This is a genomic window from Pseudobacter ginsenosidimutans, from assembly GCF_007970185.1.
Taxonomy (GTDB): Bacteria; Bacteroidota; Bacteroidia; order Chitinophagales; family Chitinophagaceae; genus Pseudobacter; species Pseudobacter ginsenosidimutans.
Genome location: NZ_CP042431.1, coordinates 57,672 through 115,342 on the forward strand (window position 1 = coordinate 57,672; position 57,671 = coordinate 115,342).

Sequence of the window (57,671 nt, forward strand, 5' to 3'; positions counted from 1 at the left end):
GGATTCACTCTGCGCGGCGCTTTCACCTGTTCGAAACGGAAGCCCCAGCAGGGAATGCGGTGCTTGGTTGGGAAGCAGGTGACTTTAAATTTATCCGTCTTCACCAGCACACCTTCTTCCGTAAGCGGATGGAAATGCAATTTGTAGGGAAGCACTGTGCTCGCTGCCTTGAATTGCAGGTCCAGTATAGGTTCCAGCTCAGGCGGCGCAAAGAGGTGCAGATCATTCTCGCGATGCAGTAATCCCATGCTGTTAAGGAATCCCGGCAGCCCGAAATAATGGTCGCCATGAAGATGTGAGATGAAAATATAATTGATGCGGCCCCAGCGGATCCGGTAGCGGCTGAGTTGCACCTGCGTGCCTTCTCCACAGTCTACCAGGAATAGCTGGTCATCCAATGTAACCAACTGGGCCGTCGGATGACGGTCGTAGGCGGGTAATGCAGAATTATTTCCAAGGATCGTAACAGCCAGCATTCAGTACATTATTTCAAATGGTCATATATCACTTAAAGACTTTCACAGCGGTTGCTTTGCTGCACAATACCAACAAAATACCCTGTTTATGCGGGGAAAGCCCGGAAACCGGACTGTAACCGGGACTAATTTAGTAAAATCCTGCATTCCTGCAAGAGACGATCGCGGTTGATGGCGGCTGTGCCTACTTCTTCGCAGACCAGTCCCCCGGCAATATTGGCCACTTCGGCCATCAGCTCCACACTGCCGGTGGCGGCATAGATGAGTGAAGCCACGGCAATCACCGTGTCTCCGGCGCCGGATACATCCGCAATATTCCTCAGGTGGGAAGGAATGATGCGGCTGCTGTTATCGTCCTGGTAAAACACTCCTTTCTCAGAAAGTGTGATGAAGGAAATATGATGTTGTAAATGTTCCTGGAGTTTTTGGTGTACCTCATTGAGTGTATCCTGGTTCACTTCCTCGAAGATGATATTGAGGCCTTCTTTCACTTCTTTAAGGTTGGGCTTGAAGATATCAACGCCATTGTAGGCGAAGAAATTCTTGCGCTTCGGATCTACCGTGGTAAGCACTTTGTATCGTTTGCAGAGAGCGATCACTTTTTCGATCACAGAACTGGTGAGCACGCCCTTGTTGTAATCTTCAAAGATCATCACATCGGGTTGCTGCTCCTGCAGGAATTTCTCAACTGTGTTCAGTAAAACTGTTTCATCGGCCTCATTGAGATCTTTGGTGATCTCGGCATCGAGGCGCATCATCTGCTGGTTGCGGCTGATGATCCTGCTTTTATTGGTGGTAATACGATGACTGCTTTGCAGCAGGTAGCTGGTATCGATCTTTTGTTTATCGAAGAGATGTTTGAGAGCGATCCCGTCATCATCATTGCCCATTACAGAGATAATACTTACCTGGGCATGCAGGGAAGCGAGATTGAGCGCCACATTGCCTGCTCCTCCGATCCGTTGTTCCTTTCTGTCAAGCGCCACAACAGGCACCGGCGCTTCCGGTGAAATGCGTTCCACATGCCCCCACCAATAGGTGTCCAGCATCACATCCCCTATCACTCCTACTTTAATATTTTGAAACTTTGCGAATAACTGCTCAAAATCTGTCACTGCCATAAATTATCAGGTTATTGACTGCTTTTTCTTAACCAGTGCAATATAATAAATCGGGATGCCAATCAGCGTGATGATCAGTCCCGGCCAGGTATAATTTGGTTTATAAATGATGAGCAGGGTACAAAATGCCACTCCCATGATGATGTAGAGGATGGGCATAACGGGGTAACCGAAGGCTTTATAGGGGCGTTCCATATCCGGGCGTTTCTTGCGAAGGATGAAGATGCCGATAATGGTGAGCATGTAAAAGAGTACCACTACAAAGGAGATCATATCCAGCAATTGTCCGTAAGAACCACTGATGCACCAGGCGCAGATCACCAGGCATTGGATCCAGAGCCCTTTTGCAGGTACAGCATTCTTGTTGAGCGTAGATGCCTGTTTGAAGAAGAGACCATCTTTGGCCATCGTATAGTATACGCGGGCGCCGGACAGGATCATACCGTTGCTGCATCCGAAAGTGCTCACCATGATCATGATGGCAATGATATAGGAACCGATGGAGCCGAAAATATTCTGCGCTGCCGCTACCGCTACCCTGTCTTTACTGGCAGATGCGATCTCATCCAAAGGCAGCACAGCAGTGTACATCACGTTGGTGCTGACATAGATGAGCGTCACAACAAAAGTGCCGAGAAAAAGACTGAGACCGATATTCCTTTTGGGGTTCTTGATCTCGCCGGCAATGAAGGTCACATTGTTCCATGCGTCTGAACTGAAGATGGATCCTACCATGGCTGCTGCAACCAGACCCAGTAATGGTGTATTGGAATCCGTGAGGCTATGCAGGTTCCAGGCATCTGTCCAGTTAGCCTTCCAGATCGCGCCATCGGCCATGATGAAACCGAAGAGGATAAGCCCGAACAGACTGAGCAGTTTCACGAGCGTAAGGGTGGTCTGAATGATCTTCCCTTCCTTTACTCCGCGCGTGTTGATATACGTTAGTAATATCGCTATACCGATTGCCAGCAGCTGTGCGGGTGAGATTTTGAAACTCCCGATCTGTATGGCAACCAGGTCTTCACTGAGTGATGGGATGAGATAGGCTGTAAATTTTGCAAAGGCCACGCAAACGGCGGCGATGGTGGCCGTTTGGATCACGGCAAAAAAGCTCCATCCATATAAAAAGCCTAACAAGGGATTGTAGGCTTCTTTAAGATAAACGTATTGACCACCAGCTTTCGGGAACATACCGCTCAATTCGCCGTAACTGAGGGCTGCTGTGAGGGTCATGAATCCGGTGATGAGCCAGACGGCGATCAGCCATCCTGCGCTGCCCACATTGCGGGTAATATCAGCGCCTACAATAAAGATACCGGAACCGATCATGGAACCTGCCACAATCATGGTGGCATCCAGCAAGCCGAGGGTTGGCTTGAATGAGGTGGTTTGTTCAGCCATAAACAGCAGTTGAGATAAGGGTTTTAGTTTTGGTGGTTGTTGCAGGAAAAAACAGGCCTGTTATGGCTTGCCTTTCTTTGCTGCATATTGAGCGTTCAGCCCTTTGATGAGATCGCCGGTTACATCGTACATCGTGTCTTTGTAGTACATCAGCAGACCGGGCTCATAAGAAAGGATAAACGCATATCCTTTGTCCTTGTTATAATCTTTCAGATAATCTTCTACTGTTTTGCGGAGCGTGGCCATGTTTTCCACCTGTGTCTTCTGCATATCCTGCTCCAGGGAGGCTTTGCGCTCGCCGAAATTACGCTGCATGGTAGCGAGCTCGTTCTGGGCTTTCAGCTGATCTGCTTCAGTAATGGCCTGGCCGAGCGACTGCATCTGGGATTGCAGCTGTTGCACACGGCGCTGGTATTGGTTATTGAGTTGATTCAATTCATTATTCATGGAAGCTTCTTTCTTCTTCATCTGCTCCAGTACGTCTTTGAAATATTCGTAGTGGTTCTGCAGTGAATCAATGTCGAAATATCCGATGCGGAAACTGTTATGCGCAGTTTTTTCAGCTTCCACAGATACCTTCTTCAGTTCCTTATTACCGTTGAAATGGAGATAGAACAAAACGCCGGTCAATACGAGGGCCAGAACACTTAAGATTGTAGAGATATTCCTCATTCAAAGCTTTTTTGCAAGATATGCTCTTGAGATAAAAGAAAATTGTTAAAAGTTTTAACACTAATGACTGTAATATAATAAAAACAAAAAGAGTAGAAAGCATTGAGCTTCCTACTCTTCGGTTATATGTACCATCAGGCATTCATCATGCGGTCCGGTAATTATTCTTCGTCATCAAAGCTCATGGCTTCGCGCGTGGTCTGGAGCAGTTCATATTCTTCCTTGCTACCTACAACCATGTTTTCGAAGTCACGGAGACCAGTACCTGCCGGGATCGGGTGACCAGTGATCACGTTCTCTTTCAGGCCGAGCATGTCATCTGTTTTACCCTGGATGGCAGCAGAGGACAGTACCTTGGTGGTTTCCTGGAACGAAGCTGCAGAGATCCAGCTTTGTGTTCCGAGTGATGCTTTGGTGATACCGAGCAGAACGGGGTGAGAAGTGGCAGGGTTTGCGTCCCTGTATTCTACCGCTTTCTTATCGTTCCTGCGGAGGAGTGAGTTCTCCTCACGGATCTCACGCAGGCTTGCGATCTGACCGGCTTTCAGCTTGGTGCTTTCACCTGCATCTGAAATCACTTTCTTGTCGAAGATCCAGTCGTTCTCTTCGATGAAGTCGAAGCGGTCTTCCAGGTCCTCTTCGAGGAAACGGGTATCGCCCGGATCCACGATCTCCACCTTCTTCATCATCTGGCGAACGATCACCTCGATATGTTTGTCGTTGATCTTCACACCTTGTAAACGGTAAACCTCCTGGATCTCATTCACAACGTACTCCTGTACAGCGAAAGGTCCTTTGATAGAGAGGATGTCACCGGGAGCGATCTGACCATCGGACAGGGCCGCACCGGCTTTGATGAAGTCACCGTCCTGAACCAGGATCTGACGGGTGAGCGGAACGAGGTATTTTTTAACAACACCGTCTTTCGCTTCGATCACGATCTCACGGTTACCACGTTTGATCACGCCGAATGAAACCACACCGTCGATTTCACAAACAACCGCAGGGTTACCCGGGTTACGAGCTTCGAAGAGTTCGGTTACACGTGGCAGACCACCCGTGATGTCACGCTGCATACGCAGTGTTCTCGGGATCTTCACCAGTACCTGACCAGCGCGTACTTCTTCGGCTTCGTCCACAATGATATGTGAGCCTACCGGCAAGTTGTACAGCTTCACGTCCTTTCCTTCAACTACGAGGGTTGGGATCTTGTTCTTATCTTTTGTTTCGATAACCACTTTCTCACGGTGACCGGTTTGTTCGTCGGCTTCTTCGCGGTAAGTGATACCATCGATAACGTTATCGAATTTGATACGACCTGCGATCTCGGCAACAACAACGTTGTTGAACGGATCCCATGTGCAGATCGGATCACCTTTCTTCAGTTGCTGTCCGTCTTTCACCAGCAGGGTTGCACCGTAAGGTACGTTGTTGGTGATCAGGAGACGGTCGTTCTTCACATCCATGATACGGATCTCACCGGTACGGCCGATTACGATCTGGATCTTTTCGCCTTCGTTGTTTTCGGTTGTTACTGTACGTAAGCCATCGAACTGAACAGTACCGTCGAATTTGGCGGGAAGTGAAGATTCGATTGAAGCGGAGCCCGCAACACCACCCACGTGGAAGGTACGGAGGGTAAGCTGTGTACCAGGCTCACCGATTGACTGCGCAGCGATGATACCTACGGCGTCACCTTTCTGTGCAATGTTTCCGGTTGCGAGGTTCTTACCGTAACATTTCACGCACACCCCTCTGCGGCTTTCGCAGGTGAGTACAGAGCGGATCTCTACGGTTTCGATACCAGCTTCTTCGATCTCCTTACCAATGAGCTCGGTGATCTGAGAACCACCGGCAACGATGAGTTTCTCAGTGCCTGGGTTGTATACATCGTGGAGCGAAGTACGTCCGATGATACGATCGTACAGTGGCTCTACTACTTCTTCATTGTCTTTCAGCGCACTGGTAGCAATACCACGCAATGTTCCGCAATCCTCTTCGGTGATCACCACATCCTGTGCAACGTCTACGAGACGACGTGTGAGGTAACCGGCATCGGCCGTTTTAAGGGCGGTATCCGCCAGACCTTTACGCGCACCGTGGGTAGAGATGAAGTAGTCCAATACGTTCAGACCGCCCTTGAAGTTGGAGAGGATCGGGTTTTCGATGATCTCACTTCCGGATGAACCTGATTTTCTTGGCTTCGCCATCAAACCTCTGATACCGCAAAGCTGTTTGATCTGCTGTTTGGAACCACGCGCACCGGAATCAAGCATCATGTAAACTGAGTTGAAACCTTGTTTATCGGTTGCCAGCTCACGGATGAGCGTCTCAGTGATGCGGGTATCCACGCGGGACCAGATATCTACTATCTGGTTGTAACGTTCGTTGTTGGTGATCAGACCGAGGTTATAGTTGTCCCATACTTCATCAACCTCACCTTTCGCATTATCCAGCACTTCTTCTTTGATTGAAGGAATGATCAGGTCATTGATAGAGAATGACAGACCACCCTGGAAGGCAGTACGGAAACCGAGCTGCTTGATATCATCCAGGAACTTCGCTGTTTTAGGAACGTTGGTAATGGTGATGATGTCACCAATGATCTCACGAAGAGATTTCTTGGTGAGCAGGGCATTGATATAACCAACCTCTTTAGGAACGAACTGGTTGAACAGTACGCGGCCTACAGTGGTTTCGATCAGTTTTCTTTTCAGGGATCCGTCATCCATACGAACATCGGCTTTCACCTTGATGTAGGCATGCAGTTCAACAGAGCCTTCGTTGTGAGCGATGATCACTTCTTCAGCGCTGTAGAATGCTTTTCCTTCGCCGCGGATCTTTTCAGTGTCGGTTGATCTCTTACCTTTTGTGATATAGTAGAGACCGAGTACCATGTCCTGTGAAGGCAGGGTCATCGGAGCACCGTTCTGCGGGTTGAGGATGTTGTGTGAAGACAGCATCAGCAGTTGGGCTTCCAGTACAGCGGCATTGCTCAACGGAACGTGAACCGCCATCTGGTCACCGTCGAAGTCGGCGTTGAACGCAGAACACACGAGCGGGTGCAACTGGATCGCTTTACCTTCGATCAGTTTGGGCTGGAAGGCCTGGATAGACAACCTGTGCAGTGTTGGGGCACGGTTGAGCATCACGGGGTGACCTTTCAGGATGTTCTCGAGGATATCCCAAACAACAGCTTCCTTGCGGTCTACCAGTTTACGGGCAGATTTCACTGTTTTTACGATACCTCTTTCAATCAGTTTGCGGATGATGAATGGTTTGAACAATTCAGCAGCCATATCTTTCGGCAGACCGCACTCGTGGAGTTTCAGCTCAGGGCCTACCACGATCACAGAACGACCGGAATAGTCAACACGTTTACCCAACAGGTTCTGACGGAAACGACCTTGTTTACCTTTCAGTACATCGGAGAGTGATTTCAGTGCGCGACCACCTTCAGCTTTCACCGCATTTGATTTACGGCTGTTGTCGAACAGTGAGTCAACGGCTTCCTGCAGCATACGTTTTTCGTTACGCAGGATCACCTCAGGCGCCTTGATCTCCAACAGTCTTTTCAGACGGTTGTTACGAATGATCACACGACGGTAGAGATCGTTCAGGTCAGAAGATGCGAAACGGCCGCCATCCAGGGGAACCAGCGGACGAAGCTCCGGTGGGATCACAGGGATGTACTGCATTACCATCCACTCGGGGCGATTGGTGATGCGGCCATTTGCTTCACGGAAAGCTTCCACCACGCTCAGACGCTTGAGGGCATCTGCTTTACGTTGCTGTGAAGTTTCAGTGGCAGCAGCATTGCGGAGATCGAATGACAGGGTATCCAGTTCGATACGACCGAGCAGATCGTGAACGGCTTCCGCACCCATCTTGGCAATGAATTTCTGAGGGTCTTCATCAGGCAGATACTGGTTCTCTTTGGGGAGGTTCTCCAGGATCTCCAGGTATTCTTCTTCAGTGAGCAGGTCGCCAGTCTTGAGGCCGCGGTCTTCGCGGATACCAGCCTGGATCACTACAAACCTTTCATAGTAAACGATGGTCTCCAGTTTCTTGGAGCTTACGCCCAGCAGATAACCGATCTTGTTGGGAAGGCTCTTGAAATACCAGATATGAACAACAGGCACTACCAGCTTGATATGGCCCATGCGCTCGCGGCGGACTTTCTTCTCGGTTACTTCCACACCGCAACGGTCACAGACAATGCCTTTATAACGGATACGCTTATACTTACCGCAGGCGCACTCGTAATCCTTTACAGGTCCGAAGATGCGTTCGCAGAACAAACCATCACGTTCAGGTTTGTAAGTACGGTAGTTGATGGTCTCAGGCTTCAGCACTTCGCCATAACTGCGCTCCAGGATGGAGTCAGGGGAAGCCAGACCGATGGTGATCTTAGAAAACGTGGCTTTGGGACGATTATCTTTTTTGATAGCCATATTATAGTTTTCAGTTTCTTTTTAAAAATTACAAATTCAACGCACACACGGGGGTTATCGTGTAACCGGCACTGTTACTCGAATTTCAGATCGAGACCCAGACCTCTCAACTCGTGTACCAACACGTTGAAGGATTCAGGGATACCAGCCCTCGGGATATTATCACCTTTCACGATCGCTTCATAAGTTTTCGCACGGCCGATGATATCGTCAGACTTGATGGTTAACAGTTCCTGGAGGATATTGGATGCACCGTAAGCTTCAAGTGCCCAAACTTCCATCTCACCGAAACGCTGACCACCGAACTGGGCTTTACCACCAAGCGGCTGTTGCGTGATGAGAGAGTATGGTCCGATGCTACGTGCGTGCATTTTATCGTCCACCATGTGGTGCAGCTTGATCATGTAGATCACACCCACGGTTGCTTTCTGGTGGAAGCGCTCGCCGGTTTCGCCATCGTGCAGGTAGGTATGGCCGAAAGTTGGCAGACCAGCCTTATCGATGTTCTGTGCGATCTCTTCTACAGTAGCACCGTCGAAGATCGGAGTAGCGAATTTCACACCCAGTTTCAGACCAGCCCATCCCAGTACAGTTTCATAGATCTGTCCGAGGTTCATACGGGAAGGTACACCCAATGGGTTCAGAACGATGTCTACCGGTGTACCATCAGCGAGGAACGGCATGTCTTCTGCACGCACGATCTTGGCTACGATACCTTTGTTACCGTGACGGCCCGCCATTTTATCACCCACTTTCAGCTTACGCTTAACAGCGAGGTATACTTTCGCGAGTTTCAGTACGCCAGCTGGTAACTCGTCACCGATAGAGATGTTGAATTTCTCTCTCTTGTAACGTCCGAGCTCTTCGTTGAATTTGATATTGTAGTTGTGGAGCAGGATGTTGATCTGATCATCGATGCCGTTATCACCAGTCCAACCCAGCGGATTCACATTCTGATAGTCGATACCACCGAGGTTCTTTGGATTGAATTTGGCTCCTTTGCCGATCAGCACCTCACCGAAGTTGTTGTTTACACCCATGCTGGCCTTGTCTTTCAACAGGGATTGCAGTTTGTTCATCAACAGTTCCTTCAGTTCTTCCACATTCTTTTCGTGGATCTTTTCCAGTTTCTCCAGGGAAGCTTTCTCGCGGATCTTCGCGTTCTTGTCTTTCTTGGCGCGTTGGAAAAGTTTCTTACCGATCACCACACCTTCCACACCGTTGGGTGCTTTCAGAGAAGCGTCTTTTGCATCACCGGCTTTGTCGCCGAAGATGGCGCGGAGCAGTTTCTCTTCAGGGGTAGGATCGCTCTCTCCTTTCGGAGTGATCTTACCGATCAGGATATCTCCTTCTTTAATAGCAGCACCCAGACGGATGATACCGTTTTCGTCGAGGTCTTTGGTAGCCTCTTCAGAAACGTTGGGGATATCCGGAGTCAGTTCTTCTTCACCGAGTTTGGTATCGCGAACTTCCAGTTCGTACTCAGAGATGTGGATAGAAGTGAAGAGGTCTTCACGGGCCACACGCTCATTGATTACGATGGCATCCTCGAAGTTGTAACCTTTCCATGGCATGAAGGCCACCTGCAGGTTACGTCCGAGCGCCAGTTCACCGGCCTGTACCGCATAACCTTCAGTGAGGAAGTCGCCTTTTTTCATGCGCTGTCCTTTCTTAACGGAAGGTTTGTGGTTGATGCAGGTTTCCTGGTTGGTCTTGATGAACTTGGTGAGTTTATAAATCCTGAGATCATCTTCGAAGCTTACCAGACGGTCAGCTTCAGTACGATCGTAACGGATGTGAATTTCGCTTCCGTCTACATATTCTACCACACCATCACCTTCAGCAAGGATCTGAACACGTGCATCACGGGCAGCTTTTCCTTCCAGGCCTGTACCCACGATGGGGTTTTCAGGGCGGATCAGGGGAACGGCCTGACGTTGCATGTTCGATCCCATCAGGGCACGGTTGGCGTCATCGTGCTCGAGGAACGGAATGAGAGAAGCGGAGAGACCCACGATCTGGTTGGGGGCTACATCCATGAACTCTACTTCCTGTTTATCGAGGATCGGGAAGTCACCTGTTTGACGGGAAGCTACTTTCTCTTCAGCGAACACGCCTTTCTCATCCAATGGCGCAGAAGCCTGGGCGATCTTGGCGATATCTTCTTCTTCAGCAGAGAGGAAAGTGAGTTTCTTCAGGTCTACTTTACCGTTATCCACTTTGTGGTAAGGTGTTTCGATGAAGCCCATCTCATTGATCTTCGCGTGAACGCAAAGAGTGGAGATCAGACCGATGTTCGGTCCTTCCGGAGTTTCGATGGTACAGAGACGGCCGTAGTGGCTGTAGTGTACGTCACGAACCTCAAAGCCGGCGCGCTCACGGCTCAGACCACCTGGTCCGAGTGCGGAGATACGACGTTTGTGCGTGATCTCAGAAAGCGGGTTGGTCTGATCGAGGAACTGGGAGAGCTGTGATGTTCCGAAGAAGGAGTTGATCACGGAGCTCAGGGTCCTTGCATTGATCAGGTCAACGGGCGTGAACACCTCATTGTCGCGCACGTTCATACGTTCGCGGATGGTACGGGCCATACGGGCCAGACCAACACCGAACTGAGCGTAGAGTTGCTCCCCTACTGTACGAACACGGCGGTTAGACAGGTGATCGATATCATCGATCTCGGCCTTACCGTTGGTGAGGCGAACGAGGTACTTGATGATCTCGATGATATCTTCCTTCGTCAGCGTCTTCTGGTCAAGCGGCTGGCTCAGGTTCAACTTGCGATTGATCTTGTAGCGGCCTACTTCACCGAGGTCATAACGTTTGTCAGAGAAGAAGAGTTTGTCGATGATACCACGGGCGGTTTCGTCGTCCGGTGCATCAGCGCCGCGCAACTGGCGGTAGATATGTTGAACAGCTTCCAGCTCTGAGTTGGAAGTGTCTTTGTTCAGGGTATTGTAGATGATAGCGTAGTCACCACCCACGTCTTCTTTCTGGATGAATACGGATTTCACATCCATATCGGCAATATTTTCGATGGCTTCATCGTCGAGAACGGTATCGCGCTCGAGAACCACTTCATTACGCTCGATGGACACTACTTCACCAGTATCTTCGTCCACAAAGTCTTCCACCCATGTTCTGAGTACGCGGGCAGCAAGGCGCCTTCCAACATACTTGGCGAGAGACTTTCTGTCGCCCTTCACTTCATCGGCCATGCCGAAGAGCTCGAGGATGTCCTTATCGGTTTCATAACCGATAGAACGCAACAGGGTAGTTACGGGGAATTTCTTTTTACGGTCGATGTACGCATACATCACGTTGTTGATATCGGTGGCAAACTCCATCCATGCTCCTTTGAAAGGGATCACGCGGGCAGAGTAGATCTTGGTGCCGTTGGGGTGGATGGACTGCCCGAAGAATACACCGGGTGAACGGTGCAACTGGGAAACCACCACACGCTCAGCTCCGTTGATCACGAATGTACCGCGGGGCGTCATGTAGGGAATATTGCCAAGGAATACGTCTTGCACGATGGTTTGGAAATCCACGTGCTCTTCATCATTACAGCTCAAACGCAGCTTCGCCTTGAGGGGAACGGCGTAGGTCAATCCACGCTCCATACACTCTTCGATGGTGTAACGGGGCGGATCAATGAAATAATCCAGGAACTCCAGCACGAAGATGTTGCGGGTGTCTGTAATAGGAAAGTTTTCCTTGAACACCTTGAACAGACCTTCGATATTACGCTTGTCCGGAGTGGTCTCTAACTGGAAAAATTCTTTGAAAGATTGAATCTGTACTTCGAGGAGGTCAGGAGCTTCAGCTAAGTTTTTGATCTTACCGAAGTTGATCCTGCTTTGCAATTTTGTTGAAGACATATTGATTAAAACCGGTTTTTAGTTGTTCGAACGTCAAAAATCGTCTATAGACAAAAAAATTACAGGAGAACTTACAGGTTCTCAGTGCACTGAAAATGAGGCAGTTATGTGAAAATGGCCATGTAATTCAACGTACCTCTACTAATTAGTTTATGAAAATGGACGGCAAAGGTATGAAATATGCGTTCAAAAAACAAGAAAATTGTTTCTAGCAAAATTCAGACCGAATTTAAGGGAAAATGGGCAGATTTCCAGCGCTGCCTCTACCTGCAAAATGAGGAAAAATTGAAGTACCCGGACCGGTCTTCCGGTTGTCTGACGGGTGAGCAACAAAAATAAGGTATTGGCACCCCGGTTCAGTAAAAAGTATTGACGAACAGGATTGAAAAGTTAGTGAAATAAGCGTTTGCATATGTGAAACAGGGTACAGCCAGCCGCTCACCTCCCGGCGAGTGGCAACTATTTCTTCGCCGGCTTCGGCCCCATCACAAATCCCAGGGTACCGCCATTGAGGATCTCCTCATGTTTCAAAAATAACCGGTTCAGTGGTTTGCCGTTCAATGTCAGGTGCTGTACGTACACATTCTTATCGCTATTGTTCTTAACTTCTATCGTAAACATTTTTCCATTCTCCAGTTGAATGCTTGCCCCATCAACAGACGGACTGCCGATCGCATATTCATCGGAACCGGGCGCTACCGGATAAAAGCCCAGGGCTGTAAAAATATACCAGGCGCTCATCTGTCCGCAATCATCATTTCCACCCAGACCATCGGGCGTTGGTCTGAACTGTTTCTTCAGGATCATACGCACACGCTCCTGGGTCTTCCAGGGCTGATCGGTCCAGTTGTAGAGATAAGGCACATGATGGCTGGGCTCGTTGCCATGCACATAATTTCCGATGATGCCATCACGGGTAATATCTTCAGTTTCGGCAAAATACTTATCGGGCAGGTGCATGGTGAAAAGTGAGTCAAGGTGGGCAGTGAATGGTTTCTTCCCTCCCATCATCTCTATCATTTCTGTGGGTGCATGCGGAACATACAGACTATAGTTCCAGGCATTGCCTTCGATGAATCCCTGGTTATGGGTGCTGAGCACATCGAATTCTTTACGGAAAGTTCCATCACTCATTTTCGGTCTCATATAACCGATACTCGCATCGTATACATTCTTCCAGTATGCAGAGCGATGAATGAACTCTTCGTAAACATCATTTCTTCCAAGCTTCTTTGCCATCTGGGCGATGCACCAGTCGTCATACGCATATTCAAGTGTTTTTGACACTGATGAACCACTCTTGTCTTCCGGAACGTAACCGAGTTTCATGTAATGGTTCAGTCCTTCGAACCAGCCATTGCGGGCGGAGGTAACGCAGGCGTCGAGGGCTTTGCTGGCATCAAAGCCGGCATTCCCTTTGATCACAGCATCGGCAATTACACTCACACTGTGATATCCAATCATACACCAGTTCTCATTGGCGTAATGGCTCCATACCGGCAGCATATGATGCACGCTCTGATCGTAATGGGCCATCATGCTCTGCACCATATCTGCATTACGTTTGGGCTGCAGCACATTGAAGAGCGGGTGTAAAGCGCGATAGGTATCCCAGAGACTGAAAATTGTGTAGTTGGTGAAACCATCGGCCTGATGGATATTCTGATCGAGGCCGCGATACTGTCCGTCTGCATCAGTGTAAGTGATCGGGCTGAGAAAGGAATGATATACGGAAGTGTAGAAGTTCTCTTTTTCATCGCGACTACCGGACTGCACCACTACCCTGTTCAGTTCTTTGTTCCACTGATCCTGCGCCTGTTTTTTCACCTGGTTGAAATCCCAGCCGGGAGCTTCAGCACGCAGGTTGCGAAGGGCGCCATCAGTGCTCACAGAAGAAAGCGCGAATTTGATCATGATCTTCTCGCCTTCTTCTGTTTTGAAATCGAAATAAGCGCGGATCTGTTTTCCGGCAAACTCAGGAAAGTTCTTCGTTTGATCGAATTTGCCCCAGAAACCGCGATATACCTGACTCTTATCGAACTTCTTATTCCCGTATTGATAAAAAGGCTTGCTGAAGGCCATCGCGAAGTACACAGTGCGCGTTCTGCCCCATCCATTCGTTTGACGATAACCGGTTACCAGGGTATCATTCTCGATGCGAACGAATGTCCAGGTATTCTTATCGTCATAATTATAGATACCATACATCAGGTCCAGGATGATATGGCTCTGATCTGATTTTGGAAAACTGTACTGATGGAATCCTACCCTGTTGGTAGCCGTTAGTTCAGCAGTGATATTGTAATCATCGAGCCTTACTTTGTAATATCCGGCTTCTGCCAGCTCATTGCTGTGCGAGAACGAAGAGCGGAACCCGCTTCGCGGCTGATGGGCCTGACCGGGATTGAGCTTCAGTTCGCCCACGGTGGGCATCACCAGGAAATCCCCGAGATCGGAATGGCCGGTACCGCTGAAGTGGGTATGACTGAATCCAACAATCGTCTTATCGTCGTACTGGTAGCCTGCGCAATATTTGTACACATCCTTATTGTACTTTCCATTCATTTCATATGGAAGGGTATCGGTATCCGGACTGAGCTGCACCATACCGAATGGCACGGTAGCGCCGGGATAGGTATGTCCCATTCTTTGTGTGCCGATGATGGGCTTCACATATTGCACCAGGTTTTCAGGTGCCGTCTGCGCGGCGGCACGCAGGCCGGGAACGATCAGTAACAGGCAAGGCAGGAATTTTTTCATACGAACGCTGGAAGTGATTGGCTATTTGGAAAATGAAAAAGGGAAATCGTTCTTATTGGCGCCCCGCTGTTTGTTGGGCACAGGACTCATATTGAATTCAAGTATTCCTCCTTTCATCAACTCAAAATGATCCAGGTAGTTCTTCGTATGTACTTTACCGTTCAATCGGAGTTGTTGCACATATTTATTGGCAGCGCTGTTGTTGGGCGCATTCACCTGCAAAGTTTTTCCATTTTCCAGGGTGATGGTCATTTTCTTGAAGAGCGGGGTGCCGAGCACGTATTCGGTGGTACCCGGACAAACAGGATAGAATCCCATGGCAGAGAAAATGTACCAGGCTGAGGTCTGGCCATTGTCTTCATCGCCACAATACCCATCGGGTGTAGGCTTATAGAGTTGCGCCATCACATTGCGGACATGCGCCTGTGTTTTCCAGGGCTGTCCTGCATAATTGTAGAGATAGATCATATGCTGGATGGGCTGGTTGCCGTGCGCATATTGTCCCATGTTCATGATCTGCATTTCGCGGATCTCGTGGATCACGCTGCCGTAGTAGCTTTCATCGAAAATCGGAGGAAGATTGAAAACGGAGTCCAGCATCTTCACAAACATCGCGTCTCCACCCATGAGGTCTTTCAATCCTTTTACATCGTGGAATACGCTCCAGGAATAATGCCAGCTATTGCCTTCGGTGAAAGCATCACCCCATTTGAACGGGTTGAAAGGTTTCTGGAAATTACCATCCTTGTTCTTGCCGCGCATCAGTTTTGTTTCGGGATCGAAAAGGTTACGGAAATTCTGTGAACGTTTGGCATAGAGATCGATCTCGGCCTGCGGGCGTTTCAGCAGTTTTGCCAGTTGGTAGATGGTGAAATCATCGTAAGCATATTCCAGGGTGCGGGCTGCGTTCTCATTGATGTTTACATCGTAGGGAACATAGCCGAGCTCATTGTAGTATTTCACTCCGGCCCTTCCCACTGCAGTGAGCGGGCCTTCATTGTTGGCGCCATGCAGTAAAGCTTCATACAACGTTTCGATATCATAGCCGCGCAATCCTTTGATATAGGCATCAGCCACCACCGATGCGGAGTTGTTGCCCACCATCACGTTGCGTAGCCCGGGACTGCTCCATTCAGGGAGCCAGCCGCCTTCTTTGTAATCGTTCACGAGGCCTTGCTGCATTTCCTTATTGATCTCCGGAAAGAGGAGGTTCAGCAAAGGATAGAGTGCGCGGAATGTGTCCCAGAAGCCAGTGCCCGCAAACATATGACCTGGCAAAACCTGTCCATTGTACGGACTGTAATGCACCATCTTGTTGGAAGCATCGAACTCGTAATGTTTTTGCGGGAATTGAACGGTGCGGTACAGGCAGGAATAAAAAGTTTGTGTTTGTTCTTCCGTTCCGCCTTCCACTTTGATGCGCCCCAACACTTTGTTCCAGGCTTGTTTGCCTTTCTGCATGGTGGTCTCGAAACTTGCATTGCCGATTTCACGCTGCAGATTCAGTTCCGCCTGCTCAGCACTGATAAAACTGCTGGCAACACGCAGGTTCACTTTTTCACCGCGCTTGGTTTTGAAACCTACGATCGCTCCTGCATGTGCATTGGTCACCTGCAGGGAATCCTGCACCAGTTTTGTGCCATTGGTGGTATAGGTAATGGTGAAGGGTTTATCGAAATGTATAACGAAGTAGTTCTTAAAGTTAGCCGGGACGCCACCGCTGTTGCGGGTAGTGTAGCCCGTTATCTTTCGTTCTGCCGGATGGATCTGAATGGAGGAACCCCTGTCGAATGCGTCCACTACTACAAAAGAGCTGTCGGTCTCCGGGAAGGTGAAACGGAATTGCGCGGCTCGTTCTGTGGGTGTGAGCTCCGCTGTTACATCTGCATCGGCGAGGTACACACTGTAATAGTAAGGTTTGGCAATCTCGGTTTTGTGCGAGAACCAGCTGGCTCGTTTTTCCTGGTCGAATTTGAGCGAACCGGTCACGGGCATGATGGCAAACTGGCCATAGTCATTCATCCAGGGAGAAGGCTGGTGTGTTTGTTTGAAACCGCGGATCTTGTCTGATGCATAGGTGTAAGCCCATCCATCCCCCATCTTTCCTGTCTGGGGCATCCAGGCATTCATTCCCCAGGGGAGAACGATACTGGGATAGGTATTTCCGTTAGAGAGGCTTGGTTTGGAATCGGTGCCCATCAGCGGGTTCACCCATTCAACGGGATCGTAGACTTTTGCAGAGGCCTGGGGCTGGGCCTGCATACCAGTGCGGGCAAGCAGTGGCAGGAATAACAGAGCTAATTTCTTCATATCAATCATTTAACACACAAGGGAAAATTGTGATCAACTGAAAAGCCGGATCGGTTCTGTTTCACACCCTGGTCCGGCATACTTCAAAAAACAAGACGGTTTATTGAAATGATTTATTTGTATCGATAGGCTCTAACCTGCTTCACTGAACTGCAATAATACTATATTTCATTACTCGCTGCACCAATTGTTTTCAGCGCTTTTGCAGTTCTCCTTCATTACATATCGAAAAGCAATATATACCGGCTGCTAAATCGTTTTAGCATCAGCCTTCAATATTACGCAAGTATTGCGGGATGACAAAAAAGAAATCGGGAAGCGGGCGGCCGCAACTGGGAGATGGTATCAGATCTTTTGCGTGGATTCTCTCGGCACGAAGGTAGCATCCAGCCGGAGCTGATTTTTGGTTGCTGCTCCCCTGTTCTTTCCAAGCTGGTCCATCAGCAGGTGCACGGCCCTTCTGCCCATTTCTTCAACAGGCTGCTGTACTACCGAGATATCCGGGATATAAAGACGGAAGATATCGTGATCATCGAAGCAGACCACGGCCAGCTCTTCAGGGATGCGGATCTTTTGTTCACGAAGGCATTCCAGGCCGAGTATACCGAGATAATTGGTAGCGAAGAAAACGGCATCTGGTTTATTATTCTTCAGGAAACGGGCGATGAGTTTTTTCTTTTCCTCGCGGGACGCGGTTGGATCGATGGAGAGTATATTCTTTTTACTTTTCGTTTTTTGCGTGGAGGATTTGCTGAGTGCATCATTGTATGCATCTTCCCTTTCCTGCATCTGGTTGAGGGCAAGATCTACAGTGATGAATGCGATCCTTTCATAGCCCTGCTGAATGAGGTGTTGCATGGCTGACGTAACGCCACCATAATTGTTCACCAGTACATGAGGCACATCCACCTCGGGAAAGTAGCGGTCCATCAATACCACAGGTTTGTGCTGCAACTGCAGTTTGATGATATCCGTTTCCATCCCCAGCGTGGGCGTGATGAGAAATCCATCCACCTGGCGTTGTGCCAGCATGCGAAGAAGGGCCTGTCCTTTCTTGTTATCATTCTCGGTGGAACAATACACCACGCGATAACCGAATTTCTCCGCCTCGTCTTCGATGGTCTTTGCCAGGAGCGCGAAAAAATTATTGGAGATATCCTCCACCAGCAGTCCAAGGATCTTGGTCTGGCCGGTGCGGAGGCTCACAGCAATCTGGTTGGGCTGATAGCCGAGCTTGTTTGCAGTAGCGAGAACTTTCTTTTTGAGCGCTTCACTGATGCGCATTTCACTTGCCTTACCATTTAGAATAAAGCTGACGGTGGAAGTTGATACACCGGTGATTTCTGCAATATCTTTCAGTGAGACTTTTTTCATAATACTTAGGGAGGACCAATATACAATAAACCCGGCTGAATTTTGACATCATATCGGTGGCACCGCTAAAAAACGGTGCAGTAACAAGAAAGCCCCGGGGTTACCGGGGCTTTGAAAGTAATATGCTTTTGCAAAGATTACTTGATCTCTACTTCAGCGCCAGCTTCTTTCAGCTTAGCAGCGAGAGTTTCAGCGTCAGCTTTGCTGATACCTTCTTTAACGGGTTTTGGAGCGCCGTCAACCAGGTCTTTCGCTTCTTTCAGACCGAGACCAGTCAGATCTTTAACGATCTTAACTACGTTCAGTTTGTTAGCGCCACCGCTTTTCAGGATAACATCGAAAGCGGTTTTTTCTTCAGCAGCAGGTGCAGCAGCAGCTGGACCAGCAACAGCTACAGCAGCAGCTGCAGGCTCGATGCCATACTCTTCTTTCAGGATCTTTGCGAGTTCGTTTACTTCTTTTACAGTCAGGCTAACCAACTGCTCAGCGAATGCTTTTAAATCTGCCATAATTTGTCAAATTTTTCCCGCCTTCATTGCCTGCGCTCCGGCGGGAGGTTTAAAAAAATTTGTGAATATAACTCTTCAGGCGTGAGTTAATAAGTTGAAATAATACTTCCTGATTACTGTGCTCTTTCTTCGAGTGCTTTCACCAAACCAGCCAGTTTGTTGCCGGCGTTCAGGCCGCTGATAACATTCTTGGCAGGAGACTGGAGCATACCGATGATATCTCCGATGAGGTCGTTCTTGCTCTTCAGGGTAGTCAGTACTTTCAGTTGTTCGTCGCCGGCGAATACGTCGCCATCGATGAAGGCAGCTTTCAGTACAGGCTTGTTGAAGTCTTTTGGACCTTTAGCGCGGAAGTCAGAGATGATCAGTGCTGGTTCTTTCGCGTTCTCAGAGAACATGATGGCAGTAACCCCGTTGAGGGAGTCAAACATACCGGAGAAACGGCTGGAGTCCAGGCTTTCGAGGGCTTTGCGGATCAAGGTGTTCTTAGCCACTTTCATTTCAACATTCTTGTCGAAGCAAATGCGACGGAGTTTACCAACCTGCTCTACAGTGAGGCTCTCTGTATTGGTGATATAGAAATTGTTGTACTGGGAAAATTTTCCCTTCAGTACTTCAATCACTTCATTTTTTTCTTGCTTGTTCATAACGCAAATTTTTTAATGATTTCGCAGACAGCGGAACTGCCTATGCGTTATCTTTTTAGTTGATCAATGATTTTGTGTCTACAGCAATACCGGGGCTCATGGAGCTGGCCATGAACACGCTCTTCAGGTAAGTACCTTTAGCAGAAGAGGGCTTTGCCTTCAGAAGCGCGTTGATCAGTTCAGTACCGTTCTCAGCGATCTTTTCCGGAGTGAAGCTCACGCGGCCGATGGAAGCGTGAACGATACCGGCTTTGTCAACCTTGAACGCGATCTTACCGCCTTTCACTTCAGTTACTGCTGCGGCCACATCATTGGTAACAGTTCCGGTCTTAGGGTTAGGCATCAGGTTACGGGGACCGAGGATCTTACCCAGTTTACCGATCTTAGGCATTACGGCAGGAGTTGCAACGATAACATCGATATCAACCCATCCGCCTTCGATCTTTTGTACAAATTCATCCAGACCTACGTAGTCAGCGCCTGCTGCTTTTGCATCAGCTTCTTTATCAGGAGTGCAAAGAACCAGTACTCTTTTGGTTTTACCGGTACCGTGGGGCAGGGTTACTGTTCCGCGGATAGCCTGGTCAGCCTTCTTGGGGTCAACGCCCAGACGGATATGCAGATCAACAGAAGCGTCGAACTTGGTTGTGTTTACATCCTTCACCAGTGAAGAAGCTTCCTTCAGTGAGTATATTTTATTTTTGTCGAGCTTGGTGTCAGCTACTTTTCTTTTTTTAGCGATTGCCATTGTAATTCAGTTTTAGTACCCCCGCTTTGTGCAGGGATGTGAACATTTAGTTTTCCCAGGGGGCATTACCATCAACAGTAATTCCCATGCTGCGGGCTGTACCAGCAACCATTTTCATGGCGCTTTCCAGGGTGAAGCAGTTCAGGTCAGGCATCTTGTCTTTTGCAATTGCCTCAACCTGGCTCCAGTTCACTTTACCAACCTTATTACGGTTAGGCTCTTTGGAACCACTCTGCAGTTTAGCTGCTTCGAGCAACTGAACGGCCGCCGGTGGAGTTTTAATAACGAAATCGAAAGACTTGTCGGAGTAAACAGTGATGAGAACGGGGAGAACTTTTCCCATTTTATCCTGTGTGCGAGCATTGAACTGCTTGCAGAATTCCATGATATTGATACCCTTGGAACCTAATGCAGGACCTACAGGAGGGGCAGGATTCGCCTGACCACCTTTTACCTGCAGCTTTACGAAGCCGGTAATTTCTTTTGCCATTACTTAATGATTTATTGGTTCTAACGTCCGTCAATTGAGCGGACTCCCAAATTCCTCTTTACCCGTTTTACAGTCTCCGGCGGCTGATTACCGATCTGAAAGCCGGATCAACCGGGCTTTCAACCTGACATTGCCGCCTCACCGCGGAGGAACGGGGGTTGTAAAGAACTTCAATTGGGGACGCAAAGGTAACAATTTGTTTTGATTTTCTGAAAGGAATCTCAAAAAACTTTGTCAGCCCCCGAAAGCCGCAAAGTTAAGCCAGTCGGGGGAAAAACAGGTAAACCCAGGTAGAAAAAGTGGTTGGGGATCCAGCATCTGATTACTCCGGAAAAAAGCAGATCAAATCGGCATCCACCAGGAGAAACAAAACTGCATACAACAATAGTAAATTTGGTTGAGCTCTCTTATAATAAGTGTTTACATTAATTCTCTCTGCATGCAGGCCCGGGTATTGCATAAGAGAACTCCAAAATCAGCATGCGGCATGATCATACCGGTGATGAACAGCGTAAGAATTGAGTGAAGTTTTGCGATGCCGGAGTCAAACTTTCAATGAGTTTTTTATTATATGAATATTTCTGCGTAGCTTTTGCATCTGAATAGTTATGTTCCATTGTATCTTTACCATCAACTATAAAAACACATCACACTATGGCCAAAGCAAAGAAAAAGTCAGCAAAAAAAGCTGCTCCCAAAAAAGCAGTAAAAAAAGCAGCTCCCAAGAAGGCTGCAAAGAAAGCCGCTCCTAAGAAAGCAGCAAAAAAAGCAGCTCCTAAAAAAGCAGCAAAGAAAGCAGCTCCCAAAAAAGCAGCAAAGAAAGCAGCTCCTAAAAAAGCCGCTAAAAAAGCAGCTCCTAAAAAAGCAGCGAAGAAAGCAGCTCCTAAGAAAGCAGCAAAAAAAGCAGCTCCCAAAAAAGCAGCAAAGAAAGCAGCTCCTAAGAAAGCCGCTAAAAAAGCAGCGCCTAAGAAAGCAGCTCCTGCTAAGAAGGCCGCTAAGAAACCAGCGCCAAGACCAAGAAAGAAAGCAGCTCCAGCTCCCGCTCCTGAAGAAACACCAGTGGTGTTACCAGTTGCTGACGAACAAGCATCGCTTGATTTCGGATACTCTTCTGAAGAGTCCAACTCTGGCGGCGACGACGATAACAACTAAGAAAGTTATTGTCCTGCAAAAAATACAGAAGCCTTCCCGTGAAGCAATAACGGTAAGGCTTTTTTGTTGCCCTGAATGCTGGCATAAGCGCATAAAAAAACCACAGCAAATGCTGTGGTTTTAATTTCTTTATAACTGGTATTATTAAGCGAGTTTTTCTACCTGCATATAGTTGAGCTCTACCGGTGTGGAGCGACCGAAGATCTTTACAGTCACTTTCAGCTTTTTCTTTTCGTCGTTCACCTCTTCGATGATACCGTTGAAATCGTTGAAAGGTCCTTCGATGATCTTGATGGTTTCGCCCACGATGAAAGGCTCGATCATACTCACGCCGCCCACTTCAGCCATTTCATCCATTTTGCCGAGCATCTTGTTCACTTCGGCTTTCCTGAGTGCAATGGGATTGTCCTTCCCCAGGAAGTGAATTACGTTGGTAGTATTGATAACAGCGTCACGGAGATCATCGGAAAGCTTTCCATCCAGTACTTCGATCATTACGTAGCCGGGATAATAGTTCCTTTCACGCATCACCTTTTTACCGTTCTGTACTTTATAAACCTTCTCCACTGGCAGAAAAACCTGTTTCACTACCTCGCCCCATCCCCCACGGGAAATTTCTTTATCGAGGTACTCCTTTACCTTACGCTCCTTGCCGCTCACCACGCGCAGCACATACCATTTGGTTTCCTGTTGTTGAGTAGTCTGATTTTCCATTAGTAAAATAATGAATAGATGAAATTAAGCCCGGATTGAGCTACGATGTCCATCACCCATACCATGGCGGTGATCACCAGCGTAGCTACGAGGACGATCACAGTGGATTGCTGCAATTGAGTCCAGGTGGGCCAACTTACTTTTTCAAGCAGCTCTTTGTAAGACTCCCTGAAGTAGGTGGTAACTTTATTCATAACACATTGTGTTTGCACGGGCACTAGGATTCGAACCCAGATCAAAGGTTTTGGAGACCTCTATTCTACCATTGAACTATGCCCGTATAAAAGCCATTAGTGATGGCTGACAGCTTAGCAAATATAAGAAATCCGCGCTAATAGCTATCAGCAAACGCTAATGGCTTTTTATTGAGATTCAACTTATTTAATGATCTCGGTAACCTGACCCGCACCTACGGTACGACCACCTTCACGGATAGCGAATTTCAGACCTTTCTCCATCGCGATGGGTTGGATCAGTTTCACTGTCAGGTTAGTGTTATCACCAGGCATCACCATTTCAGTACCTGCTGGCAGTTCGCACTCACCAGTTACGTCAGTTGTACGGAAATAGAACTGAGGACGGTATTTGTTGAAGAATGGAGTGTGACGACCCCCTTCTTCTTTGCTCAGTACGTATACTTCACCTTTGAAATCAGTGTGAGGAGTGATAGATCCTGGTTTGCACAGTACCATACCACGACGAACCTGAGCTTTATCGATACCACGGAGGAGCAGACCAGCGTTGTCTCCAGCTTCACCGGAATCCAACAGTTTGCGGAACATTTCCACACCTGTTACAGTTGAAGCCAGGGGAGCTTCCATCAGACCTACGATCTCGATAGCCTCACCAACTTTGATACGACCTCTCTCGATACGACCGGTAGCAACAGTACCACGACCAGTGATAGAGAATACGTCTTCAACAGACATCAGGAATGGCATATCAACAGGACGGGGAGGAAGAGGAATGTACTCATCAACCGCGGCCATCAGTTCTTCAACTGCAGCAACCCATTTAGCTTCACCAGCCAGGGCACCAGTTGCAGAACCTTTAATGATAGGAGTGTTGTCACCGTCGAAGCCATAAGAGCTCAGCAACTCACGGATTTCCATTTCCACCAGATCCAGCAGCTCAGGGTCATCAACCAGGTCAACTTTATTCATGAATACCACAATACGGGGAACACCTACCTGGCGAGCCAGAAGAATGTGTTCTTTTGTTTGAGGCATAGGTCCGTCTGTAGAAGCCACAACCAGAATAGCGCCGTCCATCTGAGCAGCACCAGTGATCATATTCTTCACATAGTCAGCGTGACCAGGGCAGTCAACGTGAGCATAGTGACGGTTAGCCGTCTGATACTCCACGTGTGCAGTATTGATGGTGATACCACGCTCTTTTTCTTCAGGAGCGCCATCGATTTCATCATACTTTTTTGCCTGAGCCAGACCTTTCTGTGCCAGAATGGTGGTAATGGCTGCAGTTAATGTTGTTTTACCGTGGTCAACGTGACCGATTGTACCAACGTTAACGTGAGGTTTGTCCCTCTTAAAAGTCTCTTTTGACATCGTTATCTGTTTTTAGTTGTGGTTTTACAAATATTTATCTCAATTTTTTCCTTTGTTTCCCGCCATCCGCTTCACGGACCAGCTTTTCAGGGAATCAGAGGATTATCATGTAGTCAGCGACTAACTTTCAGCACCTGTTTTTCAGTCATCTCACAATCGCTGATCTCAACCGATCCAAAAATTGTTGAGCCGTTAGTGAGAATCGAACTCACGACCTCTTCCCTACCAAGGAAGTGCTCTACCACTGAGCTACAACGGCTGATGACTCAGTTGGCATTCTTAACCTTGCAGAGGCCGGATGATCGCATCAACCAGCGCAGGACTGCAACCTGCGAACTGAAAAAAGAGCGGGAGACGAGGCTCGAACTCGCCACCTATAGCTTGGAAGGCTATCGCTCTACCAAATGAGCTACTCCCGCTTATGAACAAAGATCTTCTTAAATACTGAAACCGACTTCAAAATCATTTCTGAAACCGGTTGGTGGGCAGGAGAGGATTCGAACCTCTGAAGTCGAAAGACAGCGGATTTACAGTCCGCCCCATTTGGCCGCTCTGGAACCTGCCCGGATTAGTATTACTACCATCCTTTGAGCCACTTGTCGGAATCGAACCAACGACCTACTGATTACAAATCAGTTGCTCTACCAGCTGAGCTAAAGTGGCATATCCAATCTTATAATGATCTGATGCTTTTCCTTTCTTTCTGATGAATTCCTTCCCGGCAACTACCAGGTCAAACCCTGTAAAGTATTCTGAAATTCAACGCTATAAAGAACTTCCCATCCAATCTCACTAGTTTCTCTTATTTTTTGGGAAGGCAAAGGTAACTGAATTTGTGAAATCCCAAAACTTTGAAGAAGATTTTTTTTGCTTGTTTTCAAGGTGTTGCATTCACTGCTACCCGCCGGAGCGGCTGCAAAGGAAGGGAAAAGTAAATTCTCTACAAAAAATTGATGCAAAAAAAGTTAAGCATCAGATGGTTATTCCGCTGAAACCCTGTCTGCGCAAGCATAACAGCGCTTACCTTTTTTTAACCGGAATGCCCCTCCCATCCCTCACCTCCATTAGTTCCTCCCATCCTGCTTCCGCCGGTTACGCATATCCCTGCAGGTTATCCAGGCACAGGTTTCTTTCCGGCACAATTTTTACCTATCTTTTCAAGGATTAAATCAACAACCATCATGAAACACTTTACCTCCGTCTTTCTCCTGATTACCGTAATTTGTTCAACTGCCTGCAACAAAAAAGGTGATCCGGGCCACATCGCCAACAAATCCGACACATTCCAACTCAAAAATGAAGATTATATCAATGGTACCTGGAATTACTCAACCGGGCCTGGCAGCATGTTGCTCATCAACGCCAGGATTGCCACCCTGGACATACCGGCCATTACCTCCAAAATCTTTGATCAGGGTTCGGTGATGGTGTACATGAAACTTCCTGCAGGCGCATCAAGCCAGCCAAACGAGTACACCCAGCTTCCCATGACCATGCGTGCGTTCATCCCTGGCTACCTCATCCGATACACATTCGGATATGAAGCGGGCAAACTCCGCATTTACTACCTCCTTGAAGCCACCGATGCAGCTGCTACTGTTCCCAATGTGTATGCCACCACAATTCCCACTCAGCAGTTCAAATACACGATCATTCCCGGCCCGGCAGGCGCTAACCGCAATGCTCACAGGGAAATTGCAATGCCTGAAAAAGCGATTCAGTAGGCATCTAACCATATCAGACCTCCTTAAACGAAAAAAGGCCGTCTCCGGGGAGACGGCCTTCAATTTTTTTGCTAATCAGGCTGCTTGCTTTTCTTTTTGTCTTTTTATTTGGTTTACGAGAGAGTCCAGCGCGCTGTCAAAAGATTCTTCAAATGATTTGCTTGTTGCCTTTACGAAGAACTGATGACGGGGAACCTGAACCCGGATCTCTGCGATTTTGTCTTTAATGGCATGTACTACGTTATCCAGTTTTAAAAACACATCTACTTTGATTATGCGGTCGTGAAAAGTACCAATTTTCTGCAGTTTCTTATTTACGTACTCTACAAGTTTTCCATCGGGATTGAACCGCACGGTCTGAATGTTAACGTTCATAACAATCGCATTTTAACTGTGAACAATATATAAAGAACTTTCAAGATTTTCGAGGGCCAAAATCTGTACAATCGCACAGCGTTTTGTTCTCTATGAAGTTAATACATCAGTAATATTTCTCCAAATTTTAATTCACAGGAAATGCGAGATTTAACGCGGGTTTCAGGCTATGCTTTCGGATGCGCCTGTTTATGGATTTCTTTTAACGATTCAATAGAATTATGTGTATATACCTGTGTAGCTGCAAGACTGGAATGGCCCAATAATTCCTTCACTGCATCCAGGCTGGCGCCATGATATGTAAGGTGTGTGGCAAAGGTGTGACGAAGCACATGCGGGCTCCTTTTTTCCTGACTGGTCACTTCTCCCAGGTATTTCTTTACGGTGGTATATACAAAGGAGGGCGACAGCTCTTTTCCATCTTCCCTTACAAGCAGTAATTCATTGCCTTTATAACCGGCTGCAGTCCTTGCAGCCCCGGACAAATAATCCTTCTTGAGCTTGTCGTATTGCAACATGGCATTCATAAGATCTTCATTCACCGGGATCAGTCTTTCCTTATTTCCTTTTCCCAACACCTTGAGCGATCCCCGGGCCTTATCGATGGCCTGCCGCTTCAGCCCCATCAGTTCCGCACGCCTGATACCGGCATGATACAACAATCGCAGCAGCAATTGCTCTGTCATGATCAGCCAGGCCAGCTCTCTGGCAGGTTCCGCTTTCAGCAACTCAAGGTCTTTTTCCGCCAGATTTCCGAAATGCAGGCGCTCGCTGATCGCAGGAAGATTATTGAACAGGGTTTCCACCACTTCTTCCCCAAGGTAAACCGGCAGCCGGCCCGACAATTTCTGGCTCACTACCCTGTCCATGGGGATCTTACTGATCTGGCCCATGCGGAGAAAATATTTGAAGAAAGATTTAAGACTGGAGATCTTGCGGTTGATGGTTCTTGGAGAATAGCCCTCATCATTTTTAAGGGTGGCCACCCAACTGCGCACATAATCCGGCCGGATAGCTTTCAATTCCACGATGCCCAGGCCATAACCACTTTCGCGGACAACTATCTTGCCGCGCTTATCCCGCTTTACATATTTTTCAAACTGAAGGAACTGGAAGAAGTCGGAGAGATCGTTTTCGTAAGCCTCTACAGTATGTGCAGAACTTCGCTTCTCCCCCTTCAGGTAGGCAATGAATTCAGTTACAGCAGGATGCGGGGGAGATCATTGGTATTTTCCTGAGAATTGGCCATAGGTTAATATAAAAAAGATAGCTACAAAGTTACAATTAACTTTGCAGCTATCTTAATATATTCAGTTCAGAATGAACTATTTCCCTTCGATGGATCCGCTTGCTATCTGTTGCTTATAGATAGCTTTCAACACTTGGGTGCGACGTCTAACCGACGGCTTTGTATACGATTGACGTTCTCTCAATTGTAACAGAGTCTTCGCCTTCTCAAATTTCTTTTTGTACTTTTTGAGGGCCTTGTCGATGTTTTCGCAATCTTTTGAGTCGATGATCAGCATAGTTTGATACCTCCTTTAAATGCTTTAAGGGCAGCAAAGATAATAGTTTTTTCTAAAAAATCCATCTTCATTCAAATTAGTTCTGAATTTCCGAATTTTGCGCCATGTTTACCGGAATCATAGAATCATTAGGCCAGGTGGAAGAAGTACTGGTAGCCGGCACCAATAAGAGCTACTGGATCAAATCCCCTATTTCCCATGAATTGAAAATAGATCAGAGCATTTCCCACGACGGCGTCTGCCTTACGGTGGAGCAGGTTGACGGGCAGCGTCACAAGGTCACAGCCATCCAGGAAACGCTACAGAAAAGCAATCTTCATCAGTGGCAGCCCGGCCACAAGGTGAACCTGGAAAGATGCATGCCCATGAATGGCCGCCTCGATGGTCATATCGTGCAGGGACATGTAGATTCCAAGGCCACCTGCGTAACTGTGAATGACCTGGAAGGCAGTCGCGAATTCCGTTTCCGCTTTCCCGCTTCCTTCGCCTCACTGGTGATCGAAAAAGGCTCAGCCAGTATCAACGGCATCAGTCTTACTATTTTCAATGTAACACGCGAAGAGTTCTCAGTAGCCATTATTCCCTATACACTGGAACATACCAATATCCAATTTGTGTTCCCGGGCACAGAAGTGAATATCGAATTTGATATGGTGGGAAAATATATAACGAGATACCTGAGCCTGCAGCAATCCTGAGCCTTCATCAGAAGGCCGGGCACTCCCAGCCACGGAGGTTCCAGATAAGATACCTGTCTTCCGGATGCAATACACCAATGCGCATATTGCTCCAGGTTAGTTTATGTCTGTAAACGATCATCCTGATCTGATTGGCCCTGGCCGCGCTGGCAAAGCTCCATTCATTTTCAAGGGTGATCATCGTTTCAACCAATCGCCGGAGATCACCCGCTTCAGCACTGGATTCCAGCAGCTCATTATCGTGGTTGTGATCAGTTTTGAAAAGCAGTGTTGAAGGCTGCACCAGCAGCATATCCGGCCTTTCAGCTATGAGCCTGACCTGTTGCTCCGGAAGCATCAGCTCCTCGTCCCTGCTGAGGGTATTCACCACTTTCACTTTTGAACTATCGTACTGGTACAACCGAATCGCTTCCTCAAATCCGACCCTGAATATATAGGCCCCATTGGTTTCGCCGGGCAGGTTCACTACCAGCAGCCTTCCGGGAAGCGCAGCAGCTTTTTTCACTTCACCCATCAATTGCCTCACTGCACCCGAAGCCCTCTTCCAGTTTGCGTTGTTCTCTTCCAGTAATGCCACCATCACAAACAGCAAGAGCGCTACAATGATCACCCGCTGTTTCGCCTGCCTGAAAAAATGCACCAGGCCAAATGCCAGTACACTACAGAAGAAAAAAGAAGGCAGGTATAAGAAACGATCGCTTTCGGAAGTTCTTGTACTCACGCCAAGCCACATCGGCACCAGCATGGCGACAGCAAAACAAAAAAGATGTACATAGAAAAAACGCCGGGAAACCACCTCCTTCCTTGTTCTTTTCCAGGCGATGAACAGAACTCCACCAACCATTATCAGCGCCACAGCAAACCTGATCATCATCATACGGCTGTTGTCCGAAGGCGGCAGCAGAACACGTCCGGCAGATTTCAATACCACCATCAATTTATCACCCCCTGCTTCCTGGAAAAAACCTTCGCCGTATCCTCCCAGAAAAGCACCTGATACCTCGATCCGCAACCAGGCATGCAAGGCAAACGATATCACCAGCGCTATCAGCATATTCAATACCTGCTTCGCTGGTTCTTTCATTATGATCATTTGAACCACTACCATCAGCGGCAGGATAATAATGGTTTCATAAGCCGTCATTCCGATAAAATAACAGGCAGCAATAACCGCAATTTTCACTGACGGTTCCCGGTTACTTACCAATGCCAGCATCGCAGCAATGGCAAAGCTTCCGGCCATCAGTGCACCCCGGCCCAGGATCCAGGCGATGGCTTCATTATGGAAAGGATAAACAAGAAAGAGAACGCTGGCCAGCAGTGCAATCAAAAATACTTTATCATCACTGACCTGGCAGCGCAGCATCATTTTACTACAATAACGGAGAAGCATCACTGCATTCAATGCATGCAGGAGCACCTGGAAAAGATAATATGGCAGGGGATTTATTCCGAACAACCGGAATGTAAGCCAAAGTGTAATATCTGATAATGGCCGAAAGAAACCATCCACATTCAATTGCTGCTCCACACCAGTTTTGAGCAATACCAGGTGATCATCGCTGAGAAAAGTATTTCCGAGAACAGGCAGATACAGAACCAGCGCCAGCACAGAAAATGCCAGCCATTGCCAATACCAGCGAAGTGCAACAAAACTGTTCACACCCCACCTGTTTTCCACCGGAATGTTGTCGGATTGCATCGATTGCATCTGCAGCAGGAATATTCCCTGAAGATAGGGATTATCCGTTTACTCCATTACTTTGGCCAGTTCCTTCGCCACTTTCTCATGCGCCACTGCTCTGAAGTGACCATCAAGAATGTAAAAGTCTTCCGGCTGCAACAGGCTGGCCACGTCTATCACGTGTACAGCATCACCGAAATGGGATTTGTATCCAGGCTCTTTCAGCAGGGCTTCCACTGCGTTCTTGAAATCGTTGTTCCGATGATCCACATCTATGCCTTCGAATACCAGCACTTTTGTTTTCTGGAAATTGAGCGGAAAATCTTTCAGGATATCCAGGAACATCTTTGCGTCTTTGGGATACTCGATCGGCATGCCGATATTGGAAGGCGGCTTGCCCATCAGGGACTTCAGCGTTTCCTTCGCCTGGTATTTGGAAGCCAGCACAAAGAATTTGCCGGGGAAGTATTTCTTGTTCCATTCGTTCTTGAAACGAAGTGAATCATAAGAGGCTTGTGAAGATATTTTCAGTACATGGTTATTGCCGAGATAAGCCTGGTTCTCTTCATTGTCATTGGAGCAATACTGGATCACCAGGTATTTCACTGCAGAAGTATCGAGGGTGCGGTAGCGCATCAGCTCACGGGGCGTACCGAAGGAGCTCATCGCTGCATTCAGGGTACGCTTACCTGTTAGTTGTTCCAGACGGGCGGGAACGGACTGGTCCTGATCAACACCCCAACCCATCATATAGGAATCACCCAAACAAATGATCTCCGGCTTTACGAGTGAAGAATCATCATCCCGGAAACCGCGACTGTTAGCGCTGAACTTATTGGCGAACTCCACATTGGAGAACGTGCAGGTATTGTTGGGGATGAGATTATAGTAGAACGCACTGTCGTACTCGCTGCACTCCGGCACTATCTGTATCACCTGTCCGTAATTATGCGCATACAACCATTTGAAACCTGTTCTGAAACTGCCGGGGATCTTTTCCGGATTTTTGATCCAGGATGCGGCGAACAGCTCCCCTATTGTAACGATCACGGCCAGCACAGCCAGACTGATCCAGGCAGTTGGACGACTCTTCTTGCTTTTGAGGAACACCAGGTCCAGCAACAGCGCCAGTACCCACCAGGCGAGTGTGAGCGTGGTGAGTACGCTGGTAAGGCTCTGATAAAAGAGGATCCCGTTAGGCGAAGATTTGGTCAATACAACGCCGAGGATCTTCACCACCAATACGATGATGATCACCACGAAGAGCCGTTGAACAGATTTCTTGATCATTTGACAATTTGATGGATGAAGGGATTACCACACGTTCTCCAGACTCTCCTTGTTGTACGTAAAATTCCTCTCTTTGAAATAAGAGGTAGCGCCGGCTTTCATCTGAACGGTTTTGTTCTTCGTGAACAGTCGGCTGATAGCAGCTACCGGTAACAGGAATACGAAGAACACAATGCTCAGGATCACTTTGCTCATCACGTATCCGAGTCCCTGCGCCAGTTTCATCCAGGCCCAGTGGATGCCTTTTGCAGCAGGTGAAACAAAGAGCCCGATAAAGCCGATCACAGCAGCGGCGATCAGCAGGTAATTATTTTTGGTTAACCAGTAGAAAACGCCGCAAGCGAGTACCAGCACGAGGATGGTCTCCAGCACTTTGGCCCTGCTGGTATCTATTGAATTGCTCATGATGTTAGAATAATGTGTAAATAAATGGAGCGATAGCAGATCCGCCACCCAGTACCAGCAAGATACCCAGCAGCAACAGGATCACAATCAGTGGGGCGAGCCACCATTTCTTTCTCGCTTTCATGAATTTCCAGAGATCTTTTAAAAAGTCCATGGTCAGTATTTTTAAATTGTTTGTTTAGTCGAGTGTGAATTCATTTTTCCAGTCGTCCTTTTCAAGCCATTCCGGCTGTATCTTTTTATCGAAAAGGAAATTGCCTACCACCAGGTAATCCATATCAGTACGCATGAAGCAGCGGTATGAATCTTCGGGTGTGTTTACGATAGGCTCCCCACGCACATTGAAACTGGTGTTCACCATTACGGAATAACCGGTCTGTTGTTTGAAAGCCTGCAGCAGTTTGTAGAAACGCGGATTGGTTTCCTGATGCACGGTCTGAATACGCGCAGAGTAATCGATATGCGTGATGGCTGGAATATCGCTGCGGAGAAAATAGAGCTTATCCAGCAGGTTCTTACCCTCAAATGAAGCAGGGTAAGCGATGCGGCGCTTTTCTTTCACAGGTTTCACCATCAGCATGTAGGGAGAGATATCTGCATGCTCGAAATAATCGTTCACATCTTCTGCAGGAACAACGGGGGCGAATGGACGAAAACCTTCCCTGTATTTGATCTTCAGGTTAAGCTTCTTCTGCATTTCCGGATTGCGTGCATCTGCAATGATGCTGCGTGCGCCCAGGGCGCGCGGACCGAATTCCATTCTCCCCTGGTGCCATCCGATCACATTGCCTGCGGCGATGAGGGCAGCTACTTTCTCTACCATTGCCTCTTCAGAGCCGAATCGCTCGAAAGCAGCATTGTATTTACGGGCGGTAGTGAGCACATCCTGGTCGGATGTTTCTGTACCGAGATAGGAACCTTTGAGCGCATCCATTTTGGTGGGATCCACTTTTCTTTCGTTCCCGAAATAGATGAAGTTGGCGGCATAAGCGGCGCCGAGCGCACCACCTGCGTCTCCCGCTGCCGGTTGAACGAAGACCTGTTTGAAGATCTTTGCATCATCCAGCTTACCATTGGCCACGCAGTTGAGGGCCACACCACCGGCCATGCAGAGATAATCTGCGCCGGTGAGCCTTTTGGCTTCGCGGGCGAGGTTGAGCACAGCTTCCTCCGTTACTTCCTGGATAGCCAGCGCGAGATCGCAATGGTGTTGTTCCAGGTTGGTTTCAGAAGCGCGGCGCGGGAAACCGAAAAGCTTTTCCCATTTATCGTCGTATACCATCCGGAGACCGGTGGCATAATTGAAATATTGCTGATCGAGGAAGATGGAGCCATCCTCCTTGAGGTCTACCAGTGTTGATTTGATGATGTCTACATACTTCTTCACTTCGGGCGAGCCGTGATTGCCATAAGGCGCCAGGCCCATCAGTTTGTATTCGCCGGAGTTCACCTTGAATCCGCAGAAATAAGTGAAGGCAGAGTAAAGAAGGCCAAGTGAATGCGGGAAGTCGAGCTCTTTGAGAATGGTGAGGTTTTTGCCTTCGCCGAGACAGATACTGGCTGTTGCCCACTCCCCTACGCCATCGATGGTGAGCACGGCGGCGCGCTCATACGAGGAAGGATAGAATGCACTGGCGGCGTGGCTCAGGTGATGTTCAGGGAAGAGCAGTTTTACTTTCTTCCTGTCAACTTTTTCGATGCTGTCCAGCGCTTCCCAGATCATTTTCTTCAGGAAGAGTTTTTCCTTGATCCAAACTGGCATGGACATCATGAAGGAGCGTACGCCCTTGGGCGCATAGGCATAATAAGTTTCTAGAAGGCGTTCAAATTTGAGCAGGGGCTTGTCGTAGAACACTACTGCATCCACATCGTTGATAGAGCGGCCTGCATATTCGAGACAAAAGCGTGCGGCGTTGACCGGAAAAGCGGGATCATGCTTTTTCCTGGTGAATCTTTCTTCTTGTGCTGCTGCGATCACTTCCCCATTCTGAATAATGGCCGCGGCAGAGTCGTGGTAAAATGCGGAAATACCTAGGATTGTCATATTGTTTTCGATTTAGGGGATATGGATCATCCATTGGTTGGCGTGGCCCGCCGGTTTTCCGTAAAAAGATTGGAAGTAAGAGGTAAGGAAATCGGAAATAAAATGACTTAGCAGGGATTCAGGCGACGAAAGTATTACATTTTTTTCGTTCATGCAATAGTTTCGTCGCCCGGCCTCAAACTTCATATATACTTTACCTCATGAGGTACATTTTACCGTATCCGTTGTTGAAATACTTGTCTGTATTATCTGCTTCAGACTTGTATTTCTCCATTTTCTTACCATTCATGGTGGTAACCACCCTGTAGAGATAAACGCCATTGGCCAGTTTCTGGCCGTACTGATCAGTGCCGTTCCATTTGAATTCGGTGATATTTCTTCCTATATGCAGGGGGCCCAGCTCATCCTTGGTGATCTCACGAACGATCTTTCCGGTAACGGTCAGGATCTGTATTTTGATATTGGTAGGTATCTCGCTGCCTGTGAGGGTGAACACAAAGGCAGTAGAGGTACTGAACGGATTCGGATAGTTGAGCAGGTTAGAGATCATCGGTTTGGAGATAACGCGGAAGGCTACGCGATATTCCAGTGTACCTGCCCTGTTCCCACTTTTATCTTTGGCTTTGATGGCCAGTTCATACTCATCGCCTTCACTCATATTCTGTGATATGAGCTGAGGGAAGAAGTCGATGGTAGCTGTATTGTTGGCGCCCGAAGTGGCTGGTGTGAATCGCAAAGTATCATTATCGAAATAATAATCTTTTGTATTGCCATCCGGGAACTTCAGTTGTACGGAACCGATAGTGGTATCGTTCAGCAGCATGTATTTGGCTTCATCCTTCAACTTGATCTGGATATGCGGCTTGGAGGAAACGATATCGCGGTTGATGATCCGCACGCCATCGAAAGTTACATCCAGCAATGGATTGGTATAATCCGGCTTTACATAGAAATCGCGGAACAGCACATTGTTGAAGTGGTATTGTTCCGGTTGAGCATTATCAGGATTTATATCCAGCACCAATGTATTGTTTCCCGGGAATTCTTTGGTATCCAGTTGCAGGCGCACCATGGCAGTATCTCCGCCAGACAGATCTTTTGCTTTCGGTACGGGCACTACTTTGGTTACGTTGTTCCTGTCTATCACACTTACTTTCACGAGGAGACTGTCTTCAAACTTAGTGGTGGTGAGGTTTTTGAATGGCATGGCAATATTCACTATTTCACCAATCTCCACGGTGTCTTTTGTTGTATAGCCGAGGTTGGGCGAAAGCGAACCTTCCGGTACTGCTGTATACATCACATTCCAGTAGCGCAATTGCCAGGGAGAGTTCACATTCACAGAATCCGCATTCCTCATACGCAGTTTCATGTACGGGTAGGTTTCGGCATCCAGACCGGATATGTCGAAATTCTGTTGTGTTTCGTTCAATGTAAAGAGCGGAACTTCCGTTCCATTATTATTGATGCCGATCACTTCCACACCTACATGATCTTTGGATGGCGATTCCAGCGAGCGGCCTCTCCACATCACCTTGTCCCATTCTTTGGCAGGTCCGAGAACAGGTGAAGACAGATATCCCACGGTATCAACAGTCATTGCTTTGGTTTTCATAATGATCTTATCGTAGATACCAACCTTGCTCACGATCCATTGAGGAGTGATCTCCGGGTCATTTTTCTTCCAGATCCCTGCATAAGAGCCAGCCACATTCATGGTATCCGCTTGCGTGAAACCAAACTGAAGCAGTCTGTCATACAAGGTATTTCCTATAGTGGAATCGGTTTTCCAGTTCTTGGGCAAGAGACCTGGCAACGTGGCGTCTACACTGCGGGCCACGATCCAGAATCCATCAGGCACATAATCCAGGAACTTCACCATATTGTTACGGCTCGTTTTGTTCGAGTAGGAGTACTCGAAATTGTACAACCTGCCTGGTCCGCAAGTGGAATTCGCATTGCCGCTGCCCATGAAATTGCGGTTATTTCCATTGTCGTCCACGTTCTTCCAGGGCTTCATTGTTTTTGGATCGATCACGTTAAAGATGATCGAACTTCCAACACAGGCGCTGGTCATGGTAGGATTATCATTGATGAACACTGCATAATCCCTGTCCTGGCCTCCCGCATGTGGGTATACGCCAGAATAAACATCAATCAGGTTCTGCGTTTCTGCAAACTTCCATTTTCTATCCGTATCAAGTACCAAACCTACAGGCGTTGATTGCTGGTGCTGGAAATAGTGGTCCTGGCCAAATCCTGTACTGGTTCCGGCCATATACGTAAAGGAAGCATTATTCCATTGGTAATTGTTATCACCAGGAGGAGGTACAGTAGCCACCCGCCAGTAATATACTGTGCTATCGAGGAAGCTGGCCGCAGGATCAAATTCCAGCACACCACCGGATGCAGAGATGGTCCTTGTGATCTTAATGCTTGAATTGAAAAGCTGAGTGGTATCCAGCTCCATCACATATTGCCTCAGTTGGCTGAAAGGATTGGCAGTGGATGCATAAAATTTTGTATTGGGCTCATGTACGATGCCGAGATTGAAAGGATAAGCCGGCCTGGCTTCTTCATCGTAAATAAAGAATTCCTTATAAGCCGAGTTATTGCTTTCATCGGTTTCAATAGTCGTGTTTTCTGAATCGATGGTCACGTAGATCCTGTTGCGGCCTTTATCGCGGGTAGCAACGATCGGTACATCAAATGCGAGGGAATCGGCCCACATAATGCCTCTTCTCTTTTCACGATAGATCGTTTGGTAGGTATTATCGGGCAACTGCCTTTTTACTTCCACCATAATTGAGTCCTTGATGGCTTTGCCTATATTCACCATTCTCACTTTCAGTTTGAAAGTACTTTCAGCTACAGAAATGAAAGTTGGAGTAATGCGGATGCCTGATTCTTCCATAACATAATCAGGTCTTTCGCTTCCGTTAAGAAATACTGCTGGATCTCCATGCAACGTGATCTGCTCAGCATGCATACGAGAGTAATAATCACCTGAATTATTGAAGAGGTCTCTCAATGCATCGCGGTTGATCTCTCCTATGGATTTACCATAATCTTTGTGACAGACCTCTGCGTAAAAATTGGTGAGGAAGAGATTCAGGTAACTTACCACACCGAGGTGGGTGCTGGCGATAAAGCCGATAGCACCGCGGTTTTTGGCAAGTACAAATTTCTCGGACAGGGTCTCATTGGTCAGCAAACGGGCAGGCGTATTCGTAAAAAAGTTACCAGCATTACAACCGTTCACACAGAAAAGTGGATATTTCCCCTGGTTATTGTAATTGTAAGGATTATCGATATTGAACTCGAGTGTGGTAGAGGATGAGTGACCAAAATAGGTCAACAGGCTGATCCCCTCATTGAACAGCCGCACCAGGTGGTCGGAAGTCAGTTGCTCAACAGAGTTGGTGCTCACTTTACAGAAAGTAGACACTTTTCCACCGAACAATGTATCTGCAATGATCGATTTATAGGCGCCCATGTAATTACAAAGTACGGAGCCAAGGTAAGGCTCGCTGGACCCGGTAACATGCACAACATTCTTCATCCATTCTCTCCCTTCCAGTGTTTGGGGAGCATTTTTCTGGATTGCTTCATGTTCTTTCACCTTATTGAGATAATCTTCCACTTCTGCGGGATGTACAACAGACAAACGGCCGATTGGAGTATTGGCCACAGGATTATTTGAGAAGCCTGCCGACATCAGATTATCAGAACCGGGATGCCCCCATGTAGGTACCAGGTTGAGCCTGTCTGATGTGGCAGCAGCCGAGTTTTGGACATAATCGCTGTATATCATTCCCCTTCCAACGATAAACACATATTTCTGAGGTGCATTGAGATGGGTCCTTGCATATTCAATGTAATTCCTCACAGCCTGCGGATTCTTCCTGGCGCCAAATCCAAACTGGTCCACCAGCTGCTCGATCTCGGCCACAACTGCTTTAAAGCCCCCGCCTGCAGCGGATTCCCTGTACTGCTTGTAATCTTCCACAGGATTGTTACCATTCGAACCACTGAAAAGGATTGAATTGGAGATGATAAGATAATTCGCATCCGGAACTGCAGTGGTATAATTAACAAAGTCTCTTCTCTGAAGTGAGCTGATCAGGGAATAATCCGCCTGATTGACAGTTGCCATTACATAACGTATATCAGTAGCTGAAGCAGGTACTTCAAACCTGAACTTTCCATCCTGGATATGCGCAGTGTATCTGATCTTGTTTGTAATATCGATCAATACAGGGGTTTGTCCGCCTGATTTGAAATTGCTTATCTCCAACAAAGATGGGCTGCCTTTGGCAGGCCAGATGAATTCAAAAAATGCCTGATTATTGAAGTTAAACAACCTCGGGTAGTCGATCTCGAAATAGGATACTACATACCTGTCGGTGGATACCTGGGATCCGTTTTCCCACCTGACGGCGAAAGTTGCCGGGGTCAGCAGTGAAGTACTGATATTGACAGTTCTTTTAGTATCATTAAAATAATCCATTACTGCTTCATCCACTACAGAACCATTTACCAACGCCCTTACGGAGCGGGCATTCTGCGCATTGCCAGCTGCCCCATAGGAGAAAGTGGCCTGCGGGCCTCCCCCGATATAGGGAAACAATGGCCCGATGTTGATAGCACGTGCAGTAGAGGGAGATATATCCAGCGAAGAGCGGAACTCACCCTGATCATATGAACTGAGATAAACATATTCGGGTAACACCGATGCATAACCGGGATTCCATTTTTGTGTATAATAGGTTCCTGATTTGTACATCAGGTATGGCTCCGGGGTGAGAGAACTGGAAGGAGCATTGTTGGTGCCCTGCACTACCCTATTGGGATTGGGCCCTGCGCCCGCTGTAATGAAATATGTGGCGCTATCGCCAAGAAGGCTGACTTTATCGGTATGCTGATAAACCGGATTTCGATAAAATGCTTTGTCTTGTTTCCCGTCCATCTTCTCTCCATAGAAGTCGATATAACCACCAGGGGGTAAAGCTCCACCGGCGGCAGAGGGAGTGAATGGGACCTGCACGCCATTGCGCCATATTTCCAGGTTTTCAACAGGCACATTTTCCATGCCTGCGGCTGCGAGAACAGCCTGCGGAATACGGAACAATCCTGTTTTGCCGATCCTGAATTTGTAATATGGCTGCCCGTATTTTATCCATTCATTGTTGTAGGGTTGTGCGGCCAGGTTAAAACCCACCAGTACCAACAACAGCGTAAAAAATTTCCTCATAAAGTTATTTTTCCGGGTTCTCGAATAGGGTCGGAACTTTATATTATTTCTGTTTTTTCTTGAGGTCTACTTTCAGTGAAAACACGTGTGTATACAAAGGGTTGGACTGATTGGCCAGGTTGGTGAAAGCATAATCGATCTGCACATTGCTTACTCTGAAGCCTGCACCTGCGCCGGGCTGGTAGATCCAGATCTTTTTCTGATTGGTTTCGTCGTCATCATCCAGTGCACGCTGGAAATTATTGATACCGGCACGCACGAAGAATACATTTCGATAGCCCAGTTCAAGTCCCACACGCGGATCAACACTTACTGCATTGCTGGAGATCACAGTATTCCTGCGGCCATCGAAAGTAAGATCGAAGTTGGCTTCTGTCATGAGCTTGAGGCTCTTGCTGAGGTTGAAAAAATATGCGCCGCCCAGGATCAGTTTGGGCGCAGTGAGTTCTGTAGACTTTACCGGGATCTCGTTATTGGTAACATAGAAAACTTCGCGCATCTTTTCATTGAGGCTGAAGCTCCATGCATTGAAGGTGGTGGTAACATCACGCGCCATTACGCCAAGGCGCCATTTCTTATCGATGATCTGGATACCTGCATCGAAACCGAATCCCCAGGCAGTGGCAAAGTCCCCCGCTTTGCGGTGGATCACTTTGGCATTACCTCCAATATTGATCTCGCGGTCTCCTTTCATCTTGATAGTTTGGGCCATCGAGAACATGAAGGCATAGTCCGCAGAAGAGAATGTTTGGATATTACTGAAATTGATGGTACCGTCGGATTCCACCAGGAAGATGGTATTGGGTATATCGTCAACGGCAAACCGAAGAAGTGAGATCCCTATTACCCTTTTATTATCTTTCAATGGCAGTACAAGTGTGCCATAATCGTATTTGCCGATACCCGCGAAGTACTCCGCGTGCATGAGATTGAGTTGAGGATTGTCTTTTACCTGCACCAGGCCGGCAGGGTTCCAGTATGCAGCAGTTCCATCTGCAACAGATGCTATCTGGGCGCCCCCCATCGAAAGGCCCCTGGCTCCGGCCCCTATATTGAGGAACTCGTTGGAATATTTTCGGAACTGAGCAAGCACATGTTGGTGCGATAGGACGCAACCTAAAAGGGTAACGACAAAAAGGGTCTTCTTCATTGATCCAATTTTCGAAATAAGCAATTTCATATAAATGACCATTACATAGGGATATAAGTTGCACCGGCGGTCTACCGGAAAACAACCCTCTTGGCATGGGACTTCAGGTTGGGTCTAACGTAGAAAAACGAATTCTATGGCGAAAATATTGCATCTATGGGGAAACTTGCTACAATTCTTACATTTGCAATTCATTGATTTTGCAGCATATTGAACGGATGAGGGTATTATTAGATACGAAAAACCGGCATATCAGGTTTGCCATTCTTTGCCCCTGCCCGAAAAAACTGCTGCTCATGTACTAAAAGACAACCAATTACACATGAACTGGATAGAAGATCTTCGCTGGAGAGGCATGATTCAGGATATTATGCCCGGAACCGTTGAACAACTGCAAAAAGAAATGACCACAGGGTATATCGGCTTCGACCCTACGGCCGATAGCCTGCATATCGGTAGCCTCGTGCCCATCCTTTTATTGGTCCACCTTCAGAAAAACGGACATAAGCCCATCGCCCTCGTTGGTGGCGCCACTGGTATGGTTGGAGACCCCACCGGTAAAAGTGAAGAACGAAATCTTCTGGACGAAGAAGCCCTCCAAAGAAATATTGCCGGCGTACACAAGCAACTGGCAAAATATTTAAACTTCAATCCCTCTCTCTCCAATGCTGCTGAAATGGCCAATAACTACGATTGGTTCAAAGATTTCAGCTTCATCGATTTCCTCCGCGATGTTGGCAAACATATCACGGTTAATTATATGATGGCGAAGGACAGTGTTCGCAAACGTATTGAAGGCGACACAGGGATTTCCTACACAGAATTCGCCTACCAACTGATGCAGGGTTTCGACTTCTACCATCTTTATGTAAACAAAGGTGTGAAGCTCCAGATGGGTGGCTCAGACCAGTGGGGCAATATCACTACCGGTACCGAGCTCATCCGCCGCAAGGCCGGCGGCGAAGCATTCGCCTTCACCTGCCCGCTGATCACAAAGGCCGATGGTGGCAAATTTGGTAAAACGGAATCCGGCAATGTATGGCTGGATCCGGTGCGCACATCACCTTATCAGTTCTACCAGTTCTGGCTCAACGCTTCCGATGCAGATGCAGAGCGCTGGATCAAGATCTTTACATTCCTGGAGCGGTCTTTCATTGAATCATTGCTGGCTCGTCATGCAGAAAATCCGGGCGCTCGTGAATTGCAGAAAACACTCGCCAAAGAAGTGACCAGTTTTGTGCATGGCGAAGAAGAATACAATAAAGCCATCGAGACCACAGAGAAATTATTTACTAATGCTTCTGCTCCTGCAGAAAGCCTTAGCGTTGAAGATATCGAAAGCATGCAGGGCGTTACCCGTTTTGACTATGCATTGTCCAAACTCAATGAAGGGATCGATGTAGTGAGCTTCCTGGCGGAAACCGGGATCTTCCCCAGTAAAGGTGAAGCCCGCAAAACCGTTCAGGGCGGCGGCGTGAGCGTGAACAGGAAAAAAGTGGAAGATATTGCTATGAAAGTGGATGCCTCCCTCCTGCTGCATGGTAAATATATCCTGGCGCAGAAAGGCAAGAAGAGCTATTATCTGGTGGTAGTAGGTTAAGCATCAATTTTTTAAAAAAGTTTGCGTAACTTTTGGGGGGAATTAAATGAAGCATTACTTTTGCACTCCTTTCAGCGATGAACGCTAAGTTTTAAGCTGAAATTGCCCGATAGTATAATGGTAGTACAACTGATTTTGGTTCAGTTTGTCTTGGTTCGAATCCAGGTCGGGCAACTTTAAAATTAGCACCTTTTTTTAACCCGCTGAAGCGTTCAGTTTCAGCGGGTTATTTTTTTAAAATTGTGACCGGTGCAAAATGTGTTCTCTTCTTCCAAATAACACCTTCCTTCTCTAAGTAGTTTATTATCAAATAAATACGGCAACTTAACGGATACATCTTATCCAGCAGAGTGAATGCAACAACAAAATCTATTTGCACTTTTATTTGCGCATTTAGGCTATCCCTGACCGTAATACATTTATGTAATTATTGCATCATCTTAGCTATACAATGACGCATGAGTTAACAGTCTTTTTTACGACCTTCATGTTAGCATTCTCAGAAAAAGAAAGTACCATGCTTTTTCCAAGAATTCAACCAGTCCACAATTATCGGAATAAGGCAAATAAAAGAGGCCTGTACAAAATTCACATCCGAATTTGTATAGGCAATGTTTGTCACTATTTTGAAGTCAAAGTCCCTAAGAAAGTAACCAGGGAAGAATGGAATGGCAAGGAAAATGTATGGGTAAGAACAATCCATCCATATCATTTCGAGATCAACAATGCCATTACAGAAAAACTTGCTTTACTCAGAGAGCTGACCAAACGCTATTATATGGCCCAGCGCCAGCTCACTTTTACTATCATCAGCAAAGAACTTCAGAAAAACGAAAATCCTGCAGACTTTAAACTGTATTTTGCTCAGGCGTTGTGCGATCCACCAGAAGCATTACAGCCAGCTACACTGGGCCGTTACCGGGCAGCTCTTGCGGCACTAAATAATTTTAAACCTGAGATACTCTTTCTTGATTTAAATGAGAAGCTCTTTTTAGAGCTGACAAAATATCTGAAAAAACAGATGTCACTTAAAGGCTCTACGATTGCAGGCTACTTCAATGTATATAAGAAAGTTGTGCATTGGGCACAATTAGATGGATATCTTACTCCGCTACAGGAAGACGCGATTTTTTCCCATTTACACCTTCCCAGAGGGAAGCCTCCCAAAGATCACCTGGACGTTCTTGAGATTAAAGCATGGAAGGAATTAGCCTTCGACGATAAAAACAATGCACGTTTGGCTAGGGTGAGAGACATGTTTTTATTGCAAATTTATACCGGCTTCTACTACAGTGACCTCAAATCACTCCTTAAGACAGAGCTACATAAAGACCCCGAATACGGCTACTTCATAAATCGGTGGCGCTCCAAAAATGACCATCTTGCTATTGTACCGCTGTGGAAATTTCCCTATTCGATGGAAGTAATAAAAAAATACTACAGCATCCACCCAAGCGATAATTTCCTTTTAGAACGTGAAACCTTTTTAGCAGAACCAGCCTACAACCGGTGTCTTAAAGAAATCGCCAGAATATTAGGATGGCACCGGAATGTCAGGAATAAACTAGCCCGCCAGACTAACAGCCAGCTTTATATTCGTTATGGCGCAAAGTTGCCTGTTGTGTCTCGTATTATGGGCCATGAAAGACAAGAAACAACCAGTGCTTACTTTGAAGTTAACCTGGCTGATGTTATCGAAGGTATCAAAGAGGTTAGTTTTGACCATTTGGGTATCGGATAATCTAATACCCTCCACTCATCGCTTGTACAAAACGAATCCAATAATGCTACCTAACAAAGTCAGCAGGACGGAGCTCGTCTTTTTAAAGAATAACATAAGCAGCAGACAAACCTTCAGTATCAACAACTCCTTCCAGGAACTCAATGCGGGATTTAAGTAAGTAAAACCCGACAACGGCGATTATTGAGATCGATGCCGTACTAAAGCCATCAAGAAAAATTCTGACACGCTTACTATTCCTGGCAGCTGAAACCATTCTGTGCAGGAATAAGGATACAAAAAAGAGGGTAAGAAAATACCAATAGTAGCCAATACGCCACCAGACACACCATTTATTAAGTAGCTCAAAAACGTAGCGCTCGACAAAATAGGGTCTGGTATAATCTGACCGACAGCAATTGCATCAAGTAACTGTTGATGAATTAACCAGCCATTTCTTCTCACCAAAGATTCTTTCATTTAAAACCACTTCGTTACATGAGGAATAGTTTAATGGTAATTATAGATAATTTTGAAAAATATAGTAAATTGGTAATCTGATTATTGTGTAAAGTTGTTGGGGCGATTTTTTTGAATTTACATTATATCTAGCCTTAATCTGTAGAATGTTCAATCCTCAAGTCCACTACCGCACTTCTTTTGAAGTTAAAAAATCGAGTTTATCTACTGACCCTTCGGTTTTCCAAACGGTTGTCAACCTAGTTGGCAATTGGTTGTATAGACATGGTCAAAAATCCGAAGCAAATAGGAATATTTTGAAGCCCTGGCTTTTCCGGGGAGGGACTTGGCGCAATGAACATGGAGCTCAAGCGGAAGTAAGAGTTGAAGAATATGACGAAGAATCGAGAACAGCATTGTATTGGGTTTTTCGATATGAGCATCCAGATAGAGATAATCCTGGTAGAGTATGGAGAACGGATGTCGCGCTCACATCAAGCTCTCTCGAAGCTGCTGTGTTTTCAGTTACAGTAACTTGGTATATAAGAAATGATTTTTTTGGGAAGGAACCAGTTATCCCACAAGTAAGTGTACCTAGAATCGTTCGAAATGTTTTGGAAAGTGATTTTCTTTATTCTTTCGCTGGAATGAAACGCCTGCAGGCAACAGCGCAACAATTATTCACGGGTGACGGGAAAAGCTTATATGAATATATCATTAATATAGATAGAAAATTGCCGGTTTTGGTGATGAACATTAATTCTCTTGGTCATTTACTTAATCCTGATGGCTTACAAAAGATTCTGGTTGGAAGCGGAATAGTCTACTGGTATGACGATGTAGATGTCTATAACGAGATGAATTATATGTGGGGCGGGAACCGTGAATATCAATGTGCAGCTGATACTATTCGGGTGTACATGCCTAGTTTGGATCGGAATCGTCCCAGTGATTATAAGAGACACCGCTACTTTGCTCTCTATGATTATGAAGAACGATCGGGTGAACTTTTAAGAATAATAAGTCAGAATCTCTTCCGAATGAGTGCCATTAACATGGATATCTTTTCGGTGACTAACATAGAATCTCTAAATAGCTACATACAACGTAAGAAGTTGAAAGCATTAAAAGATGCAGCCAACTTGCATGAGGGATCAATAGAAGACAGGGAATATATTCATGCGCTAGAACAAGATAATGAAATAGCTCATGAGAATCTAAGAGACACTCTAGATAAGTTAAAAGAGGCAGATGACCAAATACTCGATTTGGCGGTAAAAGTAGAATTATTGGAAGGCCGCGAGGCTGAAATCGAAAATCAGTATAAGGAATTTGCTTTACAGCAAGCACACTTCTCCGAATTATCAGGAGAACTGGAAGGCATCAGGGAATTATGGAAGAGCTTCCCAACTAATCTTGAGGAGCTACTTGTTTTGTTTAAAGCTATTTCGCCGGATAAGATCGTTATTTTAGATGATGCGTTAAGATCTGCCAGAGAGTCTAAATTCCAACACCTAGGACTTGCTTGGGAAGTTTTAACTTCTACTTCATCCATATTACATGACTTATATTTTAAGGTTCAAAGCGGAAATTTTGAAATGCTATTTGCTAATCAAACTGGATTGGAATTGACATTGAAGGAGTCAAGTGCCACCAAAGATTCTACCCGCTTAATGGCACTTAGAAAAAGGAATTACAATGGTGAGTTAGTGGACATTTGCCCTCATATAAAAGCCGAAAAAGGAGGTCGAGATCTTCGTCTCCACTACTTTGCCGACAATGTAAGAAAATTAATTGTAATAGGACATTTTGGTGACCATCTTGAGACTGTCGGTACAACTCGAAGAAAGGAAAGTACATAGCTTTGGGAGGAGCCTTCTTCATAGACAATTTGAGTCCCAACAGAGAAATCCTTATTTGAACTTCCTTAAGTGACAACACGTTTTTTAAGAAGATTCTACCTCAATCTACAAAATTAACTCCATAGACAAGAGACAAGTCCATTGCCTGATACTTTATAAGATTGCTCGTATAACTCCGCATTGGGTTCATACCGTAGCCTCCAAGAATCAGGAAACCAATCCATGGCTTTTACCTTCTCAGGTGCCTGCTCAATACGACCATATTTAAAATAGTCGCCCGCAACCGTGAAAGCAGGTACAGGGGAACCATACTCAAGAAACTTATAAGGGAAGTCATCAGATTCCTGCTTCCATTTGATTATTCCATCCTCCATAAAAACAACCATTACCGGATAGTTACCTTGATTCACAAAACGAAGAAAGCAGGCCAGTATAGATACTCCGAAGAAAGTGCTCATTTCCTGCATGAAGCCAAGATTTAATCGTTTTCCAATAGTTTTAGTTTTGAATAGCGAAGCAGGCATCAACAATTCAGCAGCAAAACGGTTAGCTTCTTTTTCTTGTGGACCAGTAGCATACCATTCTGTCAATGTTTTATGGGTGTCAGAGTAAAGGTGGGATAGATGTTTGTGGCATTGGAAATGTCCAATTTCATGGGCAATAACAAAATTTTTTCTTCCAGGGTGAGTGATGTTATCACGAATAGATATTATGCCTGAATTGCCTTTCATTAGTATGCGCCCGTCCGCACCCTTCATTGGGACCTCCTTCACTATCAGCCCAAGTGAGTTAGCTATCTCCTCCACAGAAAAGTCAGACGGACGCGCCCATCCTATATTTGCATGAAGGCTTATTGCAGCGTGCTCAGGGCTGATCATCGAGTGTATCATCAAGCCGGTCTTTTAATATTTCAATAAGCTGAAGTATTTCCTGATCTTCTAAGATTGCGGCTTCATCTTCCACGGTTAATTCAGTAAACTTATTGAACAGCGGCCGAAGCTGCAGTTGTTCTTCTGGCGATAAGAGTTTCTTTATCTCATCGATGCCTCTTTCCTTTAAGATCCTTATTTGTTCAATTGCCTTCTCAAACCTTAATCTATATGCCTTCGCTCGCAGCCTTGCACTGAGCTGTTTAATCTTCAATAAATGTCGATCGATCTGATCGTCTGGAGATGCACGTAGATCTTCCAGAACATCAGCATCTTCCTGATGTAAATTTATCTCCATCATCAACCCGTACAGATTGAGCAGTAGCTGCTTAGTGTTTACGGTATCCATAATCCTCTAAAATATTTGATCTACGATCCTTCTTTTAATTTTCTCCTTGAGTTTATCCAGTTGCCGAGGGTTATATCTAATAATTCGGCTATTTCTGCTCTTTTCTTTCCTTCCTTTAAGGCTTCCACAATAAACAGAAGCTGGTCATCACCATCGATAGCCTTTTCGATCGCCTGTAATTGTGCGTCCATCATTATTTCTTCACGGGGAGTAAGGGGAGCGTCCGCAATATCATAGAAGCCTGTCTCCATATCCATGTATACCACTTGGCTTTCGTGAGCCTTTCTGGTCTCAGCCTTTTCAACTTGTTTACTGATCTGGCTATCGATTATCCTGATCATTTGTTCAGCAAGACCATATTCGTCCTTCCATTCCCAGTCTCCCGCTAACAGCTTCTCATAAGCCACGCCAAGGTAATGCTCTACAGGGTCTCCACCTAATACAGATGCTGAATGTGCACCGGATATGGTTTTAGCCTTCAGCTTCCATTCAATATGATTTTTGCATTTCTTGAGCGCCACCTTCCATTCCTGATCATTGACCTGGACAAGCTTCTTATCGTTTTGGCTGTAATATTTACCAAGTTCCATAATAATAATAACCGGATATATTTTTTTTACACCATGGTGAATTTTTGCTGGTTCCCGGTTATATAATAGTTAGAGTATTGGCCCAAAGGCGGCCGTAGCAATTTAATAATTTTTAATCAGTTGATTACAAATAATATAAGGTAACTAATACGCTCATACTGAGGAGATATTAAAATATAATGGAATGAATGAAAGTGCAACCAAGAAATTTAGGATTTTATCTATTGATGGCGGGGGAATAAGGGGGCTAATACCTGCTAAGGTCTTAGCAGATCTGGAACAGGAAATACAACGCGAGGTTCCAGGTGCTAAGCTCTATGAGTATTTTGATTTGATCTGTGGGACCTCAACGGGAGCCATCCTGGCTGTGGCCATAGCGTTGGGGGTTCCTGCAGCCAAACTGGTCGACTTCTACCATGAGCACGCCCGGGCAATTTTTCCCAAATGGTATCTGAAGATTCTTCCACGCAAAAGTCGTGTCTTATTTACATCTATATATAGTAATAAGGAACTCCATCAACTACTGGCCAAAACCTATGCAAGCGCCAATAATGGCTCAATACCATTACTAAACGATTGTAAGACAAAAGTTTGCATTCCTACATTTAACGGAAATGATGGTAAAATCAATGTGCTGAAAACTAAACATCACGTTGATTATTCGCGTGACTACAAAATACCAGCTCATGAAGCAGTGTTATCCAGCGCTTCAGCACCTATTTATTTCCCCCCCCACTCCTTTAATTTTTCCAATCAATATGGCAGTGGATCAAACGTCAATATGATTGACGGGGGCATATTCGCTAACGATCCTGCCCTGATCGGCCTGCTTGAAGCCGCGGATAAATTGAACCAAGAAATCGAGCAGATAACAATACTGTCTTTGGGAACAGGATGCGGCAGACATATAATTAAGAAACGCTGGCGTCCGAAGGATTTATTTTACTGGTTGCTACCTAAACCTCGTTTGCTGGACATGATATTAGACAGTCAGGCTCAGATAACCGAACAATATATTGCTTTCATACGAAGAATATTCGCTTCAACAGGGAAAGAGTTCGAATACCTGCGCGTACAACACGATATGGGCGGCGATACCATCGACCTGAATGCTTCCAGCAAAAAGGATCTCGCGCGACTTGAAGCAATCGGCGGTGAGCTGTCCAAAAACAACTTACAAAAAATCATAAAGTTTATAAAACAATAAGTATACATATGGCAAATTGTGATCACTTGTTTAGCAAGTACAATGATGAAATCCGAATCGGAAGTAAAAAGAATGGTCGGATGATGGATTCTAAAAATGCGCTACGTAAACGTATCCGCAAATGGTTTAAAGACAACCATCCAGAGTATGAACCTAAGTTCTTCATTCAGGGCTCTTATAAGATGAAGACAGGCATTCGTACCAAAGACGATATATGTGATCTGGATGATGGTATCTACTTTTTCCGCAAACCAGATGTGACAGGAACTACACTCCAGGGATGGATATGGGACGCTGTTAATGGTTACACTGACACTGATCCAGAACATAGAAAAAAATGTATACGCTCCATCTTCGCTGGTGACTATGAAATTGACCATCCAGTGTATTATAAGATTGATGGGGTACCATATAGGATTGCTGTTAAAGATGCTGAATTTGAAAACAGTGATCCAAAAGAAATGGTGGATTGGTTCAATAAGAAAAAGGACAAGGAGGGAAGACTGATTGCTCAGGTTATGAATTTCAAAGGATGGTGCGACCATAAACGCAATAAGATGCCCAGCGGATTGGCAATGACCATCCTTGCATCCAATGCAAAAAGTAAGATCGTGCTTAATGAACGCGCTGATATTACTCTGCGTGACATTCTTAAGGAAATTAAGAAGGCTTTAGAGAACAAATTTGAATGCATCGTTCCCGCAGTGCCTGGCGATGACCTTTTCGCAAGTTATGACCAAACACGTAAGAAAAATTTTATGGACGCTCTGAGCGACTTTATATTAGATGCGGATAAAGCGCTGCAGGAAGATAACGAGCTTGCAGCCAGCAAGCTTTGGCGTAAACATTTAGGAGATCGATTCCCGCTGGGAGAGGATAAGCAACAAAATCAGTCGCAGTCTCGTGTAAACTCCGCAATTATTACTGGGGCTGCAACTTCAAATCCTTGGGGAAAATGAGTGCTGATCTATCCTTATTTAATCGAGAGGCTGCACTTTTAGTACAGGAATACCCTGAGTTGGAGCACGTGATGATACAGGGGGAAATCCCTTTTGTACATGGTCAATTACTCCTAAAGGATGAAGAGGGAGACCTTATTACCGAGTACAGTATTCGTATGGAGCCAGGGCCAGATTATCCCAATTGGTTCCCATGGGTTTTTGAAACAGGTGGAAGAATACCCATTAATATCGACTGGCATATTTTCGAAAATAAAGGAAACTGCTGTATTGCATCTGCGCCGGAAGAAGCTTTAATATGCCGCAAAGGGATTACTTTAACATCGTTTGTTCGATTCCAAGTAATCCCCTATTTTTTCAACCAACTCCACAGGGAACGAATGGGTTTCTTCCTGAATGAACGTTCCCATGGAAACCTTGGGCATCTTGAATTTTTTATGGAGGAGTTTGAAACAAAAGACGTATCTATCGTCATAAAGCTGTTAAATGAAGCACGATCACGAAAGGAACCCAAGAGCAATAGTCGATGTATATGTGGTAGTAAGCGCAAATATCAGAAGTGCCACCGTTCAGCGGTCAGGAAGATCGCGGCGCTGACCAATATGGAGTTGGATCATTATCTGAAAATAGCCAATGATTTTATAAGTGACCGGAAGGTTCCCAAAGAAGATTCAATAACTAATTTTTAACGGAAATGCTCAACTGAAACCCTCGCTGAGTCCCGTTATTCCCTTTTTTCTCCTTATTTTTTTACAAGTATTTTTCGAAGAACACTGTTCTACACTTTGTTTTGCACAATCTATATAATAAATTGATAATCATACGAAGTTCATGTCCATGTCGGGCAACAAAAAGAGATCAAAAAATTGATCTCTTTTTTGTTTGGATCAGGTTGAAAAGTTGGGGGGATCTCAAATACCTGTCATTCCTTTATTTCCGGATCAGCTTCCACAAAGACTCTACAGGAACCGTATTCTTCACCACCATTTGTACACCGGCATCCCTGTTGCTGTGCAACAACATCCGCGTATTGGAAACTGTTCCCACTACATTACCATACATGTCCATAACAGGACCACCACTGGAACCAGTTGCATAATCCGCCGAGATACACATCATCTCCCGGAAGAATTTCTGTCCGGACGCTCCGGCTTCCTCCAGGTATTTATTGGTGACATTGCCCTGCGAAAAGAAATAATGCATGCCCTGCGGATGGCCGAGAACATAGATCTTATCACCCACTTTTGCCGGTTGCCCCAGGGCAAGCGCCGGCAAAAGATCACCATTTGTTTCCAGTTGAAGAACAGCCAGGTCATCCTTCCTGGAAGAGGCAAGTATCGCCTTCACTGCATAAGTGCGTCCATTGGCCAGGCGCGCGAAAAAACCTTTGGGTTGGTTGCCGTCTTTCATGAAGGCAAAGGTGGCAGCCACATGATAATTGGTAACCAGGACACCTTTGGGATCGATGATATAACCCGAGGATTCGCTCACGTGGATATTGGTACAGCGGGGACACAGGTAAGCGCAACCGGTGATCACTGTCGCTTTTTTCGCATATTCATAAAGGTTACCAGCGTCCATTACATTGTCAGCCGGCCTGGTCAGGTCTAACGTTATTCCGGACGCACCGGCTTCCAATGCCTTTTGGGCATCGGAAGCCTGGATAGTAGTGCCTTTAGCCAGTATGGAGTCAATGGAAGCCAGGTAGTCAGCAGCTATCTTTGCATCGTTGGTAAAAACCTGTGCTTTGGCCATACAGGTTAACATCAGGAAGATGAGCACCAGCGGAGCGTTCCTGAACAGATAACCACTCTTAAAAAAAATCATTGTTCCAGTTTTTAACATATGGGTAGTTACTTGATAATTTCTGCCTTGCTCTGGTACTGTTTGGCTTCCCTCTCAAAACTCCGGCTGGCCATTCTGAAATATTCCCTGATGGCTTCCTTCTGCACATCGGTAGCACCTGCGGCCTTGCTGGTGAGGATGCCGTCCGTTATAACCTTAAAAGCTTCAGTGGGCGATAGGTTCCACATATACCGTTTGTAATAATCGATCATTCCATCGAGGTCCTTCCTGACAACATACAGCGCGATCTTGCACATATGGCTTTCAGGTTTTTGCGAATCCTGTTTCAGCAATGCCATAGTATAAGCTACATTCTCCACTTCTTCCGGGGTGTAATGAATATTGTATTTGGCCCCTGTTTCAGTGGCAACAATGTACATGTCTTTCCGGATCTTGTCGAAGATGATCTGGTTGACCATTTCTGCTCCCACAGCCTGGTCGATACGCGCTTTTTCCAGCATCATCTTTCTGAAGAAGGGACTGCCGAATTTCACGGCGCGCAGCGCCAGGTCCAGGTAAGTAAAGCTGAACCGTTCAAAGTCCATCGAGCTGTCGTACAACTCCTCCAATATGGAGGAGGGATCTCTGCCATTATCGAACAGGGCTTTCGCATAAGGATACCCGTTCATCATCGATTTTTTCTTTTCATAGGTTGCCTTCATGCCTGCCATGGAAGTATTGGGGTCCATAGCCGCTTTCACTTTTTCAATGAACTCTGCAGTCTCGGATTTCCCAACGATCCTGTTGATCTCTTCCCCTTTGCTGTCCAATATCAGGAAGGTCGGATATACATTAACGTCATACTTCTTCCTGAGCGCTGCACCCTCCCCTTTTTCCATATCGAATTTCACCGATACGAAACGGGGATTAAAAAAATCGCCGCATTCCTTCTGCGGAAAAACCTCTTTGGCCATCTCCAGGCAAGGCATGCACCAGCTGGTATAACAATCCAAAAAGATCAGCCTGGGAGCGCCTGGATCCGAGGCTTTGGCCATGGCCTGGCTCATTGTCAGGTTTTCAAATTTGATACCTTGCGCAATCACCGGAGCATTCCAAAAAACACCTGCTGCTAACAGCGTAAATAATATAAAAGATTTCATGACCTGATGATATGGTTAAAGTTTGGATTGGATCAATTCTTTCAGTTTAGGATCAGAGGGTCTGATGGCATCGAACATTACGGTCTTGCCTTCTTTGTCGAACAGGATGAACCTGGGCACCGAGATCACTTCGTAATCCTTGATGATGATGCCTTCGTTATTAGAGAATAAATGCAGGCCCGACAATTTCTTGTCTTCCACCATTTTTTTCCATTTGTCTTTTTCTGTATCGATAGATACACTGATGAAGGCAACATCTTTTCCTTCAAATGCTTTTTCCAGTTCTTCCAATGCAGGTTGTTCCTGGATGCAAGGCCTGCACCAGGTAGCCCATACATCAATCAAAACCACTTTGCCCAAATGATCGGAAAGGCGATGTATTTTACCGTTGGCATCGGGATAGGCAAAATCTATCCAGTTGCCACCGGGCTCTTTCAGGGATGCTCTTTTTTCAAAAACTTTCATCCTGTCTTGCTGGTCTTTGGTGATCATGTATTTCATATTCCTGGCAACATAGGCAGACATACCCTGGTATTCGCCACGGTCCAGGGCTTTGAGTATGAACTCAGCTCTCAAATGATCGTTGGAGATCTCCGGAATGATGAGATCCTGTGTACTCCCCATTTCTGATTTATAAATGATGTGATTTACAAAGCCGAGGTTCTGAATATAATTATACCCGAATGGCAGTGTCCACAGCTGCTGATCTTCAAACTTCTCGGTGTTGAACAAATTCACTATGTAGGCCGGATACTGATCCTTCTTACTGTATTCAAACGCCCTCATGAACGGTGCCAGCGCATCCATTCTGAAGCTGTATGGTAACATGTATTTTACATAGCGGTCGAATGCTTTATTGCCGGTTTTGATATTGCCGGTAAATTTTTCAACGGGTGTCAGCAGTGAATCCAGAGTACGGTCATAATGGAGTGGTGCCAGACTGCGGGCATCCATGGAATAGCCGAGCCTTCTCAATGGAGCCATCATATCAAACCAGCCGCTGAAGACCTTGTTCTCTTTGCTGAGATTTCCCTGGTAGCTGACCTGGCCGCTATTTGCCTCGATTGTGATGTCTTCGCCTTTGTGCAGGTATACCGGGTACAGTTCATCTTCGAAACCGATATAACGGATCTCATTCAGGTCATTTTTCGACAGGTCTATTTTAAAAGACTGATCATCTTTATTCAACATGATCTCCGACAGCGAAACCACATTGCCCTGCCCGGCTCTAAAGAAATAAATACGGTCCGCATACTGCTTTGGTGCAATATGCCTGATGAATTTTCCTTTGATGTTGGCATGTTGCGCCTGGGTTGCTGCGGACAAAGCCAGCAGCAACATGAAAAAAACTACTCTCTTCATGGAATTTTATGTATTTGTTATGTCAGACGATAAGCCCTAAGGGCATGTCAATTTGTTTTACTGAACAGGCACGCCTAAATCGGCCAGTATCTGCCGTATATAGCCGTATTTGATCATGATATTTGGTTGGTTGCCGTATAACTGGGTAAATCCTGCTTCTGAATTTCCGAGTGTTGCTTCCAGGAACATGCATACGTCCATCCAGGTAGACATGGGAGTATAATACATATTCCGGGGATCCGTTCCGATGAAGCCGATGGCCTGTGGAGTGGCAGTAGTACCCGCCGGCAGGCCCGTCACAAGGCTTGCTAACTGAAATGTATACACGCTGTATGCATCCCGGGTTGTTATGAATTTTCTTGAAACAGCATAAAACTTTTCGAGCACTCCTTTATACTTGTCGCTGATCACGGCATTGGTTAGAAGCGAACGCAGGATAGCTCCTTTATAGCTGGCCATTGTTGTGGCATCCATTCCTGCAATACCGGAAACCTGGCCGATGATCACGGTATTGAATCCCTTGTATGCATAATTGCCAAAAGCAAAGGTGCTCAGGTCCTCTACCAGGAAGATACTGGGAACATACACGGTTTTTGGAAGCATTGGAATGATCTCTGTCCTCAAAAACGCCAGCGCCTGCGGCACATCCGCTTTGTTGCAATAACTGAAAGACTGAACTAAGGGAGGAGCACCTGTTATGTCAACCCCCAGTGAATAGTTCAATGAAAGTTTCTCGTAATGCGTGTATGCATGTCCGAACACATCAACGCGCTGCTGGGTACCGATGGTATCATTGATATACACCGGGATGCCGGTTTCCTTGTAAAAAAGGTAATTGGCATGGATCGTTGCATCAGCAGGATTGTCTTCCACCACCAGCCAGTTCCTGTCGTAATCCGGGAAATCAGTCACCTTTTCCTTTCTGCAGGATACAGCCATGATCATAAGAACGCATGCTATGATATATCTGTTATTACTCATTGGTTGAAGATTTAAGGTTGAAGCTGGCGAACGTTACGGACAGGATTGGTCAATGATCCCCTGTTGAACTCGATGGCATAATCCGGAATAGGTACCTGCCAGGCGGCGCCATCTTCAGCAATGGATTTGAGCACATAGTTCCCAATCTGTGTATGGGTATTGGATTGTGCATCGTACCTGTATGCAGGATGCCTGATGGTAAAGGAGGAAGACAGTGGATATTTTGAATTCACAGCATATCTTCTGAGATCGAACCAGCGGTGCCCCTCGAAACACAATTCGCGGCGGCGCTCTTCCCGGATGAACTCAACCAGTGCCTGGTTACCCTGTGGCAGTTGTGAAATATCTGCATTACTGAAACGCATCACGCGGAGTTTCTGCAGTTCTGTGCGTGCCTCTCCATCTGCTCCACTCATGGCAAGCGCCTCCGCACGGTTCAGCACCACTTCCGCAAGCCGGAAAGAAAAAATACAGGACACCTGGTCAGGGTCGTTATACGTTCTCCAGGTACGGTATTTTGCCGGGATCCAGGCCCTGCTTTTGGCAGCCCTGTCGAAGAAGGCGTTCAACCTGAGATCTGAAGGGTCATAACTATCCATCAGGTTCAGAGAGGATTTGAAGGACGATGCCCGGTTGTCATCTCCATTCCACATGGAAAGCGAATCATTCATAAAAACAGCCGGCATCACATTGGTGCCCATGGTAAAAATAGTTTCGGTGGATCCGCGGGAAGTGAAATTGCTTCCGCTCACAAACTGGTTCAGGTTGACCAGGCTGTATCCCATCGTTTCAAAATCTTTGGCCGCATCGATCACTTTATCATATTGCTCCGTGTAGAGGTAAACCCGGCTTTGCAGCGCCTTTACAGCGGCAATGCCTATGCGGATCCTGGTGTTCGGATTATACCCATCCAGCAAACCCGCTGCCATCTGCAGATCGGCGATGATCTGGTCATAGACCTTTTGGTTGGGATCGCGGGAAAAGAAATTGTCCTCTATTTTTTCCGACACTTTCAGTGGTACGCCGGGATCAGTTGCAGCGGTGTTTTTCCGGTAAGGGGAACCATAAATATTCTGCAGCATGAAATAATAGTATGCCCTGAGGAAATGAGCTTCACCCCGCAGATGCTTCAACAGATCGCTCTGATCACCGCCTTCCGCCAGTTTGGCTGCCTGGAAGATGATGGCATTCAGCGCGCCGGTACGTTTATAGAACTTTCTCCAACTGCTCTCTTCCCATGTCATGTTCAGGATATTCACTGCAGGCGACTGTGCCCAGTTATGAAATCCGGATAACATATACAACGGGGTAGGTTGACTTGTTTCCACGAAGTCAGCCACGAACTGTTCGCAATCATCATCCATCACATGTAACCAGGGCGCAATGAAACCTGTTTCGGTGGTCAGCTCTCCCATGGTGGACTGGCTATAGATAGAAAGAGAAAGGGAATTGAGAAAAGCTTCCCCGATCATCAGTTTATTGAGGTCATCAGCATTTTCCGCGTATTTCAGGTCCCGCGTATATTCTTCCAGGAATTTGCTGCAAGATGAAAGCGTTAAGCACATCAGCAGTACAATGATATATCTCATGGTGCTTATGTTTTAAAATGAAATATTGATGCTACCGGAAAAGGTAGGTCGTAACGACAGGTTGATATTAGGCGAGGATCCCGACTGTGCCGGGTCCTGGCCCCTCAGCATTTTATTGCTCAGGATAAACAGGTTGGTGCCGGTGATACTGGCGTAGGCCGAACTAAGGCCCAGCTTCCGGATCAGTTTATCCGTGAAGTTGTACCTGAAAGAAGCGGATTGCAGTTTCACATGATCGGCACTCACTAACCTGACATCGGAATTATCATACATATCGTACACGCTTCCACCAAATGAATAGGCAGTTGCAGGGAATATATTCCACCAGGGCGTATTCAGGTTATTGTCTGCCAGTAATCCCGGAATATTGGTGTAGGCTTCATCACCAGGCCTGCGCCAGCGTTGAACAAACTCTTTACGCAGGTTCTGCTGCGGATAGGCTATCGCCGATGCATACCCTGAAGCGATCTTCAGCATGCGCACTTTATTACCCAGAGAATAAGTGATATTGAAAGACAAACCGAAGTTGCGCCAACCGAAATAGTTGGCAATTCCACCCTGGATAAAGGGCTCCCTGCGGCCGGATTCGCTCATCACCGCCAGGTAAACATCTTCCCTTTCCATTTGTGAATACAGCTTCTGGTATTCCGCGGCTTTGTCGCTTTCCGATCCGTAAAAAACAGGAGATCCATCAACCG

45 protein-coding genes and 6 tRNA genes (2 of these 51 cut by a window edge) are annotated in these 57,671 nt (G+C 46.5%); 9 read left to right on the forward strand and 42 right to left on the reverse strand.

The genetic code is table 11. The features are described 5' to 3' along the window. The 22 genes from FSB84_RS00270 to FSB84_RS00375 all read right to left on the reverse strand — a co-directional run. Nucleotides 1-476, reverse strand: the 5' portion of a protein-coding gene (locus FSB84_RS00270; RefSeq protein WP_130543554.1) for a ribonuclease Z. 427 nt of this gene lie to the left of the window's left edge; only the first 476 of its 903 coding nucleotides appear in the window; the start codon lies at nt 474-476; its stop codon lies off the left edge, out of view. A gap of 125 nt (nt 477-601) precedes the next feature. Beyond that, nucleotides 602-1,597, reverse strand: a complete 996-nt coding sequence (locus FSB84_RS00275; protein ID WP_130543553.1) for a bifunctional heptose 7-phosphate kinase/heptose 1-phosphate adenyltransferase — start codon at nt 1,595-1,597, stop codon at nt 602-604. A gap of 6 nt (nt 1,598-1,603) precedes the next feature. After that, nucleotides 1,604-2,998, reverse strand: a complete 1,395-nt coding sequence (locus tag FSB84_RS00280; RefSeq protein WP_130543552.1) for an APC family permease — start codon at nt 2,996-2,998, stop codon at nt 1,604-1,606. Between the two features lie 60 nt (nt 2,999-3,058). Next, a complete protein-coding gene (locus FSB84_RS00285) occupies nt 3,059-3,670 on the reverse strand; it encodes an OmpH family outer membrane protein (RefSeq protein ID WP_130543551.1) in 612 nt (203 codons plus the stop codon). Nucleotides 3,671-3,831: 161 nt separating this feature from the next. Beyond that, nucleotides 3,832-8,124, reverse strand: coding sequence for a DNA-directed RNA polymerase subunit beta' (gene rpoC / locus FSB84_RS00290; protein ID WP_130543550.1), 4,293 nt, complete (start codon nt 8,122-8,124; stop codon nt 3,832-3,834). Nucleotides 8,125-8,198: 74 nt separating this feature from the next. Beyond that, the gene (gene rpoB, locus FSB84_RS00295) at nt 8,199-12,002 is read right to left on the reverse strand and encodes a DNA-directed RNA polymerase subunit beta (RefSeq protein ID WP_130543549.1); all 3,804 of its coding nucleotides are present in this window, start codon (nt 12,000-12,002) and stop codon (nt 8,199-8,201) included. Nucleotides 12,003-12,461: 459 nt separating this feature from the next. Beyond that, complete coding sequence (locus FSB84_RS00300) at nt 12,462-14,762, reverse strand: GH92 family glycosyl hydrolase (protein ID WP_130543548.1); 2,301 nt, start codon at nt 14,760-14,762, stop codon at nt 12,462-12,464. A gap of 21 nt (nt 14,763-14,783) precedes the next feature. Beyond that, nucleotides 14,784-17,072: a GH92 family glycosyl hydrolase gene (locus FSB84_RS00305; protein ID WP_130543547.1), complete on the reverse strand. Its 2,289-nt coding sequence runs from the start codon at nt 17,070-17,072 to the stop codon at nt 14,784-14,786. A gap of 345 nt (nt 17,073-17,417) precedes the next feature. Then, the gene (locus tag FSB84_RS00310; RefSeq protein ID WP_130543546.1) at nt 17,418-18,446 is read right to left on the reverse strand and encodes a LacI family DNA-binding transcriptional regulator; all 1,029 of its coding nucleotides are present in this window, start codon (nt 18,444-18,446) and stop codon (nt 17,418-17,420) included. A 137-nt stretch (nt 18,447-18,583) separates the two neighbouring features. After that, a complete protein-coding gene (gene rplL / locus FSB84_RS00315) occupies nt 18,584-18,955 on the reverse strand; it encodes a 50S ribosomal protein L7/L12 (RefSeq protein ID WP_130543545.1) in 372 nt (123 codons plus the stop codon). 113 nt (nt 18,956-19,068) lie between these two features. Beyond that, the gene (gene rplJ, locus FSB84_RS00320) at nt 19,069-19,602 is read right to left on the reverse strand and encodes a 50S ribosomal protein L10 (protein WP_130543544.1); all 534 of its coding nucleotides are present in this window, start codon (nt 19,600-19,602) and stop codon (nt 19,069-19,071) included. 55 nt (nt 19,603-19,657) lie between these two features. Further along, the gene (gene rplA, locus FSB84_RS00325; RefSeq protein ID WP_127126310.1) at nt 19,658-20,350 is read right to left on the reverse strand and encodes a 50S ribosomal protein L1; all 693 of its coding nucleotides are present in this window, start codon (nt 20,348-20,350) and stop codon (nt 19,658-19,660) included. Nucleotides 20,351-20,396: 46 nt separating this feature from the next. Further along, nucleotides 20,397-20,840 (reverse strand): 50S ribosomal protein L11, encoded by a 444-nt coding sequence (rplK, locus tag FSB84_RS00330; protein WP_127126312.1) that lies wholly within the window; start codon nt 20,838-20,840, stop codon nt 20,397-20,399. A gap of 647 nt (nt 20,841-21,487) precedes the next feature. Then, complete coding sequence (locus tag FSB84_RS30880) at nt 21,488-21,964, reverse strand: hypothetical protein (protein ID WP_225979947.1); 477 nt, start codon at nt 21,962-21,964, stop codon at nt 21,488-21,490. Between the two features lie 172 nt (nt 21,965-22,136). Then, nucleotides 22,137-22,706, reverse strand: a complete 570-nt coding sequence (gene nusG / locus FSB84_RS00340) for a transcription termination/antitermination protein NusG (RefSeq protein ID WP_127126314.1) — start codon at nt 22,704-22,706, stop codon at nt 22,137-22,139. Beyond that, nucleotides 22,706-22,900 carry a preprotein translocase subunit SecE gene (gene secE / locus FSB84_RS00345; protein ID WP_130543543.1) on the reverse strand — a complete coding sequence of 65 codons (195 nt, stop codon included), beginning with the start codon at nt 22,898-22,900 and terminating at the stop codon, nt 22,706-22,708. The genes nusG and secE overlap by 1 nt, the downstream gene beginning before the upstream one ends. Before the next feature lie 15 nt (nt 22,901-22,915). Continuing rightward, nucleotides 22,916-22,986 (reverse strand) — tRNA-Trp (locus FSB84_RS00350). A gap of 97 nt (nt 22,987-23,083) precedes the next feature. After that, nucleotides 23,084-24,271, reverse strand: coding sequence for an elongation factor Tu (gene tuf, locus FSB84_RS00355; protein ID WP_130543542.1), 1,188 nt, complete (start codon nt 24,269-24,271; stop codon nt 23,084-23,086). 187 nt (nt 24,272-24,458) lie between these two features. Next, nucleotides 24,459-24,530 (reverse strand) — tRNA-Thr (locus FSB84_RS00360). Nucleotides 24,531-24,617: 87 nt separating this feature from the next. Then, a tRNA-Gly gene (locus FSB84_RS00365) sits at nt 24,618-24,690 on the reverse strand. A 60-nt stretch (nt 24,691-24,750) separates the two neighbouring features. Further along, nucleotides 24,751-24,836, reverse strand: a tRNA-Tyr gene (locus tag FSB84_RS00370). Between the two features lie 25 nt (nt 24,837-24,861). Continuing rightward, nucleotides 24,862-24,934 (reverse strand) — tRNA-Thr (locus tag FSB84_RS00375). Between the two features lie 518 nt (nt 24,935-25,452). Here FSB84_RS00375 and FSB84_RS00380 point away from each other — a divergent pair. Next, the gene (locus FSB84_RS00380; RefSeq protein WP_130543541.1) at nt 25,453-25,995 is read left to right on the forward strand and encodes a hypothetical protein; all 543 of its coding nucleotides are present in this window, start codon (nt 25,453-25,455) and stop codon (nt 25,993-25,995) included. A gap of 75 nt (nt 25,996-26,070) precedes the next feature. Here FSB84_RS00380 and FSB84_RS00385 read toward each other — a convergent pair whose 3' ends face one another. The 3 genes from FSB84_RS00385 to rpsU all read right to left on the reverse strand — a co-directional run bounded on the left by FSB84_RS00385 (nt 26,071) and on the right by rpsU (nt 27,896). Beyond that, entirely contained in the window at nt 26,071-26,370 is a 300-nt protein-coding gene (locus FSB84_RS00385) for an HPF/RaiA family ribosome-associated protein (protein WP_127126322.1), read from the reverse strand. 167 nt (nt 26,371-26,537) lie between these two features. Further along, nucleotides 26,538-27,560: a tyrosine-type recombinase/integrase gene (locus FSB84_RS00390; RefSeq protein ID WP_147121984.1), complete on the reverse strand. Its 1,023-nt coding sequence runs from the start codon at nt 27,558-27,560 to the stop codon at nt 26,538-26,540. Between the two features lie 135 nt (nt 27,561-27,695). Next, on the reverse strand, nt 27,696-27,896 hold the full coding sequence (rpsU, locus tag FSB84_RS00395; RefSeq protein ID WP_130543539.1) for a 30S ribosomal protein S21: 201 nt from the start codon (nt 27,894-27,896) through the stop codon (nt 27,696-27,698). A 104-nt stretch (nt 27,897-28,000) separates the two neighbouring features. On the opposite strand from rpsU, the gene FSB84_RS00400 reads away from it, so the two are divergent. After that, nucleotides 28,001-28,594: a riboflavin synthase gene (locus FSB84_RS00400; protein ID WP_130543538.1), complete on the forward strand. Its 594-nt coding sequence runs from the start codon at nt 28,001-28,003 to the stop codon at nt 28,592-28,594. A gap of 7 nt (nt 28,595-28,601) precedes the next feature. On the opposite strand, the gene FSB84_RS00405 is transcribed toward FSB84_RS00400, so the two are convergent. The 7 genes from FSB84_RS00405 to FSB84_RS00430 form a co-directional block, all read right to left on the reverse strand. After that, on the reverse strand, nt 28,602-30,296 hold the full coding sequence (locus FSB84_RS00405) for a hypothetical protein (RefSeq protein WP_147121986.1): 1,695 nt from the start codon (nt 30,294-30,296) through the stop codon (nt 28,602-28,604). A gap of 48 nt (nt 30,297-30,344) precedes the next feature. Then, the gene (locus FSB84_RS00410; protein ID WP_130543536.1) at nt 30,345-31,568 is read right to left on the reverse strand and encodes an SGNH/GDSL hydrolase family protein; all 1,224 of its coding nucleotides are present in this window, start codon (nt 31,566-31,568) and stop codon (nt 30,345-30,347) included. Nucleotides 31,569-31,592: 24 nt separating this feature from the next. Next, nucleotides 31,593-31,973 carry an SxtJ family membrane protein gene (locus FSB84_RS00415; protein ID WP_130543535.1) on the reverse strand — a complete coding sequence of 127 codons (381 nt, stop codon included), beginning with the start codon at nt 31,971-31,973 and terminating at the stop codon, nt 31,593-31,595. A gap of 4 nt (nt 31,974-31,977) precedes the next feature. Next, nucleotides 31,978-32,127 (reverse strand): DUF5989 family protein, encoded by a 150-nt coding sequence (locus FSB84_RS30785; protein WP_164735298.1) that lies wholly within the window; start codon nt 32,125-32,127, stop codon nt 31,978-31,980. A 24-nt stretch (nt 32,128-32,151) separates the two neighbouring features. Then, on the reverse strand, nt 32,152-34,017 hold the full coding sequence (locus FSB84_RS00420) for a carbamoyltransferase family protein (RefSeq protein ID WP_130543534.1): 1,866 nt from the start codon (nt 34,015-34,017) through the stop codon (nt 32,152-32,154). 193 nt (nt 34,018-34,210) lie between these two features. Further along, nucleotides 34,211-39,271 carry a putative type IX secretion system sortase PorU2 gene (gene porU2 / locus FSB84_RS00425; RefSeq protein WP_130543533.1) on the reverse strand — a complete coding sequence of 1,687 codons (5,061 nt, stop codon included), beginning with the start codon at nt 39,269-39,271 and terminating at the stop codon, nt 34,211-34,213. 43 nt (nt 39,272-39,314) lie between these two features. Continuing rightward, entirely contained in the window at nt 39,315-40,421 is a 1,107-nt protein-coding gene (locus tag FSB84_RS00430; protein ID WP_130543532.1) for a putative type IX sorting system protein PorV2, read from the reverse strand. Nucleotides 40,422-40,743: 322 nt separating this feature from the next. Between FSB84_RS00430 and tyrS the strand changes: the two genes are divergently transcribed. The 3 genes from tyrS (at nt 40,744) to FSB84_RS00445 (ending at nt 43,762) form a co-directional block, all read left to right on the forward strand. Then, nucleotides 40,744-42,021 (forward strand): tyrosine--tRNA ligase, encoded by a 1,278-nt coding sequence (gene tyrS, locus FSB84_RS00435; RefSeq protein WP_130543531.1) that lies wholly within the window; start codon nt 40,744-40,746, stop codon nt 42,019-42,021. A 103-nt stretch (nt 42,022-42,124) separates the two neighbouring features. Further along, nucleotides 42,125-42,195 (forward strand) — tRNA-Gln (locus tag FSB84_RS00440). Between the two features lie 313 nt (nt 42,196-42,508). After that, the gene (locus FSB84_RS00445) at nt 42,509-43,762 is read left to right on the forward strand and encodes a phage integrase SAM-like domain-containing protein (protein WP_158643726.1); all 1,254 of its coding nucleotides are present in this window, start codon (nt 42,509-42,511) and stop codon (nt 43,760-43,762) included. A gap of 180 nt (nt 43,763-43,942) precedes the next feature. Here the strand turns inward: FSB84_RS00445 and FSB84_RS31605 are convergent, their stop codons facing one another. Continuing rightward, the gene (locus FSB84_RS31605) at nt 43,943-44,221 is read right to left on the reverse strand and encodes a chromate transporter (protein WP_130543529.1); all 279 of its coding nucleotides are present in this window, start codon (nt 44,219-44,221) and stop codon (nt 43,943-43,945) included. A gap of 146 nt (nt 44,222-44,367) precedes the next feature. Here FSB84_RS31605 and FSB84_RS00455 point away from each other — a divergent pair, with 146 nt between their 5' ends. Then, nucleotides 44,368-46,062, forward strand: a complete 1,695-nt coding sequence (locus FSB84_RS00455; protein ID WP_130543528.1) for a tropomyosin — start codon at nt 44,368-44,370, stop codon at nt 46,060-46,062. 113 nt (nt 46,063-46,175) lie between these two features. Here FSB84_RS00455 and FSB84_RS00460 read toward each other — a convergent pair whose 3' ends face one another. Genes FSB84_RS00460 through FSB84_RS00470 form a run of 3 tightly spaced genes read right to left on the reverse strand, consistent with a single transcriptional unit; the run spans nt 46,176 to nt 47,930 of the window. Beyond that, nucleotides 46,176-46,952 (reverse strand): ImmA/IrrE family metallo-endopeptidase, encoded by a 777-nt coding sequence (locus FSB84_RS00460; RefSeq protein WP_130543527.1) that lies wholly within the window; start codon nt 46,950-46,952, stop codon nt 46,176-46,178. Continuing rightward, a complete protein-coding gene (locus FSB84_RS00465) occupies nt 46,927-47,340 on the reverse strand; it encodes a hypothetical protein (RefSeq protein ID WP_130543526.1) in 414 nt (137 codons plus the stop codon). Before FSB84_RS00465 ends, FSB84_RS00460 begins: the two co-directional genes overlap by 26 nt. A gap of 20 nt (nt 47,341-47,360) precedes the next feature. After that, entirely contained in the window at nt 47,361-47,930 is a 570-nt protein-coding gene (locus tag FSB84_RS00470; protein ID WP_147121988.1) for an RNA polymerase sigma factor, read from the reverse strand. A 184-nt stretch (nt 47,931-48,114) separates the two neighbouring features. Between FSB84_RS00470 and FSB84_RS00475 the strand changes: the two genes are divergently transcribed. From FSB84_RS00475 to FSB84_RS00485, 3 genes are read left to right on the forward strand one after another with little or no spacing between them, the layout of a single operon-like run. Continuing rightward, nucleotides 48,115-49,137, forward strand: coding sequence for a CBASS cGAMP-activated phospholipase (locus FSB84_RS00475; RefSeq protein ID WP_130543524.1), 1,023 nt, complete (start codon nt 48,115-48,117; stop codon nt 49,135-49,137). 8 nt (nt 49,138-49,145) lie between these two features. Then, nucleotides 49,146-50,096, forward strand: a complete 951-nt coding sequence (locus FSB84_RS00480; protein ID WP_130543523.1) for a cyclic GMP-AMP synthase DncV-like nucleotidyltransferase — start codon at nt 49,146-49,148, stop codon at nt 50,094-50,096. After that, a complete protein-coding gene (locus tag FSB84_RS00485; protein ID WP_130543522.1) occupies nt 50,093-50,785 on the forward strand; it encodes an SEC-C domain-containing protein in 693 nt (230 codons plus the stop codon). Before FSB84_RS00480 ends, FSB84_RS00485 begins: the two co-directional genes overlap by 4 nt. Nucleotides 50,786-51,026: 241 nt before the next feature. Here the strand turns inward: FSB84_RS00485 and FSB84_RS00490 are convergent, their stop codons facing one another. The 6 genes in view from FSB84_RS00490 to FSB84_RS00515 are tightly spaced (at most 57 nt apart) and all read right to left on the reverse strand, a layout consistent with a single transcriptional unit that may run on beyond the window. Further along, on the reverse strand, nt 51,027-51,923 hold the full coding sequence (locus FSB84_RS00490) for a S1 family peptidase (RefSeq protein WP_158643728.1): 897 nt from the start codon (nt 51,921-51,923) through the stop codon (nt 51,027-51,029). A 26-nt stretch (nt 51,924-51,949) separates the two neighbouring features. Continuing rightward, nucleotides 51,950-53,041: a thioredoxin family protein gene (locus FSB84_RS00495; protein ID WP_130543520.1), complete on the reverse strand. Its 1,092-nt coding sequence runs from the start codon at nt 53,039-53,041 to the stop codon at nt 51,950-51,952. A gap of 15 nt (nt 53,042-53,056) precedes the next feature. Beyond that, nucleotides 53,057-54,403, reverse strand: a complete 1,347-nt coding sequence (locus FSB84_RS00500; protein WP_130543519.1) for a TlpA family protein disulfide reductase — start codon at nt 54,401-54,403, stop codon at nt 53,057-53,059. 57 nt (nt 54,404-54,460) lie between these two features. Then, nucleotides 54,461-55,384 (reverse strand): hypothetical protein, encoded by a 924-nt coding sequence (locus FSB84_RS00505; RefSeq protein ID WP_130543518.1) that lies wholly within the window; start codon nt 55,382-55,384, stop codon nt 54,461-54,463. A gap of 11 nt (nt 55,385-55,395) precedes the next feature. Beyond that, the gene (locus FSB84_RS00510; RefSeq protein ID WP_130543517.1) at nt 55,396-56,973 is read right to left on the reverse strand and encodes a RagB/SusD family nutrient uptake outer membrane protein; all 1,578 of its coding nucleotides are present in this window, start codon (nt 56,971-56,973) and stop codon (nt 55,396-55,398) included. 12 nt (nt 56,974-56,985) lie between these two features. Beyond that, nucleotides 56,986-57,671, reverse strand: partial view of a SusC/RagA family TonB-linked outer membrane protein gene (locus FSB84_RS00515; RefSeq protein ID WP_207234325.1) — the end only. Its footprint extends 2,944 nt past the window's final position; only the last 686 of its 3,630 coding nucleotides appear in the window; its start codon lies beyond the right edge, outside the window; its stop codon occupies nt 56,986-56,988.

What these genes read in the sequence shown, in the direction of transcription:
- FSB84_RS00275 (WP_130543553.1), bottom strand. Translation starts at nt 1,597, where the DNA reads ATGGCAGTGACAGATTTTGAGCAGTTATTCGCAAAGTTTCAAAATATT.
- FSB84_RS00500 (WP_130543519.1), bottom strand. Translation starts at nt 54,403, where the DNA reads ATGAAGAGAGTAGTTTTTTTCATGTTGCTGCTGGCTTTGTCCGCAGCA.
- FSB84_RS31605 (WP_130543529.1), bottom strand. Translation starts at nt 44,221, where the DNA reads ATGAAAGAATCTTTGGTGAGAAGAAATGGCTGGTTAATTCATCAACAG.
- FSB84_RS00470 (WP_147121988.1), bottom strand. Translation starts at nt 47,930, where the DNA reads ATGGAACTTGGTAAATATTACAGCCAAAACGATAAGAAGCTTGTCCAG.
- rplJ (WP_130543544.1), bottom strand. Translation starts at nt 19,602, where the DNA reads ATGAACAAGCAAGAAAAAAATGAAGTGATTGAAGTACTGAAGGGAAAA.
- FSB84_RS00505 (WP_130543518.1), bottom strand. Translation starts at nt 55,384, where the DNA reads ATGAGTAATAACAGATATATCATAGCATGCGTTCTTATGATCATGGCT.
- FSB84_RS00285 (WP_130543551.1), bottom strand. Translation starts at nt 3,670, where the DNA reads ATGAGGAATATCTCTACAATCTTAAGTGTTCTGGCCCTCGTATTGACC.
- rplA (WP_127126310.1), bottom strand. Translation starts at nt 20,350, where the DNA reads ATGGCAATCGCTAAAAAAAGAAAAGTAGCTGACACCAAGCTCGACAAA.
- FSB84_RS00305 (WP_130543547.1), bottom strand. Translation starts at nt 17,072, where the DNA reads ATGAAGAAATTAGCTCTGTTATTCCTGCCACTGCTTGCCCGCACTGGT.
- secE (WP_130543543.1), bottom strand. Translation starts at nt 22,900, where the DNA reads ATGAATAAAGTTACCACCTACTTCAGGGAGTCTTACAAAGAGCTGCTT.
- FSB84_RS00455 (WP_130543528.1), top strand. Translation starts at nt 44,368, where the DNA reads ATGTTCAATCCTCAAGTCCACTACCGCACTTCTTTTGAAGTTAAAAAA.
- nusG (WP_127126314.1), bottom strand. Translation starts at nt 22,706, where the DNA reads ATGGAAAATCAGACTACTCAACAACAGGAAACCAAATGGTATGTGCTG.
- FSB84_RS00410 (WP_130543536.1), bottom strand. Translation starts at nt 31,568, where the DNA reads ATGATCAAGAAATCTGTTCAACGGCTCTTCGTGGTGATCATCATCGTA.
- FSB84_RS00445 (WP_158643726.1), top strand. Translation starts at nt 42,509, where the DNA reads ATGTTAGCATTCTCAGAAAAAGAAAGTACCATGCTTTTTCCAAGAATT.
- tyrS (WP_130543531.1), top strand. Translation starts at nt 40,744, where the DNA reads ATGAACTGGATAGAAGATCTTCGCTGGAGAGGCATGATTCAGGATATT.
- FSB84_RS00480 (WP_130543523.1), top strand. Translation starts at nt 49,146, where the DNA reads ATGGCAAATTGTGATCACTTGTTTAGCAAGTACAATGATGAAATCCGA.
- rpoB (WP_130543549.1), bottom strand. Translation starts at nt 12,002, where the DNA reads ATGTCTTCAACAAAATTGCAAAGCAGGATCAACTTCGGTAAGATCAAA.
- FSB84_RS00310 (WP_130543546.1), bottom strand. Translation starts at nt 18,446, where the DNA reads ATGAAAAAAGTCTCACTGAAAGATATTGCAGAAATCACCGGTGTATCA.
- FSB84_RS00460 (WP_130543527.1), bottom strand. Translation starts at nt 46,952, where the DNA reads ATGATACACTCGATGATCAGCCCTGAGCACGCTGCAATAAGCCTTCAT.
- FSB84_RS00495 (WP_130543520.1), bottom strand. Translation starts at nt 53,041, where the DNA reads ATGAAATCTTTTATATTATTTACGCTGTTAGCAGCAGGTGTTTTTTGG.
- FSB84_RS00485 (WP_130543522.1), top strand. Translation starts at nt 50,093, where the DNA reads ATGAGTGCTGATCTATCCTTATTTAATCGAGAGGCTGCACTTTTAGTA.
- FSB84_RS00385 (WP_127126322.1), bottom strand. Translation starts at nt 26,370, where the DNA reads ATGAACGTTAACATTCAGACCGTGCGGTTCAATCCCGATGGAAAACTT.
- FSB84_RS00490 (WP_158643728.1), bottom strand. Translation starts at nt 51,923, where the DNA reads ATGATTTTTTTTAAGAGTGGTTATCTGTTCAGGAACGCTCCGCTGGTG.
- porU2 (WP_130543533.1), bottom strand. Translation starts at nt 39,271, where the DNA reads ATGAGGAAATTTTTTACGCTGTTGTTGGTACTGGTGGGTTTTAACCTG.
- FSB84_RS30785 (WP_164735298.1), bottom strand. Translation starts at nt 32,127, where the DNA reads ATGGACTTTTTAAAAGATCTCTGGAAATTCATGAAAGCGAGAAAGAAA.
- FSB84_RS00475 (WP_130543524.1), top strand. Translation starts at nt 48,115, where the DNA reads ATGAATGAAAGTGCAACCAAGAAATTTAGGATTTTATCTATTGATGGC.
- FSB84_RS00465 (WP_130543526.1), bottom strand. Translation starts at nt 47,340, where the DNA reads ATGGATACCGTAAACACTAAGCAGCTACTGCTCAATCTGTACGGGTTG.
- FSB84_RS00510 (WP_130543517.1), bottom strand. Translation starts at nt 56,973, where the DNA reads ATGAGATATATCATTGTACTGCTGATGTGCTTAACGCTTTCATCTTGC.
- rpoC (WP_130543550.1), bottom strand. Translation starts at nt 8,124, where the DNA reads ATGGCTATCAAAAAAGATAATCGTCCCAAAGCCACGTTTTCTAAGATC.
- rplL (WP_130543545.1), bottom strand. Translation starts at nt 18,955, where the DNA reads ATGGCAGATTTAAAAGCATTCGCTGAGCAGTTGGTTAGCCTGACTGTA.
- FSB84_RS00300 (WP_130543548.1), bottom strand. Translation starts at nt 14,762, where the DNA reads ATGAAAAAATTCCTGCCTTGCCTGTTACTGATCGTTCCCGGCCTGCGT.
- FSB84_RS00430 (WP_130543532.1), bottom strand. Translation starts at nt 40,421, where the DNA reads ATGAAGAAGACCCTTTTTGTCGTTACCCTTTTAGGTTGCGTCCTATCG.
- tuf (WP_130543542.1), bottom strand. Translation starts at nt 24,271, where the DNA reads ATGTCAAAAGAGACTTTTAAGAGGGACAAACCTCACGTTAACGTTGGT.
- FSB84_RS00415 (WP_130543535.1), bottom strand. Translation starts at nt 31,973, where the DNA reads ATGAGCAATTCAATAGATACCAGCAGGGCCAAAGTGCTGGAGACCATC.
- FSB84_RS00400 (WP_130543538.1), top strand. Translation starts at nt 28,001, where the DNA reads ATGTTTACCGGAATCATAGAATCATTAGGCCAGGTGGAAGAAGTACTG.
- FSB84_RS00405 (WP_147121986.1), bottom strand. Translation starts at nt 30,296, where the DNA reads ATGCAATCCGACAACATTCCGGTGGAAAACAGGTGGGGTGTGAACAGT.
- FSB84_RS00380 (WP_130543541.1), top strand. Translation starts at nt 25,453, where the DNA reads ATGAAACACTTTACCTCCGTCTTTCTCCTGATTACCGTAATTTGTTCA.
- FSB84_RS00280 (WP_130543552.1), bottom strand. Translation starts at nt 2,998, where the DNA reads ATGGCTGAACAAACCACCTCATTCAAGCCAACCCTCGGCTTGCTGGAT.
- rpsU (WP_130543539.1), bottom strand. Translation starts at nt 27,896, where the DNA reads ATGCTGATCATCGACTCAAAAGATTGCGAAAACATCGACAAGGCCCTC.
- rplK (WP_127126312.1), bottom strand. Translation starts at nt 20,840, where the DNA reads ATGGCAAAAGAAATTACCGGCTTCGTAAAGCTGCAGGTAAAAGGTGGT.
- FSB84_RS00420 (WP_130543534.1), bottom strand. Translation starts at nt 34,017, where the DNA reads ATGACAATCCTAGGTATTTCCGCATTTTACCACGACTCTGCCGCGGCC.